Below are 57,671 nucleotides of genomic sequence, written 5' to 3' on the forward strand. Positions count from 1 at the left end.
TGCGGGTGAATGCCGATTTCGCGCAGTTTTTGCACGGAGTGCTGGGTTGGCTTGGTTTTCAGTTCACCGGCCGAGGCAATGAACGGCACCAGTGTCAGATGAACAAACGCGGTGTTGTTGCGGCCCAGACGCAGATTCATCTGGCGGGCTGCTTCCAGGAAAGGCTGGGATTCAATATCACCCACTGTGCCGCCAATCTCGACGATGGCAACATCGGCCTCGCCATTGTAGGCAGCCTTGGCGCCACGAATGATGAAGTCCTGGATTTCGTTGGTGATGTGCGGGATAACCTGCACGGTCTTGCCCAGATAGTCCCCGCGACGCTCTTTGCGCAGCACGGATTCATAAATCTGGCCCGTGGTGAAGTTGTTGACCTTGCGCATGCGAGCGGAAATGAAGCGCTCGTAGTGGCCCAGGTCCAGGTCGGTTTCCGCACCATCCTCAGTAACAAACACTTCACCGTGCTGGAAGGGGCTCATGGTGCCCGGGTCTACGTTGATGTAGGGGTCCAGCTTGAGCATGGTCACGCGCAGACCGCGAGACTCCAGGATGGCAGCCAGGGATGCGGCCGCAATACCTTTGCCCAGGGAGGACACAACGCCTCCCGTTACGAATACATATTTGGTGGTCATTATAAAAGGCGCCTGAGGTCAAATCAGGCGATAGCGGGAAATTTGGATTATAACGGCAAGCGCCCATGCTTGGCGACCAGGCGAGTGGCTTTTCACAGCGGAAATACCACTAGCCTGTGCAACTATTGACAAGCGCAGACGGTGACGATCAGATCGCCTGCGTTCTTTGTTCGAGCCACTGGCGTGCCTCACCCTGCACACGCGGCAAGAGACGTTCACGCACCTGCTGATGATATTCATTGAGCCAGTTACGCTCGGCAGCCGTCAGGAGTGCAGCATCTATACAACGCGTATCAATGGGGCACAAGGTCAGGGTTTCAAAACGCAGAAACTGGCCATACTCCGTGCGCATGGCAGGCACTGCCGCCACCAGGTTCTCAATACGAATGCCCCACTGGCCGGGGCGGTACAGGCCCGGCTCGTTAGAGGTAATCATGCCAGCGCGCATGGCTGAATGCGGCCCGATGCGACCACGCCAGGAAATGGACTGCGGGCCTTCATGCACATTCATGAAGTATCCCACGCCGTGACCGGTGCCATGACCAAAGTCCAGGCCCTGCTCCCACAAAGGCTGACGGGCCAGCACATCAATTTGCTGACCGGCAATGCCTTCGGGAAACACCAGCATGGATAAAGACACCATGCCTTTTAGAACCAGCGTGAAGTCCCGAATCTGCTCCGCTGAGACAGTCCCTACCGGCACAACACGAGTAATGTCGGTGGTACCACCCAGATACTGCCCACCCGAGTCGATCAACAACAAGCCATTTCCATCAATGCGGGCATGGGACTGCTGGGTAGCCTGATAGTGCGGCATGGCACCGTTGGCGTTAAAAGCCGCAATCGTGCCAAAACTGGGGCTGACAAACCCTTCCTGGCGGGCTCGGGCGGCACAGAGATGCGCATCCACATCCAGCTCGTTCACCTCACTTTGTTGCTCAAACCAAGCAAAGAACTCACACAGGGCAGCCCCATCTTTTTCCATGGTCTGGCGCACCTGAGCCAGTTCAGCATCGGTCTTGCAGGACTTGAGCAATTGAGCCGGGTTGATATATTCGATCACGTGCAAATGCGCCGCCAATTGGGCGGCCCAGGCCGTGGTTCGAGCCATATCCAGCAATAGGGGCATGGATGCCGGCAAGGCGCGCATGAAGGAGGACAGCTCGGTGTAATTTTGAACCTGCACGCCATCTGCCGCCAACGCTTCCTGTAGGCCTGCCGTCAGCTTGTTGCTATCCACGAAAAGAAAAGCCTGGTCCGGGCCGATCAGCAAGTACGACAGGAATACCGGGTTATAGGACACATCGCTGCCGCGCAAATTCAAAGTCCAGGCAATATCGTCCAGCGCACTGAGCAAGTGCCAATGGGCGCCCTGCTCCTGCATGGCAGCCCGGGTGCGAGTCAGATTTTCCTGGCGAGTGCGACACGCAAAAGGCGGCTGATGCTCTACCACCTGCCCACACGGCGCGGCGGGCCGGTCAGTCCAGATCGGGCTGAGCAGATCGGCTTGCAGCACCCACTCGAACTCCTGCGCTTGAGTGGTTTTCTGCCAGGCAAGAAGGCTTTGAGCCGATACCGACTGACTGTCCAAGGCTACTCGCGAACGGGCAGGCAAATGATCGGCCAGCCAGTTGGCTGGCTCAGGCACGCCCGCTTCCCCTGCACGCTGCAGCTCGATGCCACTGCCGTGCAGCTCCTTGGCGGCCTGCTCCCAGTAACGGCTGTCGGTCCATAAACCGGCCCAGTCGGCTGTCACGACCAGCAAGCCGGCCGAACCAACAAAACCACTGAGCCACTGACGGCTTTTCCACCGATCGGGCAGGTATTCAGACAAATGGGGATCAGATGTCGGCCAGATGCTTGCCTGTACGGACTGAAATTGCATTTGTTCGCGCAGCGCCTGCAGGCGTGCGACAACGGAGGTAAGGGCCATACCAACTTCCTTTACATAAACAGCGTTCACGCACCGAACGAGCATAAAAAAAGCTTCGACTCGCGCCGAAGCTTTTCTAGCCAGAGTGAGCGCTCAGGCCAAAGCGCTGACGTCCAGCGGGACGCCTGTCTTGGACTGAATGTACTCAAGGCTGACTTCTGGTGCCAACTCAAGCAACTTTAAACCATTTTCCGTCACTTCCATCACTCCCAGATCAGTAATGATGAGGTCGACCACCCCAACACCGGTCAGGGGCAAGGTGCAGGCGGGCAAAATCTTCAGATCTTCGGTGCCATCTTTTTTAGTGGCCACGTGTTCCATCAGAACCACCACACGGCCCACTCCGGCTACCAGGTCCATGGCGCCGCCCATACCCTTGATCATTTTCCCAGGGATCATCCAGTTAGCCAGATCGCCTTTTTCCGACACCTGCATCGCGCCCAGAATCGCAATATTGATCTTGCCGCCACGAATCATCGCAAACGAATCTGCCGAGGAAAAAATGGACGAACCGGGCAGGGTTGTAATGGTTTGTTTGCCGGCGTTGATTAGGTCAGCGTCAATCTTGTCTTCGGTCGGGAATGGGCCAATGCCCAGCAAACCGTTTTCCGACTGCAACCAGACCTCAATACCTTCAGGCACATGATTGGCAACCAGCGTGGGCAAGCCAATGCCCAGGTTGACGTAAAAGCCGTCCTGAAGCTCCAGGGCAGCACGGGCCGCCATTTGATCTCTATTCCAAGCCATTATTATCTTGCCTCACTAATCAGGAAGAACGAACGGTACGCTGTTCAATGCGCTTTTCAGGATGGGCATTGAGCACGATGCGGTGTACATAAATGCCGGGCAAATGCACATCATCCGGGTCCAGGCTGCCGGTCTCGACGATTTCCTCGACCTCGACAATGGTGATTTTTCCCGCCATTGCCACGTTCGGGTTGAAGTTGCGCGCGGTCTTGCGAAACACCAGGTTGCCGCTGCGGTCCGCCTTGTAGGCTTTGACCAGCGACACATCAGGTACCAGCGCCTCTTCCATCACGTATTGCTGACCATTGAACTCGCGGATTTCCTTACCCTCTGCCACCACGGTACCCACCCCGGTCGCCGTGAAAAAAGCGGGAATCCCCGCCCCGCCGGCACGCAGCTTCTCAGCCAGGGTGCCCTGAGGGGTGAACTCCAGCTCGAGCTCACCGGCCAAGTATTGGCGCTCGAACTCCTTGTTCTCGCCCACATAGGAGGAAATCATCTTGCGGATCTGACGCGTTTCCAGCAACTGCCCCAGACCAAAGCCATCCACCCCGGCATTATTGCTAATGCAGGTCAGATCTTTGACTTCACTATCGCGCAGCGCAGCAATCAGCGCTTCGGGAATTCCGCACAGGCCGAACCCACCTACCGCAACTGTCTGTCCGTCGGCAACGACTCCCTGCAACGCCTCCTTGGCGCTTGGATAGACTTTATTCAATTGACTCTCCAATAACTCTTTAATTGGCCTAAACAGCAAACTTTGTCCAATAATGCCGCGGTGCACCCTACCGGGCTATCAGGCATTCTACGACTTGACTATGCTTTCCGTATACGTAAAGCTTAACCCTGAAAAACTGAATGTATCTGTTCGCGCTCTTTTTCGGTCCACGGTTGTGAACCGCCCTGGGGGTTGATGGACACCAGCACACATCGTCCGCGGGCGTACATGACATCGGCTTGATCTGCATCCCCGACAATGACTTCCAACTCAATGCTGCTACCACCGACCTTGATCAGTTTATGCACGATGCGCACCGTGGCCGGATACAGGACCGAGCGCAGGAAGTCCAGACTGGCATGCGCCAGGACCCCGGTACGTGGCGACGGTGGCACCATGCCCAGCTTCATCATCAACTGAACACGGGCTTCCTCAATGTAGCGAAAATAGACCGTATTATTAACATGATTCATGGCATCCAGATCCCCCCAGCGCACGGCAATATCAAAGGTGGCTCCTGCACCAGAATCAACGACGTGTGTCATTACATGCTCTCCTTGCTGATAGTTACTGATGAACCCAACGCTGCCAATGACCGTTCCTGGCCGCTGAACTCAAAACGGAATTGTTCAGACTACAATACAATCGACCGTACGCACAGTACACGACCTTCACCCGCCAACAATCAAGAACAAAGCGCTAAGCCGTAATAGGAGATCAGCAGCAATGTCTGAACGTGAATCGATGGAATACGACGTCATTATCGTCGGTGCTGGCCCTGCAGGCCTGGCCACCGCGATACGTCTGAAACAGCTCGCCCAAGAAAAAGAACAAGAGATCAGCGTCTGTGTGCTGGAAAAAGGCGCGGAAGTGGGAGCCCATATTTTGTCAGGCGCCGTCATGGATACGCGTGCCCTGGACGAGCTGCTGCCCAACTGGAAAGCGCAAGGCGCCCCCATTTCGGTAGAAGTCACCGAGGACAAGTTTCTTTTCCTGACCGAGAAAGGCGCTCGTTCCACTCCCATGTGGTTGCTGCCTGACTGCTTTAAAAATCACGGTAACTACATCGTTCGCCTGGGCAATGTCGTCCAATGGATGGGAGAACAGGCTGAGGCCCTGGGTGTGGATATTTTCCCCGGATTCGCTGCCGCCCATATCCTGTACGACGACAAAGGCGCGGTACGGGGAGTGCTGACAGGTGATATGGGGGTGGCCCGCGATGGGACACATACTCCCCACTATCAACCCGGCATGGAACTACTGGCCTCCTACACCATTTTTGCAGAAGGCTCACGCGGTCATCTGGGCCGTGAACTGACGGAACGATTCAAACTGAACGAATCCCGCAATGCTCAGAGCTACGGCATCGGCATTAAAGAATTGTGGGAAGTGGACCCATCCCAGTCCCAGCCTGGTCTGGTTATTCATACGGCTGGCTGGCCTCTGGATTCGGACACCTACGGCGGCTCCTTCCTCTATCACCTGGATAACAATCTGGTGATGGTCGGCATGGTCGTGGGCCTGGACTACGCCAACCCCTGGCTGTCGCCCTTTGAGGAATTTCAGCGCTACAAGACGCACCCTGCGCTGCGCGCCACCTTTGAAGGCGGCAAGCGGATCGCGTATGGTGCTCGTTCTCTGACCGCTGGCGGCTTGCTGGCGCTTCCCAAGCTCAGTTTCCCCGGTGGTGTACTGGTCGGTTGCGATGCAGGCTTTCTCAATGCTTCGCGCATCAAGGGTAGTCATGCCGCGATCAAGTCCGGCTCCCTGGCCGCTGAGGCCGCTTTCGACGCCTTGCAGGCTGGCCGCAAGCAAGACGAACTGTCGCAATACGCCGAGAAGTTCAAGCAGTCCTGGTTGCATGAAGAGCTGAACAAGGCTCGCAATTTCAAGCAATGGTTCAAGAAGGGTCGGTCAATCGCCTCCGTGATGACCTTTGTGGAACAGGGCCTGCTCAAGGGAAAAATGCCCTGGACGCTGCGCAACAACAAGCCTGACCACGCCTGTTTGCAGCCTGCGGCCGAATGCGCCCGCATTGACTACCCCAAGCCCGATGGCAAGATTACCTTCGATCGCCTCAGCTCCGTGTTTATCTCCAACACTAACCACGAGGAAGATGAACCGGTCCACCTGACGCTGAAAGACCCCAGCGTCCCCGTTGCGATCAATCTGGCGCGCTATGGCGGTCCCGAAGCACGCTTTTGTCCAGCGGGCGTTTACGAATTCATCAAGACTGAAACCGGCGACGACAAGTTGCAAATCAACGCACAGAACTGTGTCCATTGCAAAACCTGTGACATCAAAGATCCGACCCAGAATATTGTGTGGGTGCCACCGCAAGGGGGCGAAGGTCCGGTCTACAACGGCATGTAAAAACAATCCTGGCCTTGGCGGGAACTCCAAGGCCAGCCGTGTTGATGCTGAAAAAAGCCACCCCAACGGGTGGTTTTTTTATGTTCTTTTGGACCTGCGCGAGCGGCTGGGCCAGTTCACCACAAACAGCCCCAATAGAATCAGACCTGTCCCCATCAATTCCAACAGTGTGGGCAATTCGTCCAGCAACAGCCAGGCCAGCAAGACAGTCAGTGCAGGCACCCCCAGACTGGACATTCCGGCCACAGTCGCGCTGACGCGACTGACTACCGCCATCCACAGCAGCCACCCTACCCCGGTTGCGATCACGCCCAGATACAGTACGCCGCTGAACATCTGCCACTCCATCACTACGGAACGCTGGGGAATCAGGAAGCTCAAGGGCAGAACAATCACAATCCCCAGCAGGCACTGCCAGACGGTGGCATTGAGCAGTTCGACTCGATGGCGCTCAAAGAGCTGCTTGGAAAAAACCGCCCCCAAGGCCCAGCTCACGCCACTCAAGGTTGCAAGAACAGAACCGAGTAGGCCGCCCATTCCTTCCCAAGGTGCGATCAGGAGCATCAAGCCCAGGGTCGCGGGCACCATACCCATTACATGACGCATCTGGGGACGCTGTCCCAGCATGGGCCAGGACAGTAACAGAATCCAGATTGGCATGGTGTAGGCCAGAGCCACCATCTTGCCCGCCCCACCCGCCTGCAAGGAAAACTGGCTTAGCAACTGAAAGCCGGTAGTCTGAAAAACAGCCACGCCCAGACTCAGTTTCCATGGCGTAGGCCGTAAATGCCCTCCTTTAAGACGCAGTACCAGCCATAAAAAGACAAATGCCACGGCATAGCGTGCCGCAATCAGATCCACTGGCCCAATGTAGGCGGTCATCGCCTTCATCACAACCCAGCTCATGCCCCAGGTCAGTACCACCAAACCCATCAGCGCCAAAGCGCCTCTGTCTGTCCGCTGTTCCCCGCTCAAGCCTTACCCCTTTTTTGCATTCTTGGACCAATATTTTTGGCCCCAGCCTAATGCTAGGCCAATTCCGGACCATTCAGTCTTTCAAGAGCCACATTGTCCAGGGGAATAAAAAAACCCTGGTTCTGCGAGAAAACCAGGGTCAAACAGGAACGGGGAAAAATTAATGCGCTTCGGACAACTGATCCAAGATGGCAGGATTTTCCAGGGTGGACACATCCTGGGTAATCGGCTCGTTATTAGCGACGAAACGCAGCAAACGACGCATGATCTTGCCCGAGCGTGTCTTGGGCAGGTTTTCACCAAAACGGATTTCCCGCGGCTTGGCAATAGGACCGATTTCCTTGCCTACCCAATTGCGCAGCTCGGCAGCAATCTTGTCTGCCTCCGCCCCCGCTGGCAGATCGCCATTGAGTACGACAAACGCCACAATCGCTTCACCCGTTGTCGGGTCAGGCTTGCCAACAACCGCTGCTTCTGCCACAAGAGGGTGGGCAACCAGCGCCGACTCCACTTCCATCGTGCCCAAACGGTGCCCGGAGACGTTCAGCACGTCGTCGATTCGACCCATGACCCAGAAGTAGCCATCGGTGTCACGCTGCGCACCATCACCGGCCAGGTAATAGCCTTTCAACTCAGGGGGGAAGTAACTTTTCACGAAACGGTCCGGATCACCCCAGATCGTGCGAATCATGTTGGGCCACGGTTTGCGAATGACCAGAAAACCGCCATTGCCACGCTCGGCTTCTTCGCCCACCTCGTCCACAATCGCCACGTCCATGCCGGGAAACGGCAGGCCGCACGAGCCGGGTTTCAACGGTGTAGCACCAGGGAGCGGCGTGATTACATGGCCACCGGTTTCTGTCTGCCACCAGGTATCCACAATCGGACAACGTTCACGACCCACATTCTTGAAATACCACATCCAGGCTTCGGGATTGATGGGCTCCCCTACCGAACCAATAATCCGCAAGGTATCCAGATTGTATTGTTTGGGATGAATGGCCTCGTCTGCTTCCGCGGCCTTGGTCAAGGAACGAATGGCTGTCGGCGCCGTGTAGAACACGGTCACACCGTGGCGCTCAATCATATTCCAGAAGCGGCCTGCATCCGGATAAGTTGGCACGCCTTCAAACACAACCTGAGTAAGCCCGGCGGCCAAGGGGCCATAGGTAATAAAGGTGTGACCGGTCACCCAGCCAATATCGGCCGTACACCAGAACACATCACTGTCCTTGGCGTCGAATGTCCACTGCACACTGAGGATGGCCCCCAACAAATAACCTGCGGAAGAATGCTGCACCCCCTTGGGTTTACCGGTAGAGCCAGAGGTATAGAGAACGAACAAAGGGTGCTCGGCATTGACGGAAACCGCCGGGCAGTCCGCGCTTTGGCCCTTGACGACCTCTTCCCACCACAGGTCACGACCTTCATGCCAGGCAACCGGGCCACCTGTGCGCTTGTAGACGATCACATGACGCACCGCCTGGCAATCACCTGCACTGAGGGCTTCATCTACCGCGTTTTTCAAGGGAATGGCACGACCGCCACGGCGCTGCTCGTCCGCCGTGATAACCAGCGTAGCGCCCACGTCCACGGCACGCTCGTGCAGACTTTTGGCGGAAAATCCGCCGAACACCACCGAGTGCGTAATCCCCAAACGAGCACATGCCTGCATGGCCACAATGGCTTGTACCGACATGGGCATATAAATCAGGGCGCGTTCGCCCGTTTTGTAACCCAGAGCCTTCAAACCATTGGCAAACTGACAAACCTGTTCATAAAGCTCGCGAAACGTGACCTTGGTAACTTCGCCGCCATCGGCTTCAAAGATAAGCGCAGTCTTGTGCTCGGTAGGGGTACCCAGATGCTTGTCCAGACAGTTGGCCGAGACATTCAGTTCACCATCGTGGAACCACTTATAGAACGGAGGCTTGCTATCGTCCAGAACCTGTGTGAAAGGTTGGGTCCAGACCAGGCGATCACGGGCCAGATCCGCCCAGTAGCCGGGATAATCCTGCTCGGCCTTCTGGCAAAGCTCCTCGTAGGCCGCCATGCCAGCGATGCGAGCATCGCGTTCCAGATTCGGGAACACAGGAAACACCCGGCTTTCCGACAGGACGGATTCAATAGACGTGGGACCGCTCATAGTTTGGCTCCTTTATTTTCCAGATTTGGTGTTTTTCTTGGGCCGCGCATGGCTAGCCCAGCTTAATTTTATATAAACGTAACGCGCCTTACTTACTCAATCCTGACAAGCCAGATCGGCCTGATTCTTGGCCAAAATGCCTCGTTGAAAATTCAAACGCGACAAGATAAACAGTCCGCTTAAAAAGAACAGACCGGTGCAGGCCAGCGCAAGTCGATGGTTGCCGCCGCTCAGCCAGGTCACCAGACCGTAGGACAGCGGCCCGCATACCGCTGCCAGCTGGATGGCAAAGGTCCACAAGGCAAAAAATTCGGCCAGCCGGCTCTTGGGCGCCAACAAACCCACCATTGCCCTGCCCGCACTCTGACTGCTGCCAATGCACAGCCCCGCCACGGCCGCGGCCGCCCAGAAACCGGCCAGGGAACTCGTGCTAACGGCAATGGCCACCATAATCAGCCAGGCGCACAGCGTCAGCGCCAGGGCGCGTCGATGACCTACCCGGTCCTGAATATGTCCAAACAGCAAGGCGCCCACTGCCGCCGCAATATTGACCGTGAAAATCAGGGTCATGGTTTGAGCCATGGTAAAACCCATGGCTTCCGTAGCGTAAACAGCCGAGAGCGTGATGATGACGGCGATGCCGGCCTGATACGCAGCCCCACAAAGCAACAAGGTGCGAAAATCGGGAAAATGATGATGTATGTCCCGAGCCGATTCCGCCAGACGGGACAGCATGCCCTGCGGTCTGGCTCCGCTGGGCGCAGTACGTTCATGCAGAAACAGAAAAGATGGCAGGGCGGACAGGGCAAACAAGCCGGCCGTAATCAAGGCGATCCCCGGCACATACTCCTGAGCGGTCCAACCCTGTGAGGTGGCCCACGTCAGAAAAGCCAAAGAAAGCCCCAGGGCCAACATGCCGCCAAAGTAGCCGAATCCCCAGCCCCAGCCCGACACGCGACCCAGCGCTTCAGGCCTGGCGATTTCGGGCAGGAAGGCCCCAATGACCGACTCGCCAATACAATAGCAATAGTTGGACAGTGCAATGAAAACCAGAGCCCAGACGATGTCACCGGGCCCTGCCCAATACAACATCAGCGTAGCCAGAACACACCCTATCGTGCTGCTGAACAAAAGCCGTCGCTTGCCCTGACGTGCGTCGGCTTTGGCTCCCAGGCCAGGCATGGTGAACATGATGCTCAGATACGAGATGGACAAGGCCGCTGTCCAGGCCAGCGTGGCCCAACTGCGTCCTTGGGCCACGACACCCACAAAGTAGGCGCTATAGACACTGGTCAGGATGACGGTGGTGTAGCCAGAGTTTGCAAAGTCGTACATGGCCCACGCCCACAACTCGCGCAATCGCACACCATCATTCAGGGCTTTCCCTAGGGTCTGTCCCATAACTCGCATCATTCAATCCTATAAATACAAAAACGTCGCCCTACTTCCCGCAACTTGCAGCCAACTTCAAAAAAGAGCACTGGACTCATGCACAGCACCTGAAAATTCCGCTAAGACGCAGTTTGCAACAGTATGATTCAATCGCAAAATACCCTCCTACAACGCTTTACGGTGTAATTTTCCTCCGGTACACTGCCTGACAACCTAACGTACAGCACCCTCGGCAAGGTATGTGCTTTTAGCCATACTTACAGCCCTGATACCCATCAATTGCTGCTAATTTCAGCAAAAATAGGCATCAAGGTTGTGCTGCTGCCCACCAAGTCCTTAAAAAAGCCCTGGTCATGCCGCCACATTACCTGAATCCACACGCACTTTTGCATATTACTTACCGCAGCGCCAAATATCTTTTGCTCGCCGGTGCCCTGGCTCTGACAGGATGCGCCACCACGGGTACCCAGCAGTCCAGTCAAAACAGTGATCGTGCAGAACTGGATCACGGTTATTACGCCGATTACGAATTCCAGACCGAGTCCGATCCGCTGGGCACTTATCTGGCCAATCGAGCCCGTAACGACATCAATATTGCTTACAGCAGCGATCGCCGCCAAGGGCGCGCCGAAAGCCGCAACCAGCAGAATTCCTCTTCCACGCATGGTCTCGCCAACGCCGCACTCGATTTTCTGGGTGTGAAGTACAGCTTTGGCGGCGATGCTCCCAACACCGGTTTTGATTGCAGCGGACTGGTCTCCTATGTAGCCGAAAAGTCCCTGGGCCTGAAACTGCCCCGTCAGTCTAAAGACATTGCCAAGGAAGGGATTTCAGTCAATCGCAACGAACTGCGTAAAGGCGACCTGGTCTTTTTCAATACCCGAGGCGCTCGCTTCTCTCATGTTGGAATTTACCTGGGTGACGACAAGTTTGTTCATGCTCCACGCACCGGAGCGGTCGTGCGGGTTGAAAACATGCAGGTGAGTTACTGGAAAAAACGCTACAACGGTGCACGCCGCCTGGCTGCTGCCGATACACAGCAATCCGAGACGCGGCTGCGCAGCGTTCGATAAAACGGCCCTGTCAATCGGCCCTCAGCACAAAAAAAGCCACTGTTATCAAACAGTGGCTTTTTTGTCTTTACCGATTCCTTCTTTGCCCCAGTCAGTCATGCGGCCACTCTAGTGCCTTTTGGACTTGCCCAGCGGACAAGCCTCACAATAGCCGCACTGAGTCAGCGCCTGCTTCATACTGCATACCGAGCGTCGGCAGGCGACGACCCGGATACCTGATTTCAAGGCCGCTGCGCGGAACGTTTTCATGACGTTATGCCCCAGAAAATCAGTCAGAAGAATCAATAGATCGGTTCCCGAGGGCAACTGCAAGGTCTTTTTCTGATGAGCCGGATCACGCCCGCTAATATGGTGTTTGATGGAAATATTGTGGATCTTGAGCAGATCGGGAATATTGCCCAGACGGTCCGCTCCAACCACGACTGCGCTGACGTATTGAGACACAGAAAACTCCATTGGCTAAGAAAGTTGGATAATGATAATCATTCTTATTATCATAGTCAATCGAGTCGATAGCTTGTTTCAATTTTTACTTATAGCCTTTAGCCATACATACTGGCGGAGGCCAACACCGCCCTAACGGCCGAGACAAAAGGCCACCGTGCATTGACGGTGGCCCTGACCTGAACCCATGCAGCCAGCGCATGACCTACTGGCCGCTGGCCTGCTTCTCGTCCAACGCACTCAACACCACATCGCGAGTCAATTCCGGGGCCAGCATCTCCAGCAACTCAAAAATATAATCGCGCAAAAATGCCCCCGCCTTTACCGCCACCTTGGTATGGTGAGCGCCAAACAAGTGCCCGGCAGGCAAACCCACCAGCCCTTTGTCGCGCCGTGGATCAAACGCAATACCGGCAATAATGCCAATGCCCAAACCGACGTCCACGTAGGTCTTGATCACGTCCGCGTCGATCGCCTCAAGCACAATGTCGGGCGTAATGCCATGCTTGGCAAACGCCTCATCAATCGAGCCCCGGCCAGAAAAAGCATGGTCATAAGTGACGATGGGATATTGAGCCAGCGTCTCGATGGACAGTTGCTTGTTGGCGGGCAGGTCTGCCAGAGGGTGATCCGGTGTGACCACAACCGTGTGTTCCCAGGTGTAGACGGGCAAAGCGACCAGGCCCGGCGTCAGCGCCAGAGTCTCGGTAGCGATGGCCACATCGGCCTGCTCATGAATGACCATCTGAGCCAATACAGGCGGGCTGCCCTCGGCAAGGGACATATGCACCTTGGGAAAGCGGCGACGGAACTCGGGTATGACCTTGGGCAGCAAATAACGTGCCTGGGCGTGGGTACATGCGATCACCAATGTCCCTTCGTCCCGGCGGGCGAAGTCATCGCTGACTCGCTTGAGGTTATCGATCTCGCGCATGATGCGGTCAATCACCTCGGCGACGGCCTCTCCCGGTCGGGTCAGGCCCTTGATGCGTTTTCCATGACGTTCAAAAATCTTGATGCCCAGCTCATCTTCAAACTCGATGATCGCCTTGGACACTCCTGGTTGGGAGGTATACAGCGAACGAGCGGCTTCAGTCAGATTGAAGTTACGTCGGATGGTCTCTCGGACAAAGCGGAATTGTTGAATATTCATATAATAATAGCCCTAGGTACAGGGCTATTATATGTAATAAGAAACAGCTCGCTTATTGCATTAAGTTATATATTTAGATTCAACCATTACGTCATGCTGATGGTTGTGTTCATGGTATTGGCATGAGCCTGCCAACGGGCAGTCACTGTTTTAGTCTGTGTCCAGAACTGAACGGCCTGTTTGCCATTGGGGCCCAAGTCGCCCAGCTTGGACGCGCGCGAACCGGTAAAGCTGAACCAGGCCACGGGCACTGGGATGGGGATATTGATCCCGATTTGCCCCACATCGATACGGTTTTGAAAGTAACGCGCATGGCCGCCGTCCTGAGTAAAGATGGACACACCATTCCCATTGGGGTTGCGGTTGACGAACTGCACCGCCTCTTCCAAGGTGTTGACGCGCACGATACACAGGACAGGACCGAAAATCTCTTCCTGGTAAATACGCATATCGGTCTTGACATCGTTAAAGATGGTTGGCCCCACAAAGTTGCCATTCTCGTATCCCGGCACCTTCACACCCCGGCCATCAAGCAGAAGCGAGGCCCCCTCCTGTACGCCGGATTCAATCAAGGACTCAACTCGCTGACGGGCACGAGGCGACACCAGCGGTCCCAGATCGGCTTGGCGGTCTGTGCCCACATTCACCTTCATGGTTGCCGCGCGCTTGACCAGTTCATCAACCCACTCACCGGTTTCTCCCACCATCACGGCAACGGAAATTGCCATGCAACGTTGACCAGCCGCGCCGAAAGCAGCACCCAGGAGCTGGTTAATGGCGACATCACGATCTGCGTCAGGCATCACGATGCAATGGTTCTTCGCTCCCATCATCGCCTGCGAACGTTTGCCGGCTTCTGTCGCACGACGGTGAATTTCAGTGCCAACCGCAGTAGACCCAATAAAGGACACGGCCTTGACCTCGGGATGCGTCACCAAGGCATTGGCAATCTCGGCTCCGCCATGAACCACATTGAGCACGCCGGGGGGCAAGCCCGCTTCCAGCGCCAGTTCGGCCAGCATCAGACTGGCGCTAGGGTCCTGCTCGGAGGGTTTGAGCACAAAGGTATTGCCGCAGGCCACCGCCAGCGGGAACATGAAACAAGGCAGCATGACGGGAAAGTTGAACGCGGTGACACCGGCACACACGCCCAAGGGCTGGATTAGGGTGTACACATCAATACCACCGGCCGCGTTTTCCGCATACTCACCCAACTGCATTGAGGCAATCGAGCAGGCGTACTCAATCACTTCCAGCCCCCGGCCTACTTCACCTTCCGCATCGGGCAAGGTCTTGCCGTGTTCACGGGAGATGGCTTCGGCCAGCCTGGCACTGTTTTCACGCACTAGTCGCTGCAAATTAAGCATGACGCGCATGCGGGCGCCCTGACTGGAATGACGCCAGCTTTCATAGGCTTTGGCCGAACTGGCGATGATTGTTTCCAGTTCGTCCATAGTGGCGTAAGGAACCTGGGCCACCACTTCCTGGGTGGCAGGATTGAGCACATCGTCCCAGCGGGTGCTCTTGGACTGCACATGTTGTCCATCAATCAGCAAAGGAACACGAACCACTTCCGTCATAACCTGTCTCCAATGAATTGCTCAGGCGGCTAAGCCTTATTTTGTTATCCCCCTTGTATGAGGGTTCTCATTGAGTGTAGAGGCCTCAGAACCTGTTTACCATGTTGAAAATTGCACAGGAGCTGGGCATTTATGCACAAATCTTTTTCTGGACGGGCTACTCACCATGGACTGGGATAATCTGCGGTATTTTCTGGAGGTGGCCCGCTGTCAACGAATCAGCGTGGCGGCACAGCGCCTTGGGGTGCAACACAGCACCGTGGCACGCCGCATCCAGGCTCTGGAACAGGAGCTGGGCTTGCGCCTGTTTCATAAGTCCACAGTCAGCGGCTATAGCCTGACCAGCGAGGGACAAAACCTCCAGCAGAAAATGGAACCGGTGGAAAGCCGTTTACTGGCCGCGCGCGATGCGATCACGGGCAAGGCAAGGCCGCTGACGGGCAAGCTGCGCCTGGGCTGTACCGAGGCCTTTGGCAGCTACGTACTGACCCCGCTCTTAAGTGTGTTCCAGGCCCAGTATCCTGAACTGACGCTGGAACTGCTACCTGTCCCCCGCCCAATCAGCTTGTCGCGTCGGGACGCTGACCTGGCCATTGCGCTGGAACGCCCCCAACGCGGGCCTTATTGGTGTACCCGTCTGGCAGACTACAGTTTGCGGCTCTACGCCCATCAAGACTATCTGACCGCGCACGCGCCCATCGAGACGGTGCAGGATCTGTCTCAACACCGTTTTATCGCCTACGTGGATGATCTGGTGTTCAGCGACAGTCTGCGCTATCTGGAGGAGATTGTCCGATCGGCTGCCGTGCGTTTTCGCAGCACCAGCGTCATTGCGCAATATCAGGCCACCTTGCAAGGCCAAGGCATTGCAGTGCTGCCCTGTTTTCTGGCGAAAACCGATCCGCGACTGCGCTGTGTCTTGCCCGATCAGGTCGAACTACGCCGTCGCTTCTGGATGTTCTGCCACGAAGAGCAACGCCAGAATCCCAGCCTGACGCGATTGTGGCATTTTCTCAAGCAATCCGTGGCGGAGCGGCAAGACCTGCTGGACGGCGCCTGAGCCGGCCACTTTATCCAGCGTAATGGGGAAAGCCCCAAAAAAGGGGCAGGACGCCGCCGGTATGCTCTCTATCAGCTCGCTGCAGGCGGTTTGGGGGCCTTGATGCGTAACTTACGCCACATCATAAAGACCATAATCAACAAGAAGATCGCATGGACCAGCCATAGACCCAGCTCAAAACCCAACTGACCGTTCCGGATCCAGCCTCGCGACAGGTTGATCAGATTCATGTACAGCAGCCCCACCAGTCCCGCCATCAGAATATTGCCGGAGCGGCCCAGACGCGGATTCACCGCTCCCAGGGGGATGGCCAGCAAGGCCAGATTCAAGGCAGCCAGGGGCAAGGCCACGCGCCACATGATCTGGGAGCGCGCTTCGTTGTTATCATCCGTCAGCAACATACCCGTCTGGCGGGCCTTGATCTGCTGCTCTGCACGAGCGCGGATGGTTTCAGCGGTATTGCCCGCATCCCGACTTTCCAGACGCATGCCATAGCTTTCAAAATCCACCATGCGAAACTCTGCCTGCCCCGGCTTCAAGTCATAACGGTGACCTTCGCTCAAAACCAGAAAACGGTCGCCATTGGGCTGCTCCTCCATCCGAGCGCTTTGCGCCGTCACAATGCTCAACCATTGCGGATCGATCACGCGAGCGATGACATTACCCAGTTCGTCCCCTTCTTGCTCCGGCGAATCCGCATAAAACACGCGCGCGCCGTCATCAGACTCGATAAATTGCCCGGCGGTCACCTTGCTCAAGTCCGAGCGTTGCTCAAAGCGCTGCCGGTACTCGGCGATCTGACGATACGCCCAGGGCGAGGCCTGCAAGGTCAACACAGCGATCAGGATCGCTACGGGTACGGCGCACTGAAGCACGGGCGTGATCCAGTTTTTCAGGGACAAACCGCTGGCGAACCAGACCACCATTTCAGACTCGCGATAACTGCGCGTCACGGTAGTGAGAACGGCAATAAACAGGGAAACGGCCAAAATGATCGGCAAGGCGGTAATACTGGAAAAGGCGGCCAGACCCAGCACCACATCCGGGCCAATGGCACCATTGGCGGCTTCGCCCAGCAAACGTACCAGAAGTACACTAAGCCACACAATCAGCAAAGTGGACAGCACCACGCCACTGTGACTTAAGATTTCGGATACCGCAGAGCGTTTAAATAGAGACATATGAGAATTTGCGAGATAATCGCAGGTACGATTTGCGACACACTGAGGATAGTTGAATGGAATTTAGCACACAGACATCCGCTTCTTTGCACCAAATTAAGACAGCCGCGCTCGGCGTGGGCGTCTTTACCGAGGGCATTCTAAGCCCCGCAGCGGAACTTATCGACCGCGCCAGCAACGGAGCGGTGAGCGCTGCCGTGAAAGCCGAGTTTAAAGGCAAGCCCAACACCCATCTGGTGCTGCGCAATCTGCCCGGTGTGAAGGCCGAACGCGTTATTTTAGTCGGCTTAGGCGCCCAAGAGGAATACAAAGCAGAAACGCATACACAGGCACAGGCTTGTCTGGCCTCTTACTGCCTGAAAGCGGACCTGAAAGAAGCTGTGTCGGCCTTGGCCAGCATTGACTGCAAAGGCACGACCTTGCGCAGCCGGGCCCAAGATGCCGCCGTGGCGGTGTGCCGAGCCAGCTACCGCTATACGGCCACACTCAGCAAGCCTGAACCCGCTCCCCAACTGAGCCAGTTCCTGCTGTGGACAGCCCGCACCCAGGCCAGCGAAGCCAAAGCCGGTCTGGAGCAAGGCCAGGCCATTGGTAACGGTGTCAACCTGACGCGTCTGCTGGCAGATCTACCCGGCAATATCTGCACGCCCACCTATCTGGGCAAGACAGCCAAGCAACTGGCCAAGGAATTCAAGACACTCAAAGCTGAAGTGCTCGAGCGCAAGCAGATTGAAGCCTTGAAAATGGGCTCGTTTCTGTCGGTGGCCAAAGGCTCGGATGAACCCCCAGCGTTCATCGTGCTGCGTCACACTCCCACCACCAAGACCAAGCACGAGGACGGCCCTATCGTTCTGGTGGGTAAAGGTCTGACATTTGACTCGGGCGGTATCTCCATCAAGCCAGCCGGCAATATGGACGAGATGAAGTACGACATGGGCGGTGCTGCCAGCGTTCTGGGCACCATGCGTGCCATTGCCGAACTCAATATTGATCGCGAAGTAATCGCTGTCGTGGCCTCTTGCGAAAACATGCCCAGCGGTCGCGCCAACAAGCCGGGCGATGTGGTGACCAGCATGTCGGGCCAGACCATTGAAATCCTGAATACGGATGCCGAAGGTCGCCTGGTCCTGTGCGATGCCCTGACCTACGTCGAGCGCTTCAAACCGGCCGCCGTGATCGACATGGCTACACTGACCGGTGCCTGCGTGGTGGCCCTGGGCCACATCAATACAGGTCTGTTCTCGCCGGACGACGAACTGGCCGAGGAACTGCTGCAAGCGGGCAAGCAAACGGGCGACACCGCCTGGCGCATGCCGCTGGATGATGCCTACCAGGAGCAATTGCGCTCGAACTTTGCAGACATGGCCAATATTGGTGGGCCACCTGCCGGTTCCGTCACCGCCGCCTGCTTCCTGGCGCGCTTTACCAAAGCCTACCGCTGGGCTCACCTGGACATCGCCGGTACCGCCTGGCGCGGTGGCAAGGACAAGGGCGCCACGGGCCGTCCCGTGCCTTTGCTGGTTCAGTACCTGCTTAATCAGTGTCGCTAAGCATGACTCGCGTCGATTTTGCTTTCGGCGCGCCAGATCGCTTGCGCATGGCCTGCGAGGTCGTGCGCAAGCACTACGAGGCGGGTCGTCAGGTGGTGGTCTATCTCTCCGACCCCCGTCAACTGGCTCGCTTCGATCGATTGCTGTGGGGTTTTGAATCCACGGCCTTTGTGCCACATGTAGGCGTCGAAGACCCCCTGGCCGCGCAGACCCCTGTACTGCTGACCAGCACCGCCCCCATAGCCCGCGATGAGCAAAGCTGGCTGTTGAATCTGGATGTGCAGTGCCCACCCGGTTTTGAGCAGTTTTCACGCGTTCTGGAAATTGTCTCTGAACGGGAAACCGACCGTACCCAGGCCCGCGAGCGCTGGCGTGTGTACCAGACACAGGGTTGCCAAGTGCATGCCCATAAGCTGGGTACTTGAACAATCAAGAAGCTTCTTGATTATTCAGGTAAATGTCAGTTATTCTTGATTCATGATCTCTCTGCATTCTAAGGACTCATCATGAGCGAATTTCGTCAATCAAGCTTGCCCGAGCATAACGGCACCCTGGGCGCCCAGTCGCTGATTGCTCGCAATCGCGTCCTGCGCAACACCTATTGGCTACTGGCCCTGTCCATGATTCCCACCGTCTTGGGAGCCTTGCTGGGCCTGTCTTCGGGCATTAACCGGGTCATGGGCGCCAGCCCTGGTCTGAGTGCCATTGTTTTTCTGGTCGGTGCCTTTGGCCTGATGTTCCTGGTCGAAAAGAACAAGAACAGCTCGCTGGGCGTCGCCCTGCTGATGGCCTTTACCTTCTTTATGGGCATCATGTTGTCGCGCCTGCTCGGCTTTGTGCTGGGCATGGGTAATGGCGCTCAACTAATCATGCTGGCTTTTGGCGGAACCGCTGCGGTCTTTGCCACCATGGCAACCGTCGCCAGCACCACCAAGCGTGACTTCAGCGGCATGCAGAAGTTTCTGTTTGTCGGTGCCGTTATCTTGCTGATAGCCGCCCTGGCCAACATTTTTCTGCAACTGCCTGCATTGATGCTGACCATCTCCGTAATGGCGATTGGCATTTTTTCAGCCTTTTTGCTGGTGGACTTGCAACGCGTCATCAATGGCGGCGAGACCAACTATGTGTCAGCCACCTTGGCCATCTATCTGGATGTCTACAACATCTTCAGCAACCTGCTGATGCTGTTGGGCATATTGGGTGGTAACCGCGAATAAGATCGCAAACCCGAACACCCCTGCCCCCTTTGCGAAGGGGGCTTTTTTTTATCCTATCCACCGCACTCGACGCTGAAAGACCCTTTTCAGGCCTTGCTCATCCAGCCTGAGCATCCCACCCTTCCATCGGCTTGGGGTGTGCCTGCGCGGACTTTTCAAGCGGGCTGTCGCGGCCCTGAATCACCCTGATGAATCATCCTGTTTTTCGTGTCCTTGCCCAGACGCGCAGGTATAGTAAACCTTATAGAAAAATTTCCCCTTTGGAGAACACTGGTGGCAGTCTTTGAAACTCAACATATTGTCGATAATCTGCGTGCGGCTCGCGAAGAATGGCGACAGGCGCATCAACGCCTGAACGAGCTTGAGGGACAGGAGTTTCCGTCGGTACAAGCTCTGATTCAAGTGATCGAGCAGCTCAAAGGAATTTTGTTTCCGATGCGTCTGGGCAGCCCGGAACTGCGTCGCGAGTATGAAGACCACTTTGTAGGACACCACCTGGGACAGGCACTGAACACGCTGCTGCAACAAGCCCGTATCGAGCTACAACGCGCAGCGCTGCTGCGTGGTGATCAATACGATCGTGAAACGATTGAAAACCAGGCTCATCAGGCCATCCAGGCCTTTGCCAATAAACTGCCCGACTTGCGCCGCACCCTGGATCTGGACGTGGTGGCAGCCTACCAGGGAGATCCAGCCGCCCGCAACGTGGATGAAGTGCTTTTGTGCTATCCCGGTCTGCTGGCCATGATCCATCACCGCATCGCCCACGCCCTGACCAATCTGGGCCTGCCCCTGACGGCGCGCATCATTGCTGAACTGGCTCACAGCCAGACGGGCATTGATATTCATCCAGGTGCGCAAATTGACCATTCGTGCTTCATTGACCACGGCACCGGCGTTGTCATTGGCGAGACGGCGATTATCGGCAAGCGGGTGCGTATCTACCAGGCAGTCACACTCGGTGCCAAGCGCTTTAGCAAGGATGAAAAAGGTTTGCTGCTCAAAGGCCAGCCTCGTCACCCGATTGTGGAGGACGACGTCGTCATTTACGCCGGCGCCACGATTCTGGGCCGTGTCACATTGGGGGCAGGCTCGACCATTGGCGGAAATGTCTGGATTACCGAAGACGTACCAGCTGGTTGTTCGGTGACCCAGGCCAACCTGTTGCGCAATCAGCCCGACTGTCCAGAAAAACTGCTCTAAACCATCTGAGGCGGTGATACGGAACTGAGGCGGGCTTGCTGCCTCCGGTCTTTATGAAAAGATCACCCTCATAAAAAAACGACTCCATATCGCTGGAGTCGTTTTTTTTTACTGAGGATTCATTTCCGGCGCAACCCTCACGCCAGCGAGTTGCCCACTATCAGGCTTGGCAGGCGCAGCATGCCCAAGCCTCATACCTTGGGGGGCGGCACGGGGGGACCTGGACGCCACATGTTGATCAAGCCTTCCAGCGCCATTAAAGAAATCGCAATCCAGATCGGAATGTAGGTCCACCATTGACTGGCACTCATAGGCTCATTCAGCAGCAAATAGGCCACCCAGAACAACAGGACAGGCTCCACATAGCCCAGTATTCCGAAAAGGGCCAGGGGCAACTGCCGACTGGCAGACAAGTAGCTGACCAGAGCCACTGAACTGATCAGGCCCAGGACCGGCACCTGCCAGAACAAACGAGGCTCGTCCGCAAATACGCCCCACATCTGTGTATCTTGCACAAAGAGCAGCCAGCATGCAGGTAGAAACAAAAAGCTCAGATCAAACCACAGCGATGCCAACGAACCCAGCCGCAGGTGACGGCGCAACATAAAATACGGTGGGTAGCCTATCACCACCACAGCGGTCGCCCATGAGACGCTTCCCACGCGCAACAGCTCATGCAGCACCCCCAGGCCGGCCAGAGCAACAGCAATCCACTGCATGCGGCTTAGCCTGTCCTTGTAAATCACCCGCCCCACCAGCACCATCATCAGCGGCAACAGAAAGTAGCCCAGTGATACGTCCAGCGCCATTTGATGCAAGGGCGCCCATACGAAAATCCAGAGCTGCACGCCCACCAAGGCGGCGGCCAGCAGCAACAGGGCAAAATAGCGCCAGTTGCCGGGCCAGTGACGCAGTACCCAACGCACCTCTCGCCAACGTCGCGCGCGGGTGATCACCAATGCCAAAGCGGGCAAACCCAAGACAATACGCCAGGCAAAAATCTGCTCGCCACTGAGCGGATGCAAGACCGTGGCATAGTAATACAGACAAGCGAACAAGGCTGAGGCCAGAACCGACAGCAATACTCCCTGCTTCATGAATGTGCCTCGTCCATTTTCTGTCGCCGTGCATAAGCCTGGCCTACGCTAAACAAGCGATCACGCTTTAATAAGGTATGGGTATCCAGCGCTTGGGCTTCGGGTGTCAACATCAAGGCTGGCAAGCCATCGAGCAAACGCTGCATCAGCTCGGGATAGGCGCTCATATACAAACCCAAGAGCTGGTCCGGTTCCCACAAGCTGATCCCCAGGCGACGCAACTCAGAACGATTGAAGTCTTTTAGATTACGCGTCAGGATACCGACTGCCTGATCGGGGTAGCGCTGCTGTGCTAGACGAGCACTGGCAATCACATGCCAGTCCTTGGCATCAGAGTAGCGCAGGTTTTTCTTGAACTCGCTGCTGTCGCCCAAATCCGCCTCGGGATAGCGTTGCTGTAACTGCTCCCATTGCTCTTCGATGGACAATGCCATGACCTTCCAGAGGCGGCCCGCATTGCGACGCCATTCATCCCCGATGACCGGGCTCCAGACAGGTTTGAACAACTGTTCGTCGGCCAGAGCCAAAAGCAGACGGCGCAACACATTGGAAATCAGTACGCAGGTATCGAGAACCAGCACGGCAGGAAGAGAGGCGGCCATATCAATAGCGTTGCAGCTGCATAAGAACAGAGCGGGTATGCAAGGGGCGGCCCAACAGGCTGTTGAGCCGTTCACGCAAGCGTATGCGCAGTTCAGGCTCCCCAACAGGATCGTCAAAATCAGGCGTGGCCTCATCAAAGCCATAGCCTGTCTCGGTCAGCAGCACCCACTCAAAGCGCCGCAAGGCTCCCGCCACAGGAGGACGAGGTACCTGGGCCAGATGTACCAGGGCTTCCTCATAGGCATCGTATAAAACAGGATGGGGATCTTCGCGTGGCAACAAACGAATCAATAATTCATTCATATACCAGGCCGACATCAGGGCACGTCCCTTTAAAGGCCGAATTCCGGCACAGTCCGCTCGCGTCAATGTCTTGACTTCGTTTTTGCCCGACCAGGCCAACAACAAAGGCTGAAACACAGACAAAGCAGGCCGCAAAATGGAATGCGGCCTTTTCGCGCCTTTCGCGACCATCGGCACCAGTCCGTGGTTGCGTGTAAAGGCATGGCAAATCAGAGACGTTTCACGCCAGGCACTGGTGTGCAGTATGTAGCCCGCTTCGTCCTGAAAGCGATGACGGGGATTACTCATACCCCAGGTCACGCAGGACCGCTTCACGATCAGACCAGCCTTTACGCACCTTGATATACACATCCAGGAACACCGGCTTGTCGATCAACTTGGCAATATCCTGGCGAGCTTCAGTTGCAATGCGCTTCATGTGCATGCCACCGGCTCCCAACAGAATCGGACGATGGCTCTCGCGCTCGACGACGACGCAAGCCGCAATGCGCGCGCCCTGCTCGTTCTCATCCCATTGTTCAATGACAACGGTGCAACCATAGGGCAATTCATCGCCCACCAGACGGAAGATCTTTTCGCGCAGCAGCTCTGAGGTAATGAAACGAACCGAGCGATCGGTGATGGTATCCGCATCGAACATGGCTTCGCCCTCGGGCAGACGCGAGGCGATCTCATCGAGCAAAGGCTCCAGTTGCAGGCGTTTTGCTGCACTGACCGGAATCACGGCACCGTACTCAAACTCCTGGGACAGGCGAGCAATGTAAGGCAACAAGTCATTCTTGCTCTTGAGTGCGTCAACCTTATTGATCACCAAAATGGTTTTGCCGCCTTTGGGCAGCATGGGCAACAGCTCAGCGTCTGCCGCGGACCACTTACCGGCTTCAACCACATGCACCACCACATCCACATCGGCCAGAGCCTGAGTCACCACGCGGTTCATCATGCGGTTCATGGCGCCGCCGTGCTTGGTTTGAAAGCCGGGGGTATCCACAAACACCATCTGATCATGCTCACGCGTCAACACGCTGTTGATGCGATGCCGGGTCGTCTGCGCCTTGCGCGATACGATCGAGATCTTGCTGCCGATCAAGGCATTGGCCAGTGTGGACTTGCCCACATTGGGCCGTCCTACGATAGCCACGAACCCGCAGCGAAAAGGGGTATCTGTCATTGTGTTTCCTGCGACACCGCCACGGGCAGAGTCAATTGTGAGGGGCGACGATGGCGGCTGGCGCGCGTCGTCTTGGCTGGAAATTCAGCTTCTAAAATAGCGATTGCCTGTGTGGCGGCGGCTTGTTCCGCAGCACGCCGGCTGCTGCCACTGGCTTGCACATGGATATTGAGCTTGGCGATCGTGCATTCAATATCGAAGAGCTGATCGTGAGCAGCGCCATGCGTGGCCACCACGGTATACACCGGCAAATCCAGCTTTCGGCCTTGCAACAACTCTTGCAGCAAGGTTTTGGGGTCTTTCCCCAAGGTCTTGGGGTCCACATCGACCAGCATGGGTTCATACAGCTGGGTGATGACGGTTTGGGCTTGCGTAAAGCCGGCATCCAGAAAAACAGCGCCAAATATTGCTTCCAGGGCGTCGGCCAGAATGGAGGGGCGACGAAAACCGCCGCTCTTGAGCTCCCCTTCCCCCAAGCGCAGATAATCCGACAAACCCAGGCGCGTTGCAATTTCAGCCAGGGCAGCCTGCTTGACCAGATTAGCGCGCAGACGCGACAGATCGCCTTCGTCAATACGTTGAAAGCGCTCAAACAACAAGGCCGCAACCGTGAAGTTCAAAACCGAATCGCCCAGGAACTCCAGACGCTCGTTATGACGAGCGCTGTGGCTGCGATGGGTCAAGGCCTGCTCCAGCAGGCCTATGTCTTTAAAGGAGTAGCCGATAGCGGCTTCAAGCAAAGCAAGACGTTTCATTAATGGAAGCGACCTATACGACTAAGTTCGCGGAAATTCATCCAGATAAAAAAGGCGCGTCCCACAATATTCTCATCGGGTACAAAGCCCCAATAACGACTGTCCAGACTATTGTCGCGATTATCCCCCATAACGAAGTAATTACCCTCAGGCACGACACACGAGATGCCATTGGAGAAATACTCACAGGAGTCGCGATGGGGGAACGCCACGATGGGCATCAGTCCCTGCGGCTGTGTCTTGTTCAACAGGATGTTGTGCTGCACCTTGCCCAGCTCTTCCAGATAGCGCCCGATATAGGCAGAACGATCCGGCTCATAATAATCACCACTGCGCACCTGGGTAATAACCTGTCCATTGACGGACAGCACTTTGTCACGGTACTCGATCCGGTCACCGGGCACGCCAACTACGCGCTTGATGTAATCCACGCTGGTGTCCACAGGGTAGCGAAACACAATCACATCGCCCCGCTCGGGCTGACCCAAGGGCACCACCTTGGTGCCACTGACAGGCAGACGAATGCCATATTCGTACTTGTTCACCAAAATGAGATCGCCATTTTTCAGTGTAGGCAGCATGGAGCCGGAGGGAATGCGAAATGGCTCAATAATGAAAGAGCGCAGTACAAACACGAACAAAATGACCGGGAAGAAACTGACACCATACTCAATCCACCACGGCATGCGATTGGCCTGGTCATAGGCTTCCTGGCGCAACTGCTGCAAATGCTCGGGGTCTTGAGCTGCCGTTTCCGGTACCGCCTGCATCGCAGCCTGCGCGCGCGCCAGACGACGTGCCCGCAAGGAGAAACGATCCAAAAACCAGATTGCGCCAGTCAATATCAGCAGTACAAACAAAATCAGAGCGAAATCCCAGCTCATCGGTTTCCTTTAAAGAAATTAAAGCAGTCCTGGCTGTGGCCGGCTTGAACCGCCGGCCCCCAGCATTACTTATCCTCGACCTGCAAAATTGCCAAAAAGGCTTCCTGCGGAATTTCCACGTTTCCAACCTGCTTCATCCGCTTCTTACCGGCTTTTTGCTTCTCAAGCAGCTTCTTCTTGCGAGAGATGTCACCGCCATAACACTTGGCCAGCACGTTCTTGCGCAGTGCCTTGACGTTCTCGCGAGAAATCACTTCGGCACCAATGGCGGCCTGAATCGCAATATCAAACATCTGGCGCGGGATCAGGGATCGCATCTTGGCGACCACTTCACGGCCGCGGTAACGGGCGTTGCTGCGGTGCACGATCATGGACAGCGCATCGACCCGGTCACCGTTGATGAGGATATCGACCTTGACCACATCCGCCGAACGGTATTCCTTGAACTCATAATCCATCGAGGCATAGCCGCGCGAGACGGATTTGAGCCGATCAAAGAAGTCCAGCACGATCTCGGCCAAGGGCATTTCATAGACCAGGTTCACCTGACGGCCATGATAGGTCATATTTAACTGCAAACCGCGCTTGGCTGTACACAGGGTCATGACCGGGCCCACGTATTCCTGCGGCATTAGCAGCGAAACCACAACAATGGGTTCGCGTACGTCTTCAATATGTGCGACTTCCGGCATGCGCGAAGGGCTTTCAATCATCAGCACTTCGCCATCGCGTCGCTCGACTTCGTACACCACCGACGGCGCGGTGGTGATGATGTCCATGTCGAACTCACGCTCCAGACGCTCCTGGACGATTTCCATATGCAGCAGGCCCAAAAAGCCACAGCGGAAACCAAAACCCAGCGCCTGGGACACTTCAGGTTCGAACATCAGGGAGGAGTCGTTCAGCTTCAGCTTCTCCAGCGAGTCACGCAGTTGATCGTATTCACTGCTTTCCACCGGATACAGACCCGCGAACACCTGGGGCTTCACTTCTTTAAAGCCGGGCAGCGCGCTTTCAGCTGGTTTGCCCGCCAGGGTGATGGTATCGCCCACCTTGGCGTGCTCCAGTTCCTTAATGCCTGCAATGATAAAGCCCACCTCACCGGCAGACAGATGCGGACGGTTTTCAGACTTGGGCGTAAAGACCCCGATGTGCTCGACCAGGTGCGTCGCACGCGTGGCCATCAGCAGAATCTTTTCCTTGGGCTTGAGTACCCCATTGACAATGCGGACCAGCATGACCACGCCCACGTAGTTGTCAAACCAGGAGTCAATGATCAGAGCTTGCAGTGGAGCAGACGGATCACCCACTGGCGGGGGAACACGCGCCACAATGGTTTCCAGGATATCGTCAATACCCAGACCGGTCTTGGCGCTGGCCGCAATCGCATCGCTGGCATCAATGCCGATAACGTCCTCTACTTCCTGGCGTGCTGCGTCAGGATCAGCCGAAGGCAAGTCCATTTTGTTGAGCACGGGAATCACTTCCACGCCCTGGTCCAAAGCGGTATAGCAGTTGGCCACGGTCTGTGCTTCCACCCCTTGCGAAGCGTCCACCACCAGCAAAGCACCCTCACAGGCCGACAGGGAGCGGCTGACTTCGTAGGAGAAGTCGACGTGGCCGGGGGTGTCGATCAGGTTCAGGTTGTATACCTTGCCATCCTGAGCCTTGTAGTGCAAAGCCGCGGTCTGGGCCTTAATCGTAATGCCACGCTCTTTCTCGATGTCCATCGAATCCAGAACCTGGGTCGACATCTCGCGGTCGGCCAGGCCACCACAGCGTTGGATCAGGCGGTCAGCCAAGGTCGATTTGCCATGATCGATGTGGGCAATAATAGAGAAATTGCGGATGTGATCCATAAACCCGTTACTAAACAAAGAAATGTTGAGGCGCAATGCCAGAAGGGACGGCACAAGAAAGGGGCGCCCATGACGCCCCTTTTCAGTCCACGCGCCGAAAACGCAAGACCCGTCCTGTCAGACGGGCGCACGTGGAGCCATTATCTACTCGAAGCTGACTACACCCTCGAGTAGTGGCGGAGAAACTCCGGCCAGGGGCCGGAGTCCATCAATCACTACCATTTTAGCCGTTTTAGAAAAATTTTATTTCGATGGCGTAATCAAAATCCATTGCGACTGGCCTGCACGCAAAACCAGCAGGGCTGCTGCTTTGGATTTATCCAAGGAAGCCACCATTTTAGCGTATTGCTCTGGCGTCCCTACGTCTTTATCGTTGACACGCAAAATAAGGTCACCTGGTTGCAGACCGGCCTGGTTGGCAGGAGGGCCCACGTCGACGACCTGAACCGCACTTTCTACCCCCAGGCGCTTCAAATCGGCCTCCGGCACTGCCGTCACTTTCAGACCAAACGCATCGGTGCTGCTGGCAGCCGGCGCGTCTTTCTGATCTTTTCCGGCAGCAACCGGGTTGCCGGAAGGCATTTCCTCGACATTAATCTTGACGGTCTGCAGTTTGCCCTTGCGCCAGATTTCCAGCGTGGAGCTCTGGCCTGGCTTGGTGCTGCCCACAATACGTGGCAGATCCGTCATTTGCTCAATGCTGCGGCCATTGAATTTCAGAATGACATCACCGGACTGGATGCCAGCCTTGGCGGCCGGACCACCCTCTTCCACGCTGCTGACCAAGGCGCCCTTGCTGTCTTTCAGGCCCAGCGCAGTGGCCACATCATCAGCCACCGGCGTGATCTGTACACCGATGCGACCGCGCGTTACCTTGCCGTCCGTCTTGAGCTGCTCGACCACGTTCATGGCTTCGTCGATCGGGATGGCCAGGGAAATACCCATAAAGCCGCCACTGCGCGAGATGATCTGCGAGTTCACACCCACGACCTCACCGTTCAGATTGATCAGCGGCCCACCCGAGTTACCGGGGTTGACGGCTACGTCGGTCTGAATGAAAGGCAGGTAGTCCCCTGTCTCACGATTGATGGCGCTGACAATGCCGGCAGTGACCGTGGACTCCAGGCCAAAAGGCGACCCAATGGCCAGAACCCATTGCCCTTTCTTGAGTTGCTTGGAATCGCCAATCACCATGGGTTTCAGATCTTTGGCCTCAATCTTGATCAAAGCCACATCCGTACGTTCGTCCGTACCGATGATCTTGGCCGGGTATTCCTTGCCATTGCTCAGGGTGACAAAAATGCCGTTGGAATCTGCCACCACATGATTATTGGTCAGGATGTAGCCGTCAGCTGAAATGATAAAACCCGAGCCGACGCCACGCGGTACGGTGCGCTCTTGAGCTTGTGGAGCGTTATTGCCGCCATGAGGACGCTGAGGCGTCATGCCAGGAGGCATGAAGTCAGGTCCGAAGAACCAACGGAACATATCGTACGGGTCTGAGCCGGGGCCCATGGCCGGTGAGCGTACCTGCACTGCCTCTGTAGTGCGGATGTTGACTACCCCATCCTCGGTTTTGGCAACGATTCCCGTGAAATCAGGCAGACCGAGCGTTGTGCTCTGGACCTGCTCGCTTGTCGTGACAGCTTGGGCCTGCGCGTAAGCCATGGGCGCACCCGCTGCCAGTATCACGGCAGCTGTCAAAGCCGAGAGAACAGGAATACGCATTTTTTTACTCGATTTTTCCATTCAAATACTCCTGGTGGACGATAGTCAATGTGTCCGGGATAGTGGGGTGAACTGTGTGCCTTCAAGCAAAGCGCGCAGTGTCTGTACGGGAACTGCTCCCGTACTGGTCAAAACATAATCGTTGATACGACTGCGGTACATATTCATGGAACCACGATGGAAAGCTCCCAGACTGTTTTCCTCGGCCTCGGGGGTTCCAACCCGCTCCAGAAATACAGAAATGGCAGCCAGGCCATCAGACATCATCAAGTGCGTTACCTGGCGCCCAGCGCGCATAGGCCGGAGCATTTCGGAACGCAGGGTGAAACCGGCAGGCAAAGCGAACTGCCAACCCTGCTCACCTATATCAATCTTGCGCACCTCGGGTTCGACCACCTCCCACTTGCTGGGGTTCCAGCTGGTGCGCAACTCCTGCAAATCCACCTGTTCGCCAAAAGCGACCGAGGCAAAGGCAATCTGGTCTACTACCTCTTGTTGTGGGTCCAGAGTCTGCATTTTCAACAGCAAATGATGATCGACATCCGCACACACCCGATAACCATAGCGTTTGTCATCCTTGGGCACCAGCTCGATCAGCTCACAAGGACGGCCCGCAACACGTTCGCGCGATGGCAAACGACGCATATCGTAAAAATTGGGCAGCTGACTGACGTCGCCGACCAGAAAACTAGGAAAACGCTCGTTTTCACGGCGCTCGATCACCACCATCTTCTTTTCGGGAATCAGGCATTGCGTGACTGCGTTCTGGCGTAAAAACTCGCGCGGTTCGCCGTCCAGAATTTCCAGGCGCTCACGTTCACCTGTACCGTCAATGATATGCACCAGTTTCATGGACTGGCTGGACTGACCCTGGGTATACATAATGACACCCGAATAATCCAGATCGCGCGCCGCCTTATGCACCTTCTGCAGCCAGGGCAAATCAAGGGGCTCGAGCCCCTTGGCCTCTTGAGCCAGCACGGGGGTACACAGCATCGCCAGAGAAAAGGCCAGCAAACCCTTGTAGAAGCGCGCCCGGCTCACCGGTGACGGCATGCGTACAGACCTCATTGACCCAGGGCTCCACTTTCAAAGGAAACATGGCGTACCGGACCGGTACCAACAAAATCGCGGTGCAAATCCGCGTAATCATTCCAGAGCTGATCGTCCTGGGCGCTGGCTACCAGAGTAGCCGGACCAGACGTGCCCCCCATATAAGGCAAGCCCACCCACAAGGCAGCCGCCACAGCAGCCACCACCGCCAGGCCGCTGACGCCGTAGCGTTGCACCAAGGGCCGCTTCATGGCGTTGGGCGCGAGCACTGTGGGCTCTTCATCAATCGCTTTGGACAGACGTGCGTAAAAGCGATCCGACGTACGGATCGCCAGCGCCTCCGTGCGCATGACATCACCGATCAAATGATAGGTATCCCAGACTTGACGCCCGTACGGGGAGTCCAGTTCCTCGGGGCGTATTTCAGCCTCACCATCCACCCAGGAAGACACGGCGGCCTCCCAGGCATTGAGTTGATCGTCATCGGAATGGGATTTCAGGGCTTGCATCATCAATCCTTACCACCGTCGTTCACTATCTTCACCATCGAGTATGGGACGCAACTGCGCGGCAATGGCGTCTCGGGCTCGAAAGATGCGTGAACGTACAGTTCCTATAGGGCAGTCCATGGTATGAGCAATATCTTCATAGCTCATCCCTTCTATTTCACGTAGCACAATCGCGGTCCGTAACTCTTCGGGCAGTGCCTGAATTGCTGTATTTACCGTTTCAGCAATCTGGCGGCTGACCATCATGGATTCCGGTGTGCCTATATCGCTTAGGTTGTCAATTCGGTCAAAAGTTTCACCTTCTTCGGTTTCGACGTTCTGTAACGTGTTGGGACGTCGCGCGGCCGAGGCCTGCCAATTACGAGCCGTGTTGATCGCAATGCGATACAGCCAGGTGTAAAAAGCGCTCTCGCCCCGAAACTGGGGGAGAGCCCGATAGGCTTTGATGAAAGTTTCCTGAGCCACGTCCTCGATTTCAGACGGGTCACGGACCATGCGACTGAGCAGACGCATGATCTTGCGCTGATACTTGAGTACCAGCAGGTCAAAGGCTCGCTTGTCCCCACGCTGAACACGTGCAACCAGTTCGGCATCGGTATCGCGTTCACTCATTAAGAATCCTTATTCTGAGCACGGACCTGATGGGACAGCCGCTTGGCACAAAGACACAATGCCCACCAGGCCTGTGGGGGCTGAGCACTGCGCCATACGGTAACGGTGCGACAGCCCTTGCCAGGTGGAACACTGCGCAAACGCAAAGTCATAAACCAGGCAGAGCACCAGAGTTGCTCGACTTGGACACGCTGTTCCACAGCCTTAGCGTCTTGCAAGGAGTATAGCCCTGCATGATGCGCTAGTGTAGCGCGCTGACTCCATACCGGACGATAGCAAGCATACAGAAAATAAGCCCACAAAGCACTTGCCAGCAGGGCCACAATCCAGGGCACTTGCCAGCTATGCATCGTCCAGGCCAGAGCGGATGCAAGGACCGCATAGACAAAAGCGCCCAGTCGGCGCACCAGAGCCGGAGCTCCGATCGACCAGGACTGGGCGTGACGAGTGGGGCAGTCTGACTTAACGAAGACGACGAACCACCATCGAACCGTTCGTGCCACCAAATCCAAAGGAGTTGGACAAGGCCACATCAATCTTCATATCACGAGCCTGATTGGCGCAGTAATCCAGATCGCATGCCGGATCCTGATTGAAGATATTGATGGTTGGAGGCGAGATCTGGTTGTACACCGCCAACGTAGTGAATACCGCTTCAATGCCACCAGCTGCACCCAGCAGGTGACCTGTCATGGATTTGGTGGAGTTGACCACCAGCTTGTAGGCGTGATCGCCAAAAGCCAGCTTCAATGCCTCGGACTCGTTCACGTCACCCAGCGGCGTAGAAGTGCCATGAGCATTGACGTACTGAACCTCATCCGGGTTGATGCCACCGTTGCGCAAGGCATTCATCACGCCACGACGTGGACCGTCACGGTCCGGCGAGGTGATGTGGTGAGCATCCGAGCTCATGCCGTAGCCGGCGAACTCACCATAAATGCGGGCGCCACGCTTTTTGGCATGTTCGTACTCTTCCAGCACCAGAACACCCGCGCCTTCACCCAGCACGAAGCCATCACGGTCCATATCCCAGGGGCGCGATGCCGTCTGCGGATCGTCATTGCGGGTAGACAAGGCACGCATGGCCGCAAAACCGCCGATGCCCAGTGGCGAAACGGTAGATTCCGCGCCGCCGGCAATCATCACGTCGGCATCGCCATACTCGATCAGACGAGCGGCGTCACCAATGGAGTGCAGGCCGGTTGTACATGCCGACACCACTGCATAGCTGGGACCTTTCAGACCCAGGCCAATCGACAACTGACCAGACACCAGGTTGACCAGGGAGCCAGGTACAAAGAACGGGGAAATCCGACGCGGCCCCCGTTCCAGATAATCTTTTTGGGTTTCTTCGATACGGGGCAAACCACCAATCCCCGACCCTACAATGACGCCCACACGCTCAGCATCGATGCTGTTGATATCCAGGCCGCAATCTTTCCAGGCTTGCATCCCTGCTACCACGCCGTAATGGATAAAGGTATCCATCTGCTTGGCTTCTTTGGACGAAATATAAGGTGTTAAATCAAAATCCTTGACCTCACCCGCTATCTGGGCGCTAAGGGCCGAAGGATCGAAACGGGTAATACGCCCGATGCCCGAACGCCCATTGACGATGTTATCCCACGCGGTAGGAATATCGTTGCCGACCGGGGAAACAATACCCAGCCCGGTAATGACGACACGTCGCTTCACGGATGACTCCTAAACACAAAAAAAGCGGTTTAAAGGGAATAACTGCGTCTTGCAAGCTAAAGCCGCCGGGCACAAGCTATTCTCTGGAAACCGCTCTGGAGCGAGGGCGTGCACGATGCCGCCCACCCTCTTAATTGAACTTACTGCTTGCTGTGAGAATTGATGTAGTCCACAGCTTGCTGGACCGTCGTGATTTTCTCAGCTTCTTCGTCTGGTATTTCGGTTTCGAATTCGTCTTCGAGCGCCATCACGAGCTCGACCATGTCGAGCGAGTCGGCACCGAGGTCGTCGAGAAAAGAAGATTCGTTTTTGATCTCGGCTTCGTTAACGCCAAGTTGTTCAGCGACGATCTTCTTGACGCGCTGTTCGATGCTTTCCATGCAGATTCTCCAAGTTGGGAAAAATTCCCGCAAATTATAGCCAATCCATACTATTAAGAGGGATAAGCTATGACAAAAAACGGCGTTCTTGTATGAGGCCCAACGTTATTCTTACAACGCCGGCTCAAGCAATAGGCCCCAAATAATCCCGCAATTTTACCTCAGCCGGGCACGATGCCAAGCCTTACATATGCATACCACCATTGACGTGGATGGTACTGCCCGTAATATATTGCGCTTGCGACCCGGCCAGGAAGGCGACTGCGTTAGCAATATCTTCCGCAGCGCCCAGTCGTCCCAGAGGGATTTGCGACAAAATGGCCGCCGACTGCTCAGGGGTCAAAGAGCGTGTCATGTCCGTATCGATAAAGCCCGGAGCGACGCAATTAACTGTAATGTTACGGCTACCAAGCTCGCGCGCCAAGGCGCGGCTCATGCCGGCCACGCCCGCTTTGGCGGCGGCGTAGTTGGCCTGCCCGGGATTGCCGCTCTCGCCCACCACCGACGTGATGCTGATAATGCGGCCCCAACGGGCTTTCATCATGGGGCGAATAACCGCCCGCGACAGGCGAAACACGGCACTCAGATTGGTCTGAATAACAGCGTCCCAGTCTTCATCTTTCAGACGCATGGCCAGATTGTCACGCGTAATGCCCGCATTATTAACCAGAATGTGCGGACCGCCGTCTTCTTTGCTCAAGGCCGAGACCAGCGCTTCGCAGGCCGCTGCATCATCAACGTTCAAGACATGGCCGTAGCTGCCATTCTGATCGAGCACCGCGGAAATCGCCTGTGCGCCCGCCTCAGACGTGGCCGTACCCACGACCTTGGCGCCGCGTGCCATTAATGCTTTGGCAATCGCCTGACCAATACCACGCGATGCGCCGGTTACCAGGGCGGTCTTGCCGCTAAGATCCATTTCTTGCATTTATGCTCCCTCCAGGGCTTCCAAAGTGGCCTGCAAGGACGCAGGGTCGCTGATCGACAAGGCAACAAGATCACGATCAATGCGTTTGACCAGACCTGTCAGCACTTTGCCCGGACCACACTCGACCACATGGGTGACACCCTGGGCCTTCATGGCCTGAATCGTCTCCACCCAGCGCACGGGGTGCCAGGCCTGACGGACCAGTGCATCCTTGATCTGTTCCGGGTCGGTGGGCGCGGCTACGTCCACATTGTTGATCACGGAAATGGCAGGTGTATTCACCTGCACGGAAGCCAGGGCCTGGGCCAGCACCACTGCAGCCGGCTCCAGCAGGCTGGAGTGGAAAGGCGCCGATACGGGCAGCACCAAAGCACGCTTGGCACCGGCTTCTTTAGCCAGGGCACATGCACGATCTACCGCTTCCACATTCCCGGCTATCACAACCTGGGCAGGTGCATTGTAGTTAACAGCCTGAACAATCTGCTGTCCCTCAGAGGCACGAGCACACACATCGCGCACTTGATCGTCATCCAGACCCAGCACGGCAGCCATGGTACCGACACCCACAGGTACGGCAGCTTGCATGGCATCGGCACGGATGCGAACCAGCGGAACAGCTTGTTCCAGGCTCAGAGCACCGGCCGCAGTCAGGGCCGAGTATTCACCCAGGCTATGACCGGCCATCACGGCAGGAGCGGGGCCACCAGCCTGAATCCAGGCTTGGTACATGGCCACGGCGCTAGCCAGCATGACAGGTTGAGTATTGGTAGTCAGGTTCAGAGCCTCGGCAGGCCCTTGTGCCATCAACTGAGCCAGGTCCTGGCCCAACGCCTGGCTGGCTTGTGCAATGGCTTGCTGTACGACAGCCGACTCGGACCAGGCATCGAGCATGCCAACGGACTGCGAGCCTTGTCCTGGAAAGACAAACGCAATTTTCATGGAAGAAAAACCCAAAGAGATGAGGCGGTAATCCGGATCGCGCTACTTAGCAGCGGACCAGCACCGAACCCCAGGTAAAGCCGCCACCCACGCCTTGCAACAAGACCAGATCACCGGCACGGATACGACCATCCCGGCGAGCGGCATTCAGGGCCAAAGGCACACTGGCTGCCGAGGTGTTGGCATGTTGATCAACCGTGATAACCACCTTCTCGGAGGGGATACCCAGCTTGCGACCCAGAAAATTGATGATGCGAACGTTGGCCTGATGCGGAACCAGCCAATCGATATCAGCCAGGGAAACACCTGCCTGTTCGCAAACTTGATTGGCCGAGGCGGCCAGAGAGGTGACAGCCAGCTTGAACACAGCCTGACCATCCATGCGCAGGAAGGGATCGCCCACCACCTGGCCATGCGAGACATTGCCTGCCGCGCACAAAATACCCATTTGGCTGCCATCAGCGTTGAGTTGGGCGGCCAAAATACCGGGCTCATCACTGGCTTGCAGAACCACCGCCCCCGCCCCGTCACCAAACAGGACACAGGTGGCGCGGTCGTCCCAATCCAGAATGCTGGAGAACACTTCGGCGCCGATAACCAGCGCATTGCGTGCACGGCCAGCCTTAATCATGGCATCCGCCGTAGTCAAGGCATACACAAAGCCGCTGCACACTGCCTGTACGTCGTACGCGGCAGCGCCTTTATTGCCCAGTTCGGCCTGCACAAGGCAGGCGGTGCTGGGAAAAACATAATCAGGGGTGGAGGTTGCCACCACGATCAGGTCCAGATCCTGGGCAGCCAGACCGGCATCTTCCAGCGCCTGACGTGCGGCCTGAGTCGCCAACTGACTGGTGCGAACACCGGGATCGGCAAGATGACGCTGGTGAATACCGGTACGCTCAACAATCCACTGATCGGAGGTTTCGATACCTTTTTGAGCCAGCTCAGCAGCCAGATCATCGTTAGACACAATCCGAGGAGGCAGGTAGCCGCCTGTACCGATAATCTTGGCAAATATCGTCATAATTAGGTTCCCGATCAAGCCCGTTCTTATGAGGACGAGGGCTCTGAAGTATGGCGTGTATCTGGTTCGCCGCTTTGCTCTTCATGCAGGCTGACGCTTTGCATGATGCGCTCGACTGCCTGGCTGGTGCCGCTGAGCAGACCATTGAGCACCGCACCGCGGGCTCGCTGCAAAGCATAACCGAAAGCGTAGGCATCGGCAGAACCATGACTCTTGATAACAATACCGCGTAAACCCAAAAGGGCCGCACCGTTATGTCGGCGATTATCCACCCTGTCGCGGAAACGATTCAAGACTGGACGAGCCAGCAAGGCGGATAATTTGCTCAAGGGGTCACGGGTAAATTCGTCGCGCAGCATACTGCCGACCATCTTGGCCAGCCCCTCAATGGACTTGAGGACCACATTGCCCACGAAACCGTCGCACACGACCACGTTGACGGTACCTTTGCAGATATCGTCACCTTCCACGTTGCCGTAAAAATTCAGTCCGCTGGAGCGCAACAACTCCGCCGCCTTCTTGACGACTTCGTTGCCTTTGATGACCTCTTCCCCAATATTGAGCAAGCCCACGGTGGGACGCTCATGGCGATCCACGATGCTGGCCAGGGCAGAGCCCATGATGGCGAACTGCAGCAGGTGTTGTGCGGAACAATCCACATTGGCACCCAGATCCAGCATGATCGTGGCCCCGCCCTTCTGGTTCGGAATGGACGTGGCAATGGCTGGGCGATCAATCCCATCCAGAGTTTTGAGTACGTAGCGCGAAATTGCCATCCATGCGCCGGTGTTGCCCGCGGAAATGCAGGCATCAGCTATCCCGTCCTTGACGGACTGGGCAGCCACACGCATGGAGGAGTCTTTTTTGCGGCGCAAGGCCACCTCAACCGAATCGGCCATGGTGACAACTTCGGATGCGGGAAGAATGTCGTACCAGGAGGTATCGACATTACCTTGCGCACGCAATGTTTGCTCGATGGCCTGAGGCTCGCCAACCAATAAGCAGTGCACATCCGGATAGCGCTTGGCAAAAAGAAGCGCTGCAGGGACAGTGACGGATAAACCGATATCGCCGCCCATGCAATCGATGGCAATACGTATTTTTTTGTTAGACATCAAGCATGCAACCTATGTTGCTTGCAACGACAAAGAGACTATTACTCGTCGTTCTTTGTTTTCAGCACTTTACGGCCACGATAGATGCCGTTGGGGCTGATGTGGTGACGCAGGTGCAATTCACCGGTCGTAGGCTCGATAGCCGTCGAAGGACCAGTAAGCGCGTCGTGCGAACGACGCATGTTACGCCGGGACGGGCTCTTTTTATTCTGCTGAACAGCCATGATGACTCCTGTAGATGGACAACCCCGAATAAATGGGTGCAGCCCGAAAAAATTAATGAATTAGTAACAACAATCAAGACTTCTTGAGCGAACCCAATACGGCAAACGGTGACGGCCGCTCAAAGGCGGACTCGTCCAGGTCGTCCGATTTAGCTTCCATGGACAGGGACTGAGCCTCGGGACAAACCTCATGGCGCGGCACATAGGGCACGCTGAGAATCAGTTCATCCTCGACCAAGCCCAAGACATCCAGGTGGCCTTCGCACAAGATGCGATCAGGACCTTCGGCATCGTCATCATCCAGCTCAAGCTCGGCCTCGCTTGCCACAATCTGTACTTCGTTAGAAATATCGATGGGCCACTCGAAGGGCTTTACACAGCGCTGGCATTCCAGAATGACACTGCCTTTGGCCTGCACATGCACAAAACGGCGCCGGACAGAATCTTCCCGACCCGACACGCTCCAGTCAATGCGCAAATCGCCTTGATCGGGCAAATCGGACACCAGACGAGACAAATCTTCCACCCGCACCTGGCCCGCCATTTCCTGGGGAGCGCGAGCAAGGTTCAAAGTGTCGATATACAGTGTCGTCATAAGTATGCTCAGGGCATCAAACCGCGGCTTAACCAAGATTTGGATACCGCGTATTTGCTTTGCTTGTTTGCTGCTTGTTTACGGCTTATGTGCATTACGTGCATTTACTGCTTTGGTATCGCCTAAAGCTCTACCATTTTTTCTTGCACTGCTTTTTCCTGCCCTTCGTTATTCAAGCCTGTAAAACATGACCCGCTTATCGCCAAGCCCGCCCACAGCCATTTCAATAACGAAGAAAACATTAGATAATACCGTGCTAAACACAAGGCAGTCAAACCAAAGCACAGCTAAAACACACCATGCGTCTCATCCTTGCATCAAGCTCAGTCTATCGCCGCGCTATGTTAGCGCGTTTGGGCCTGCCTTTCACCTGTCAGTCCCCGGACATTGATGAAACCCCCTTGCCCGGAGAAGATCCGGCTGCGCTCAGCCTGCGGCTGGCACGGGAAAAAGCCGCCCGGGTCAGCCAGCTCAACCCGGGTGCGCTGGTTATTGGCTCCGATCAGGTCGCTACGTCCGGCAAAGATGCCATTGGCAAGCCCGGCGACCATGCTGGCGCGCAAAAGCAGCTACGACGGTTGAGTGGCCAGAACATCGATTTCCATAGTGCCTTGTGCGTCACAGACGGGAAGGAATTTCTCTGCCGCGATATTGTTACCAATTGTCGCTTTCGTGCCTTGAACGATGAGGAGATCGAGTATTACCTGCAACAAGAAAAACCCTATGACACTGCCGGCAGCGCCAAAGCGGAAGGGCTGGGAATTGGCCTGATGGAATCGATGCGTTCCGATGACCCCACCGCTATTATTGGCCTGCCCCTGATCGAGCTGTGTACCTTGCTGCGCCACTTTGGTCTGAACCCCTTGCTCCCCCACCCTTTCCCCCTTTCCGTTTAGGACCGCCCCCTCATGCCCCAAGTCGCCCCTCTGCATCTGATCCCCGTCGGCTTAAGCGAGAGCCCGATCAGTGGCTGGCTGCCTGCCGATGTCAAGGCGCTGACGCGCGAGCTGACCGTCTTTATTGCTGAGAACGCCAAAACTGCCCGCGCTTTCTTGAAGCTGGTCGAGCCCGCCGTGCCCCTGCAGGAAATCACGATCCACACCCTGGACAAGCGGGGCAACAAGCCAGGCGAAATGCGCGAATGGCTGAAACCAGCCCTGCAGGGCCAGGCCATCGGTCTGGTTTCGGAAGCCGGATGCCCCGCGGTGGCCGACCCCGGCGCGCTGGTGGTGGCCATGGCCCACGAGATGAAAATCCCTGTGCGTCCGCATGTCGGCCCCTCCTCCATTCTGCTCAGCCTGATGGCCAGCGGCCTGGACGGCCAGCAGTTTGTCTTTCACGGGTACGCGCCCGTCGATAGCAGCGCACGGGCCAAGCAGCTCAAGCAATGGGAAAGCCAGTCCCAAAGCCTGAAACAAACGCAGATCCTGATCGAAACACCCTATCGCAACCAGGCCATGTACAGCACCTTGCTGCAGTCCTTGAAACCCACAACGCGTTTATGCCTGGCTCGTGACTTGACCGGCTCGCGTGAGCTGATCCAGACCGCCACGATAGAGCAGTGGCGTGAGCGTCAGCCGCCTGCTCTGGACAAAACCCCCTGCATCTTCCTGTTCCTGGCGGGCCGTTGACATGAGAGCCCTCTCTCGCGCCCTGCGCATCGGCGTAATCAGTCTGACTGCGTTGCTGGCTGCCTGTGGCAGCAGCGGCCCTTTTAAATTCGACGACAGCTACAGCGCTCAGGGTCAGAACAGTCGTGTTCGCTATCTGGTCCTGCATTACACGGCAGGCGATCACGCCACCTCCCTGAAGGTCCTGACGCAGCGGGATGTCAGCGCCCATTATCTAGTGAGCGACGAACGCCGTCCTACCGTCTACCGTCTGGTTCCCGAAGAGCGGCGCGCCTGGCATGCGGGCGTGGGTTCCTGGTACGGCTTCACAGACCTGAACACCGGCTCGATAGGCATCGAAATCGTCAATATGGGCCGTCTGCCCGACGGCCGTTGGGCGCCCTACACGCGCTCCCAAATCGAGGCTCTGAAGGTACTGATTAAAGATCTGGCCCAACGACATGGCGTCACCCCACGCAATATCATCGGTCACAGTGACGCCGCCCCTCAGCGCAAACTAGACCCGGGCCCTCATTTCCCTTGGAAGGAGCTGGCCCAGGCAGGTATAGGCCGCTGGTACAACGAAGCCCAGGCCCGCGCACTGCAAGCACAGTACGCCACCCGCCCCTTGCCGCCTGCTGCCCAGACCCAGGCCCTGCTGCGCAAGGCAGGTTATGACACCCCGGACAGCGGCGTTTTTGACAAAGCCACGCAGAATGTCATTGCCGCCTTCCAGATGCACTATCGTCCCGCACGCTATGACGGTTTGCTGGACGCAGAGACCGCCGCCATTTTGCAAAGCCTGAACTGATAAAAAAACAGGTAATGAGCACAAAGCCCATTACCTGTTTTTCTGTTGATCTACTTCTTTTACTTCGCAGGCTGATTCAATACAGGCCAACGACGCAAGATCAGCAGCCCCACCAGTATCAGACCGTAGACATACACTTCCACCACGTCATTTTTACCGATCCGAATCAGGTAGAAATGCAAAACGGATAGTGCCGCTGCCAAAAACACCGTCTGATGCAAACGGCCCCAGCCACGACCCAAACGCTTTTGCCAGCCATGCGTGGACGTCAAAGTCAGCAGCAAAAGAATGACGGTAGCGATCAGGCCAATCGCAATCAAGGGCCGCTGCACAATATCCTGCCACATGGACAGCCAGTTGCCTGATCGATCCCACCAGGCCCAGGCCAGCGTATGCAAGGCTACATAAAAGAAACTGAACAAGCCCAGCATACGCCGCCAACGCACCAGAGCCGGTTGCGCCAGCAAACGTCGTACCGGGCTTAAGGCAAGCGTCACCAACAGCAGCACCAAGGCCCAGGTTCCACTGGATCGGGTCAGAAACTCGGCTGGATTGGCACTCAGCCCGTTGTTAAAACCAAGCCATACCCAGCGCCCCAACGGAAACAAACCCACTAGGAACACCAACGGCTTGAGCCTGTCCAACTGCGCGGCTTTCCAGGTCTTCATCAGTAATAACGCCTCAAATCCATATTGGCATACAAACTGGCCACATCCTCGGCATAACCGTTAAAGGGCAACGTCGCTTTCTTGGTGGCAAAAAAACCGGAACCAATCACCCGCTCTGTTGCCTGACTCCATCGCGGATGAGGAACATCCGGGTTCACATTGGCGTAAAAGCCGTATTCATGCGGCGCAACTTTCATCCAGCTGGACTCGGGCATGGTGTCGGTCAGGGTAATTCGCACCAAGGACTTGGCCGACTTGAAACCATATTTCCACGGCACAATCAGCCGCACCGGCGCCCCGTTCTGTACCGGCAGGCTTTTGCCATACAAGCCGGTCGCCAATAAGGTCAGGGGGTGCATGGCTTCGTCCAATCGCAACGCTTCCACATAGGGCCAGTCCAGAATCCGGGAACGCAGGCCCGGCATGGTTTCCGGCTCCGCTGCCGTTTCAAACCGCACAAAGCGAGCCGACCCCATGGGCGAGGCCTGCTTTAACAGGGCCGACAGGGAATACCCCACCCAGGGCACCACCATGGACCAGGCTTCGACACAGCGCAGGCGATAAATACGCTCTTCCAAAGGAGCCAGCTTCAAGATCTGGTCCATATCCAAAGTCAGCGGTTTGTGCACCAACCCATCAACCTGCACGGTCCAGGGCTCGGTCTTGAACTGACCGGACTGGCGGGAGGGGTCTTCCTTGCCCGTGCCAAATTCATAGAAATTATTGTACGTGGTGACATCGGCCTCGCTGGTGGGCGTTTCATCCAACTTCCAGCGTTGGGAAGGGTTAAACGACAAGGCCTGCCCCACAGGGACAGCCTGGGCCAGCCCGGGCAAACCGGCCGCCAGGGCCAAAGCACCCGGCGCCTGCAAAAACAAGCGACGTCGAGCCCGCCACACCGATTCATCTGTAATTTCAGAGGGCTGTATGGGCTGCGAGCGTGATTTGAACATTTCCATCTCCTGAAACTATCGGGCAAGATGGCTTTCACACCCGCTTGCCGCCTTTTAAGTACGTTCCAACACCCAGTCGCGCATTTGCGCCACATTATCAACCATGACCGTAGGTTCGGCTTTGGCCAGAGTCTGTGGGTCGTGCGCGCCATAGGTCACCGCCACGCTATCCATGCCGGCATTGGCCGCCATGTGAATATCGTGCACGGTATCGCCCACCATCAAGACCTGTTCGGGCTCCAGCATCAATTCCGCCAGCAATTGATGCAGCATTTCCGGATCAGGCTTGCTGCGGGTTTCATCCGCACAACGGGTGGCGTCAAAAAAAGTGCTGAGATTGACCTGCTGCAGCACTCTGTCCAGACCTTGACGACTTTTTCCCGTTGCTACCCCTAAGGCAATCTGACGGCCACGAAGTTCACCCATGAAAGGCAAAATTCCATCAAAAAGTTTGATATGCGGGTCGCGCTGCATAAAGTGATGACGGTAACGCTCCAGAAACAGCGGCATTTGCTCGGCCGTCAGGTCCGGCACGGCGCGGTACAGAGCGCTTTCCAGGGACAAACCAATCACCCAGCTGGCTTGCTGGATCGAGGGCACGGGCAACTCCAGATCCGCACTGGCCAACTGAATGGAGCTGGCTATGGAGTACGTGGAATCCATAACAGTGCCATCCCAATCAAACAGAACGGCGGCATAACGCGTCATAACGACTTCTCCAAACGCTCAAGAACCGCCTGACAGGCGGCAGGTAAAGGAGCCTCCAGAACCAGAGGCTGTCCGGTGACAGGGTGATTGAACTCCAGGCGCCCCGAATGCAGGAACATGCGTTTGAAGCCCTGTCGGGCGAACTGGTCGCGAATGGCATCGTCGCCATACTTATCGTCGCCCACTATCGGAAAGCCCGAATGGGCCAGATGCACCCGAATCTGGTGAGTGCGCCCGGTCTTCAGCTCCGCCTGCACCAAGGAAAAGCGGCCAAAGCGGCGCTGCATGGTGATGATGGTGTGAGCCGGCTTGCCTGTTGGGTCCACCCTGACACGCCGCTCTCCGCTGTCCGTCAGCCAACGCAACAAGGGGAGACGAATATGTTGACGATCATTCACCCAATCGCCTTGCACCAGAGCCCAATAAAACTTGCGGGCCCGGATTTCGCGAAACATGTCGTGCAATCCCACCAATGCTGCCCGACGTTTGGCAATAATCAGCAAACCCGACGTCTCCCGGTCCAGCCGATGGGCCAGCTCCAGAAAAGGCTCCTGGGGTCGTGCGGCGCGCAGTTGCTCAATCACGCCAAAGGACACACCGCTGCCGCCGTGCACGGCCACTCCGGCAGGCTTGTCGATCACCATCAGGTGTTCGTCTTCAAAAACGACCGGAAAGACCGCCGCAGGGACATGGCGTGGCTGCTCGGGCTCGGGCAGCCGCAAGGGCGGAATCCGCACCATATCGCCCTCTTGCAAGCGATAGTCGCTGCTGATGCGGCCTTTATTCACCCGCACCTGACCGCCGCGGATCGCTTTATAAATGTGGCTTTTTGGCACCCCTTTACATTCGCGTATCAAAAAATTGTCTATACGCTGACCCGCCCGCGTTTCATCAATGCGTAACATTCGCACTTGGGGGACAGATCTTTGTGATTCATGAGGTTTGCACATAACAAAAAGGGGCATATAATCGCTTCAGCCTATGGAAGCTGAGACTGGGTCCAGCGTAGAGATGCAAAGGGTGCGTCTCCGTTGGATGACCAAGGACTGATAATTGTATCCTTGAGTTCCAGCTTCCGGGTCATAAGGTCGCCGGGGTGAGTCCGAAATAGCGAAAGTCGTGTGGCAAGAAGGCCCGCTTTCCAAGAGATGTTTTCCTCCCGCGTGCGGCGCTGAATTCCTGCACAGATTGTCCCGCTCTTTTGCACCAGCCGCGTGATTCATGCGGCTGCCGTTCCCCCAGCAATTTTATATTCGTCAAACACATACCGTGACTCTGACCCCTCTGCTGATTGAACTTCGCGCTCTGGCGCGACTCGTGCCTCCCAGACTATAAGCCGGTAGGCCGATTTTGCCTGCCTGCACCAAACTGATGCAGCTATAGCGCTACACACCTGTGACCCGCGGTCGTGCGCCGATATTTCGGTGCTCCATGACAACGGAGATCCACACTCATGAAACGCATGTTGTTCAATGCGACGCATCAAGAAGAACTACGCGTCGCCATTGTCGACGGTCAAAAACTCATTGACCTCGACATCGAAACAGCCGGGCGCGAACAGCGCAAAGGCAATATTTACAAAGGGGTCATCACCCGCATCGAACCTGGCCTGGAGGCCTGCTTCGTCAGTTACGGCGAAGAGCGTCACGGCTTTCTGCCTTTCAAGGAAGTTGCTCGCAGCTACTTCAAGGAAGGGGTTGATGTACGCAGCGCACGCATCCAGGATGCACTGGTCGAAGGCCAGGAATTAATCATCCAGGTTGAGAAAGAAGAACGCGGCAACAAAGGCGCAGCCCTGACCACGTTCATTTCGCTGGCAGGTCGTTATCTGGTCCTGATGCCCAACAACCCTCGCGGGGGTGGCGTATCGCGTCGCGTAGAAGGCGAAGACCGCCAGGAACTGCGCGAAGCCATGGACCAGCTGGACATCCCGCAGGGCATGAGCATCATTGCCCGCACCGCAGGTATCGGCCGCAGCGTCGAAGAGCTGCAGTGGGACCTGAACTACCTGATGCAGTTGTGGACCGCCATTGACGGCGCGGCCCGCGACAATGCTGCCCCCATCCTGATCTATCTGGAATCCAGCCTGGTCATCCGGGCGATCCGCGATTACTTCTCGCCCGACATTGGCGAAATCCTGATCGATACGGACGAAATTCACGAGCAGGCCGCCGCTTTCATGAGCGTGGTCATGCCCGACAATCTGCATCGCGTGAAGATGTACCGCGATGACATCCCTCTGTTCTCGCGCTTTCAGATTGAGCACCAGATCGAGACCGCCTACTCGCGTACTGTGCAGTTGCCCTCGGGCGGTGCCGTCGTTATCGATCATACGGAAGCGCTGGTAGCCATTGACGTGAACTCGGCGCGCTCCACACGTGGCGCCGATATTGAAGAAACCGCCCTGCGCACCAACCAGGAAGCCGCGGACGAAGTGGCCCGCCAGTTGCGTCTGCGTGACCTGGGCGGCCTGATTGTCATCGACTTCATCGACATGGAAGACAGCAAGAACCAACGTGCTGTCGAGCAACGCCTGCGCGATGCGCTGCACCTGGACCGCGCTCGTGTCCAGATGGGCAAGATCTCACGTTTTGGCCTCATGGAACTGTCGCGTCAGCGCCTGCGCCCAGCACTGAATGAAGGCTCCCACATCACTTGCCCGCGTTGCACCGGCACCGGCGTGATTCGTGATGCCGAATCCAGCGCCCTGCACGTGCTGCGTCTGCTGCAGGAAGAGGCCATGAAAGAAGGCACCGCCGCCCTGCACGCTCAAGTGCCGGTGGATGTCGCGACTTTCCTGCTTAACGAAAAGCGCGCTGACATCACCAAGATCGAGTCGCGTCTGAACATTGCCCTGATCCTGATTCCGAACAAGAATCTGGAAACGCCGCACCACATCATTGAGCGCCTGCGCCATGATGACCCGCGCCTGGACGAACTGCGCAGTAGCTATGAGCTGGTACAGCAGCCAGAACAGCAGGACAGCCTGGTGCCCCACCGCAGCCACGAAATCAAGCCTCGTCCGGAAGCCCTGGTCAAGAGCACAACACATGCCCAGCCTGCTCCCATGAGCAAGCCTGCTGCTGCGGCAGCCGCTGCAACCGCCGCGACTTCCGTTGCCAGCGACGACAAGCCCGGCTTGCTCAAACGCCTGCTGAACTGGCTATCCGGCAAACCCGCCGAGCCTGTGACCGAAACCACCAAAACCGAAAGTGACAAGTCCCCCTCGGGTCGTCGCCAGGGTCGCTCCGGCCAAGCCAATGCCGGCCGAGGCCAAGGTGGACGTGGTCGTCGCCAGGCGAATCGTCCAGAGGCAGCTCAGGAAGAAAAAGTCAGCACGGAAAGCGCCAGCAGCACGACACGCGGTCGCCGCCGTCAGGCATCGGCTGGCACCGAGTCCGCTCTGGAAACGCCTCAAAACACCAACGTCAGCACAACCCCCGCCACTGTCGAAGAAGGCAGCAGCAACAGCCGCAACCCGCGTAACCGACGTGGCCGTGGTCGTCAGCGCCGAGAAGAAGGCAATGCGGAAAACATCGAGCTGAACAAAGATGACAACACCACGGACGCTCAGCCAGAGCAAGCGCTTGCCGCCGCGGCTGTTGCCAGCGTTGCCGCCGTGGCCGCCAGCAAGCAAGAAGCACCAGCCCGCGCTGAACAGCAGATTGAGGTCGACACAAGTGATACGGGCGACAACCCGGATGCTGAAACAGACGAAAGCAGCGAAAACAGCGCCCTGGACCCAGAGCGCAAACGTCGTCGTCGTCGCAGCCGCCGTGGACGTCGCAACACAGACGCGAACGCCGTAGCTGAAAACGAAGAGAACAACGAAGAAGGCAGCACCAGCGCCTACGTTGCTCACGAAACGCCCAGCTTCAATCCCGCAGCTCTGGATGCCCAGGAACAAGCCGCTGCTCAGACTGCAACGGCCGAGCCTGAACAGCCCCAAACAGCGAAAGAAGCACCTGCCGTCCAAGAAGCCGCCCCTGTCGCCGTGGAAGCCGCACAGGAAGCTCCTGTCGCTGCCCAGGCTGCCCAACAAGCTGAAGAGGTCGTCACGACCCAAGCTGTCACTGTTGAAACCGCTCCCGCTCAGGAAGAGCTTGCTGCCGCTCAGGCCGAAGTAGCCCCAGAAGTTCCTGCCGCAGCCGAAACCGTTGCTCCTGTGCAAGCAGAAGCCGCTGCCGAAGCTGCTACAGCAGAAGTCGCCCAAGCTCCAGCTGAAGTCGTAGAAACAGCCGCCGCTCCTGCTCAAACCCAAGCCGTGACAGACGCTCCCGCCGTTGACGCTGCTCCGGTAGACACTGCCGCCGCAGAAACTGCTACTGCCCAGGAAGAAACGACTGCTCCAGCCGCCGAAGCAGCGCCAGAAGCTCCTGCAGCTGAAGAAGTCGCCGCTCCTGTACAAGCAGAAGCTGCTGCCGAACCAGCCAAAGCAGAAGTTACTGAAGCTCCAGCTGAAGCCATGGAAACAGCAGCTATCCCTGCACAGGTTCAGCCCACAGCTGAAACGCCAGTCGTCGAAACCACTCCAGTGGAATCTGCAACCGTAGAGACTCGCGTAGAGACTCAAGCTGCTGCAGAAAAAGCCCCTGCTGCTGAGCAAGCGCCGAAACCCGCTGCCGCTCCCCTGGAGGCCGTGCTGAACGCAGCAGGCATCGAACTGGTAGAAACTGCTCGCTCGGCAACACAGGACGACTACCAGCCCGCGCCCGTGCGCCTGGGTCGCCCACGCAAGCAACGTGCTGCAGAAACCGAGAACAGCGAACCGCTGCAACAGGTCGAAACGCAGTAAACAGCAAGACTAAAAACGCCGCCCTCTAGGGCGGCGTTTTTTTATGTCTGTTTGATCTGAAGACGGCAGGCACTCGGCATCCTTCTCCTTCTCCTTCTCCTTCTCCTTCTTCTTCCTGCTACTCCGAGCCGCTCCCGCAACAGCCACTACTCTCTCTCACTCAGGTTCCAGCCCAGGCCCATCTGCCTCAGTCTTGTACTCGACATTCAATCCGCCTTGGCCTTGGCCTCAAGCCCATAACGCTTTCAACTCCAGCGACAAACAACGCCGAAAATAGACGTAAAGAGAGAAAACAAAGCTAAAGCCAACAGCGCAGAAAAACGTACGCAGTTACACAGACGAACGAGGTATATCCCCAAACACGGGCACAGAACGAGACAGGACAGTTGCAGTTGCAGTTGCAGTTGCAGTTGCAGTTGCAGTTGCAGTTGCAGATAGCTTACACAGCCCTCTACTTGAGCCCTCCGCGATACTTCTTTTTTCCTGGGATGGGGGAACACGGCCCTGGTGCGAGTCAGGGCTTTAGCCGCGGTCTATTGAGCGATTCAGGATGCAAGCCCAGTGCTGTTTGGGCCAGGCGCTTGTACTGGGTACGGGGGACCCAGTACCTGGCGAGTTCAGTGGACGCCTGGACTGTTCCATCGCCAAGGGTACCCGTGCGCAGCGCGGGCCAAAGCCCCGCTCCAGGATCGTGCTCCCCCACCCTAAGAAAACCAAACCAATCTCGCCCCGAAGTCTTAACCAAGAAGCCCGAATCCAAAAAAGACAAACTTTTCTACAAAAAATACCAAATCACAGCAGGCAATAAAAAACGCCACCTGACTCCAGATGGCGTTTCCCCCTAAGCTCAAAGCCGTAGCAGTCAAGGATGGCGCGACACAGCCTCCGCCGGCTGACGAGTCAGCAAAGCCAACAACTCCGCCAACTCACGCTGCAATTCGCGTCGATCCACCACCATATCGATAGCGCCCTTTTCCAGCAGGAACTCGGCACGCTGGAAACCCTCTGGCAGCTTCTCACGCACTGTCTGCTCAATCACACGCGGACCCGCGAAACCGATTAAGGCGTTAGGCTCGGCAATCACCACATCGCCCATAAAGGCGAAACTGGCCGACACGCCACCCATGGTAGGATCAGTCAGAATGCTGATGAACGGCAAACCCGCCTCAGACAGTTCCGCCAAAATCGCCGTGGTCTTGGCCATCTGCATTAGCGAGAACAAACTCTCCTGCATTCGCGCACCACCCGAAGCAGCCACACAAATAAAGGGGCTGCGATTGGCTATGGCAGCCTGCACCCCACGCGTGAAGCGCTCGCCAACCACCGAACCCATGGAACCGCCCATGTATTCAAACTCGAAGCAGGCGACCACCGCGGGCACAGACAAGATCGTGCCGCTCATGACTACCATGGCTTCAGTTTCACCCGTTTGCTTGGTCGCCTCGGAAACACGCTCCGTATACTTGCGTGAATCACGGAACTTCAAGGGGTCCATAGGACGAGTATTGGAACCAATCTCGGTCTGGCCTTCGGGGTCCAGCAAGGATTTGATCCGGGCCCGAGCACCAATACGCATGTGATGGCTGCACTTGGGGCAGACATTCAACGTGGCCTGGAGATCTTCCTTATAGAGCACAGACTCGCACGACGGACATTTCACCCACAGCCCTTCGGGCACGCGACGGCTGCTTTCAGGGTTACGGTTAATTCGCGGCGGGAGTATTTTCTCGATCCAGCTCATTGTTAGATCCTGTTTTCGCTTGGCCGGCGCGAGGCCCACCAAGCTCTTTATTCTGAAAAAAAGCGCCTGTTCATCAAGAACAGGCAGATGATTCTATACGCGGAATAGGTATTTGGGCTAATTATCCAGCGCCTGGCGTATCTGCGCGAGCCATTGACCAGCTGCCGCTACTGCTGCCGCATCAATGTCCTTTTGCGCTTTGCCAGCATTTTCCTGCACCGCCTGCTCCATGGTCTGGATCAGCTTGGAACCGATGACCACCGCGTCCGCCGTGCGGGCAATCGCCCGGGCGCTTTCGGCGTCACGAATCCCAAAACCCACCCCGACCGGAATTTTGACGTGCTGACGTATCCGCTGCAAGTGCATTTCCACATCAGCCACATCAATCTGGGCTGAACCGGTCACCCCTTTGAGGGATACATAATACACATAGCCTTGGGCCAACTCCGCCACCTTGGCGATGCGTTCGTCCGTGGAAGTGGGCGAGAGCAGGAAAATGGTATCAACGCCCTGCTCGGTCAGCAAACGGGTGAAATCCTCGGACTCTTCGGGGGGATAATCCACCGTCAGCACCCCGTCCACCCCGGCCTCGCCCGCCATGACGGCAAACTCGGCCTGACCAATGCGCTCAATCGGGTTGGCGTATCCCATCAGCACCACCGGAGTGTCCTGGTCGATCAGACGAAACTGCTGCACGATCTCCAGCACTTTGCGCAGACCCACGCCGCGGCTGATCGCCCGTTCGGCCGCCTGCTGAATCACCGGGCCATCGGCTGTGGGATCAGAAAAGGGCACGCCCAGTTCAATGACGTCCGCCCCTGCCTGACGCAAGGCATGCATCAACGCCACCGTCGCAGGCACCGAGGGATCACCGGCCGTAATATAAGGGACCAGGGCGCAGCGCCCGTTCAACCCGTCAAACGTCTTTTTCAGACGCACATTACTCGACATATCAGTTCCCGATTGCTTACAGTGTCAAGCCGCCGTACTCGGCGACCGTGTGCATGTCTTTATCGCCACGACCGGACAAGCTCACCAGGATAATCTTGTCTTTAGGCAGGGTCGGGGCGATACGAGCCGCATGAGCCAAGGCGTGCGAAGACTCGAGCGCCGGCATGATGCCTTCGATGCGGCAGCAATCGTGAAACGCTTTCAGGGCATCTTCATCGGTGCAGGTGGCATATTGGGCACGGCCGCAGTCCTTCAACCACGCGTGCTCAGGACCGACACCGGGGTAATCCAGGCCCGCCGACACCGAGTGCGTGGGCATGACGTTACCGTCATCATCCTGCAGTACATAGGTGCGGTTACCGTGCAACACTCCCACCATGCCCTTGTTCAGGGAGGCCGAATGTTCCAGCGTGTCCAGACCACGCCCAGCCGCTTCCACCCCGATCAGCTCGACATTCTTGTGCTCGATATAAGGGTAGAAAATGCCCATGGCATTGGAGCCACCGCCTACCGAAGCCAGCACATAATCGGGCTGGCGACCGGCATCCTGAGGCATCTGCTCCACACACTCGTTACCAATCACGCACTGGAAGTCGCGCACCATCATCGGATAAGGATGAGGCCCGGCAACCGTGCCAATAATGTAGAAAGTATTGCTGATGTTGGTAACCCAGTCGCGCATGGCTTCGTTCAGCGCATCTTTCAGGGTGCGCGAACCCGATTCCACGGGGACCACGGTCGCACCGAGCAGTTTCATGCGGTACACGTTGGACGCTTGACGACGCACGTCCTCGCTTCCCATGTAAACCACGCATTCCAGCCCATAGCGGGCAGCGACCGTCGCCGTTGCCACGCCATGCTGGCCTGCTCCGGTTTCCGCGATAATGCGTGGCTTGCCCATACGGCGAGCCAGCAGAATCTGTCCAATACAGTTGTTGATCTTGTGTGCGCCAGTGTGATTGAGATCTTCGCGCTTGAACCAGATCTGAGCTCCACCTAGTTGCTCCGACCATCGACGGGCATGGTACACGGGGCTGGGACGACCAACAAAGTGCTTGAGCTCATAGTGAAACTCATGCAAAAACTCAGGATCGTTCCGATACTGTTCGTAGGCTGCTTTCAACTCGTCCAGGGCGTGGACCAGCGTTTCAGCGACAAACGAACCACCAAACTGACCAAAATGTCCATCCGGGTCGGGCAAGGTATAGGTTTTCAAAGCTCGCTCTCTTGATTGACAAGAACAATCGCGGGCACAACGCCCGCGAGGTGTAGGTTGACTGATTTTAGCAGTTCAGGACGAGTAGCGGCGGGCGCTGACCCCCGATAACTCGTTCAAGGCCGCCAACGCCTTTTGAATTTGCTCGCCATCACGCACTTCAATCGTAAATATCATGCGCGTCAACGAGCGACGACTCAAGGTATTAATACCGGTCACGTTCAAACGCAAGCGGGCAAACACTTCCGACAGATCACGCAACAGGCTGGGGTGTTCCTGCGCCTCAATGGCCAGATCCACCGGATATTGCGTCTCTCCCGTGTCGCCCCAATCCACACTGATCGCCCGTTCAGGCTGTCGCTCGGCCAGTTCCTGATAGGACTTGCAGTCAGCACGGTGTATGGACACTCCGCGCCCCCGGGTCACAAAGCCAGCAATCAGGTCCGGAGGAGCAGGACGACAGCAACGGGCCAGTTGCGTCATCAGCGAATCGACTCCCACCACCAATACACCGCTTTTTCCGGTTTTCGAGACACTTTCCCGGGCCGCGTCAAACACACGCTGAACAGGTTCCTCTTCCTGCACATCCTCACGGAACAAGGCGTCCACCTGCCGCAGACTGAACTCATCCTTGGCCACCGCAACATACAAGTCATCTGCCTTGGCAAAGCCCAGCTGTTGCGCCATCTGCTCCAGGTTCACGGCAGTGCGGCCCAACCTTTGCAGCTCTTTTTCGACCATGCTCTGGCCTTGGGAGATGCGCTGCTGCAACTCAATCGCATTAAACCAGGCCCGCACTTTGGAGCGCGAGCGTGGGCTGGCCAAAAAGCCCAGTTGCACATTTAGCCAATCACGCGATGGCCCTCCCGACTTGGCGGCCACAATCTCTACGGTTTGCCCTGTCGACAAACGGGTGGATAAAGGCACCATCTGCCCATCAACCCGCGCCCCCCGACAACGGTGACCCAAGTCGGTATGCAAGTAATAGGCAAAATCGACCGGGGTTGCACCCACAGGCAACTCAATGACACGGGCCTGTGGCGTCAACACATAAATATGTTCGTCCTCCTGCGCCTTCAAGGGGCGAGCCAGCGCCTCCTTTTTGCTGACAGGCGCATTGTCTGCCGCAGAGCCAGCTGACTCCGTGCGACTGTCAGGCAGAGACTCCGAGGCACTCGCGTTGGAGGTAGCCGCTTCCCTGTCCCAGGCCAGCAGTTGGCGCATCCAGGCAATCTTGCGGTCATCCTCGCCATCGGCCGTCTGCTGCCCGCCTTGCGCCCCCGCCTCCTTGTAACGCCAGTGAGCCGCCATCCCGTACTCTGCAAACTGATGCATGTCACGCGTGCGGATCTGAATCTCAAAGCAACGGCCCTGCGCGTCCGCAATCACGGTATGCAAGGAGCGGTAACCATTGGGCTTGGGCCGGGAGATGTAGTCGTCAAACTCCTCGGGCACGGGGGTCCACAGGGAATGCACCACCGCCAGGGTGTGATAGCAACTGCGTTCATCCTCGACAATGACGCGCAAGGCACGCAGATCAAACAGCTGCTCGAAATCCAGATGCTTGTTACGCATCTTGTTCCAGATACTGAAGATATGCTTGGGCCGGCCAGACACCTCGGCCACAATATGCTCGCGCTTTAGGGCTGCCAACAATTGGTCTCGCACCTGAGCAATCAAAGTCTCACGCTCTACGCGCTTGTCTTCCAGACGGCCTGCAATGTCCTTGTAGACCTCGGGGTTCAGGAAACGAAAGGCCAGGTCCTCCATTTCCCATTTGATCTGCCAGATACCCAGACGATTGGCCAGCGGCGTATACAGCTCCAGCGTTTCACGGGCAAACCCGACCGGACAAACTGTTTTGGACTGCCGATACCAGCGCAAGGACTGCAGCCGCGAGGCCAGACGCATCAACACAATACGCAAGTCGGCCGCCATCGCCAGCAACATCTTGCGCTTCATTTCTTTCTGATCGCCGCCGCCCGTCTGTTCCTTGGCCTGGCCGGTAATCGAGCCCAGTCGATACAGAGCACGCGAGCCTCGCACCAATGTCATGACTTCGGTGCCAAAGGCTTTTTGAACCGGGTCCTGCTTGACCTCCGGCCCCGGGGCCGGGGTCACGGCCAGCAAGGCACTGGCACGGGTTTGAGCGTCCACGCCCAGACCCGCCAAAATAAGCGCCACCTGAGCGCAATGACTGTCCAAGGGCTCGCCGGTGCTGCCAGTCAGATCCAGCAATACAGGCCCCGCCCAGTCGGCTGCCGCCTGCAAGAGCATGCGCCCTGCCTCATCCAGTCCGTGGCTGGCTTGCGCGAACCATAGCGGGGTAAAGGCCGACTCGGCCGTAGGGGGAGAAGCGGTGTGATTCATGTGGGTTACGTCGATGTGGCCACTCAGCGCGAAGAGGGCTCTCTATACTGTAGCCGCTAGTCTATCACCGCGAGTAAGAGCTTATGAGTCTGAACACATGCCGTCAGCTTCTGATGATCTGGCATTCCCGTACTGGCGCCGCCCGCCAGTTGGCCGAACAGGCCGAAGAAGGCGCGCTGGAGGTGCTCAGGGAGCTGGACATGACCGATCACCTCCGTATCAAACGTGTGCATTGCGATCGCGTGCAGGCACAGGATTTACGCGATTCCCAGGCCTACCTGTTCTGCGCCCCCGAGAATCTGGCCAGCCTGAGTGGGGCCATGAAAGAGTGTCTGGACCGGAACTACTACGAGGTGCTGGATCAGCTGAATGGGCGCCCCTATTCCGCCTTGATCAGCGCAGGTAGCGATGGGCAAGGTGCGCAACGACAACTGGAACGGATTTGCACAGGCTGGCGGCTGGAGCTGGTCGCCCCCATCCGTATCTTCAATTTCCACGCCCAGACGCCAGAAAGCATTCTGGCCCCCAAATCTTTGAGTAATGAACAAATTGCCCAAGCCCGTGAAGCCGGCGGGCATCTGGCGGCTTTGCTGTGTCTATGAAAAAAGCCCTCTGCCTGGGCAGAGGGCTTTGATTCGACGGATTCGCTTGGCAGCCTTATCGTCTTGTCGTTCAAGCGCCTTATCGCGTGGTAAGACGCTCGCTACAGGAACCACTCTTTGTACCGCCTTGCCTGCGTTACCGGAGGCACTGTATCCACAGAACCCGCGGCAATCAGCACGCGCTCAAGCCGGTGGCAGCTGGAAAACCTGTCGCAAGTAAGCCAGATAGGCCGGATCATCACACATGGTCTTTTCAGGAGCATCGGACACTTTCGCCACAGGCTGACCATTGCAACGCACCATCTTCATGACGATCTGCAAAGGCTCATGCCCCAGATCATTGGTCAGATTGGTCCCGATCCCGAACGACACTTTGCACCGACCGGCAAAACGCAGGGCCAGTTCAATCGCCTTGGGGATAGTCAAACCATCGGAAAACACCAAGGTCTTGGTGCGCGGATCGGTACGGTTGGCTTGATAGTGCGCCAGCAAACGCTCGCCCCAGATGAAGGGGTCGCCCGAGTCGTGACGAGCGCCATCAAACAGTTTGCAGAAATACATATCAAAATCGCGCAGGAAAGCATCCATGCCGTACACGTCCGACAAAGCGATACCCAGGTCACCACGGTACTCTTTCGCCCATACCTCCAGGGCGAACGTCTGCGAGTCCCGCAAGCGCGGACCCAGGGCCTGACAGGCCTGCAAGTACTCGTGACCCATGGTGCCCAGGGGCGTCACCCCGTACTTCATGGCCAGCCAGACATTGCTGGTACCGGCAAAATGCGGCTTCATCTGCTCGATCATGGTGGTGACCACTTCTTCGTGCCACTGCTTGGAAAAGCGGCGGCGCGTGCCATAGTCAGCCACACGAAAATCGCTTAACGCCGGATCATCCACCACCAGACGCATCTTGGATTGCAGGCGCTCGCGCCCTTCTGTCCAAGGCGGTTGCGGACATTCGTTGCGAAAGTAGACCTCGTTCACAATGGCCAGCACGGGGATCTCAAACAGAATTGTGTGCAACCAGGGGCCCTGCACCGAGATCTCGATCTCGCCGGGCACTTCGCCTGCCTGCACCTGAATGCAGCGTTCAGGCAAATGAAACAGACCCAGGAAATCCACAAAATCGCTTTTGATAAAGCGCAGGCTCCGCAAATAGTCCAGCTCGGCGTCTGAAAAACGCAACTGACACAGCGCATGAATTTCCGCCCGGATCTGGTCCAGATACTGGCTCAAATTAATATTGGGAGTACGGCATTTGTAGCGGTACTCCACGTGCGCAGCCGGGAAATGATGCAAAACAACCTGCATCATGGAAAACTTGTACAGGTCCGTATCAAGTAAAGAGGTAATGATCATCACAAACCTACCGATTTTGATTGCGCAACCATAGCACGGGCGCCCGTTCTTGCGTACCGCTATCTAGCGGAACAGCTATTGCGCCATCTCAATAAGCAAGACGCCGAATATTCGTTAAAATCGAAAGATTCGATTTAAATCCCATTTTTATCGTTCAGGCCCTGTGCGTTGTGGCGCACCCAGACACGGACCTTTCCGTGATTAACCGCCTTAGCGATACCGCAGGAGTGTTACTGAAATGACCCACGTCGTCACCGAAAACTGTATCAAGTGCAAATTCACCGACTGTGTGGATGTGTGCCCCGTCGACTGTTTTCGTGAAGGCCCGAACTTTCTGGTGATTGACCCGGACGAGTGCATCGACTGCGCCGTCTGTATTCCCGAATGCCCGGCCAATGCTATTTTTGCCGAAGAAGATGTGCCGCAGGACCAGGTTCCCTTCATTGCGCTGAACGCCGAACTCAGCCCCATTTTTGGCAGCATCAACCGCTCCAAAAAACCACTGGAGGATGCTGACGACTGGAACGGTGTGGAGAACAAACTACAGTATCTGGAGCGTTAAGCCCATCACGCTCCCTCTACCAGCCTGAGCAGGTGGCTGAGTTCATGTCCAGCCACGCTTGCGCCTAATCCCGCCTTTTGATAAAAATCTTGCTGCATTGCAGCAAGGGGAAAATCCCAAGTCCAGAGGAACGGTAAACATCGTATTGTTTCCCACAGGAAATAAGCATATACATTCCTCTGTATCAAACCTGGCAACACCAAGGCGCACTCTATGCTTTACGATCTGCACGAACTCCAGCGGGCTTTTCTGGCTCCGCTGGCCGCCTTTACCGGCACCAGCTCCCAATGGTTCTCCAATCCCTACAGTCCACTGGCCTATACCCCCCTGTCGCGCCAACTGGCGGCGGCCTCTGAACTGGTACACCGTATCGGCAAGGATTACGAAAAGCCCGCCTGGGGCCTGAGCGAAACCCAGATTGACGGCCAAGCCGTCGCCGTGCGCGAAACCGTGCGTCTGGACAAACCTTTTTGC

At 56.6% G+C, this 57,671-nt stretch carries 54 protein-coding genes (2 of these 54 only partly in view); 14 read left to right on the forward strand and 40 right to left on the reverse strand.

Annotated features, from left to right (window positions below; translation table 11 throughout):
• From VF694_RS03125 to VF694_RS03145, 5 genes are all read right to left on the reverse strand, one after another.
• Positions 1 to 632, reverse strand: the 5' portion of a protein-coding gene (locus VF694_RS03125) for a CTP synthase (RefSeq protein ID WP_003800899.1). Its footprint begins 1,015 nt before the window's first position; 632 of the gene's 1,647 nt are visible here — the first part of the coding sequence; it begins with the start codon at positions 630 to 632; its stop codon lies off the left edge, out of view.
• A gap of 148 nt (positions 633 to 780) precedes the next feature.
• Positions 781 to 2,565, reverse strand: coding sequence for an aminopeptidase P family protein (locus VF694_RS03130; RefSeq protein ID WP_003800901.1), 1,785 nt, complete (start codon positions 2,563 to 2,565; stop codon positions 781 to 783).
• A gap of 93 nt (positions 2,566 to 2,658) precedes the next feature.
• Entirely contained in the window at positions 2,659 to 3,312 is a 654-nt protein-coding gene (locus VF694_RS03135; protein WP_059317990.1) for a CoA transferase subunit B, read from the reverse strand.
• Between the two features lie 19 nt (positions 3,313 to 3,331).
• Entirely contained in the window at positions 3,332 to 4,030 is a 699-nt protein-coding gene (locus VF694_RS03140; protein WP_301605889.1) for a CoA transferase subunit A, read from the reverse strand.
• A 122-nt stretch (positions 4,031 to 4,152) separates the two neighbouring features.
• Positions 4,153 to 4,575, reverse strand: a complete 423-nt coding sequence (locus VF694_RS03145) for an acyl-CoA thioesterase (RefSeq protein WP_003800907.1) — start codon at positions 4,573 to 4,575, stop codon at positions 4,153 to 4,155.
• Positions 4,576 to 4,756: 181 nt separating this feature from the next.
• Between VF694_RS03145 and VF694_RS03150 the strand changes: the two genes are divergently transcribed.
• A complete protein-coding gene (locus VF694_RS03150; RefSeq protein ID WP_003800909.1) occupies positions 4,757 to 6,403 on the forward strand; it encodes an electron transfer flavoprotein-ubiquinone oxidoreductase in 1,647 nt (548 codons plus the stop codon).
• A 78-nt stretch (positions 6,404 to 6,481) separates the two neighbouring features.
• On the opposite strand, the gene VF694_RS03155 is transcribed toward VF694_RS03150, so the two are convergent.
• The 3 genes from VF694_RS03155 to VF694_RS03165 form a co-directional block, all read right to left on the reverse strand.
• Positions 6,482 to 7,336, reverse strand: coding sequence for a DMT family transporter (locus tag VF694_RS03155; protein ID WP_003800910.1), 855 nt, complete (start codon positions 7,334 to 7,336; stop codon positions 6,482 to 6,484).
• Positions 7,337 to 7,538: 202 nt separating this feature from the next.
• Positions 7,539 to 9,524: an acetate--CoA ligase gene (gene acs / locus VF694_RS03160; protein WP_131070727.1), complete on the reverse strand. Its 1,986-nt coding sequence runs from the start codon at positions 9,522 to 9,524 to the stop codon at positions 7,539 to 7,541.
• 96 nt (positions 9,525 to 9,620) lie between these two features.
• Complete coding sequence (locus VF694_RS03165; RefSeq protein WP_003800915.1) at positions 9,621 to 10,925, reverse strand: MFS transporter; 1,305 nt, start codon at positions 10,923 to 10,925, stop codon at positions 9,621 to 9,623.
• A 344-nt stretch (positions 10,926 to 11,269) separates the two neighbouring features.
• Here VF694_RS03165 and VF694_RS03170 point away from each other — a divergent pair, with 344 nt between their 5' ends.
• Complete coding sequence (locus VF694_RS03170; protein WP_193353487.1) at positions 11,270 to 11,989, forward strand: C40 family peptidase; 720 nt, start codon at positions 11,270 to 11,272, stop codon at positions 11,987 to 11,989.
• A gap of 108 nt (positions 11,990 to 12,097) precedes the next feature.
• Here the strand turns inward: VF694_RS03170 and VF694_RS03175 are convergent, their stop codons facing one another.
• The 3 genes from VF694_RS03175 to VF694_RS03185 form a co-directional block, all read right to left on the reverse strand.
• Positions 12,098 to 12,433 carry a DUF2325 domain-containing protein gene (locus VF694_RS03175; protein WP_131070728.1) on the reverse strand — a complete coding sequence of 112 codons (336 nt, stop codon included), beginning with the start codon at positions 12,431 to 12,433 and terminating at the stop codon, positions 12,098 to 12,100.
• Between the two features lie 205 nt (positions 12,434 to 12,638).
• A complete protein-coding gene (locus VF694_RS03180; RefSeq protein ID WP_003800920.1) occupies positions 12,639 to 13,586 on the reverse strand; it encodes a CysB family HTH-type transcriptional regulator in 948 nt (315 codons plus the stop codon).
• Between the two features lie 86 nt (positions 13,587 to 13,672).
• Positions 13,673 to 15,166 carry a CoA-acylating methylmalonate-semialdehyde dehydrogenase gene (locus VF694_RS03185; protein WP_059317996.1) on the reverse strand — a complete coding sequence of 498 codons (1,494 nt, stop codon included), beginning with the start codon at positions 15,164 to 15,166 and terminating at the stop codon, positions 13,673 to 13,675.
• Between the two features lie 166 nt (positions 15,167 to 15,332).
• Between VF694_RS03185 and VF694_RS03190 the strand changes: the two genes are divergently transcribed.
• Positions 15,333 to 16,226 (forward strand): LysR family transcriptional regulator, encoded by an 894-nt coding sequence (locus VF694_RS03190; protein WP_003800925.1) that lies wholly within the window; start codon positions 15,333 to 15,335, stop codon positions 16,224 to 16,226.
• A 71-nt stretch (positions 16,227 to 16,297) separates the two neighbouring features.
• Here the strand turns inward: VF694_RS03190 and lptF are convergent, their stop codons facing one another.
• The gene (lptF, locus tag VF694_RS03195) at positions 16,298 to 17,407 is read right to left on the reverse strand and encodes an LPS export ABC transporter permease LptF (RefSeq protein WP_003800927.1); all 1,110 of its coding nucleotides are present in this window, start codon (positions 17,405 to 17,407) and stop codon (positions 16,298 to 16,300) included.
• A gap of 56 nt (positions 17,408 to 17,463) precedes the next feature.
• Between lptF and VF694_RS03200 the strand changes: the two genes are divergently transcribed.
• The 4 genes from VF694_RS03200 to epsC all read left to right on the forward strand — a co-directional run bounded on the left by VF694_RS03200 (position 17,464) and on the right by epsC (position 21,377).
• Positions 17,464 to 18,957 carry a leucyl aminopeptidase gene (locus tag VF694_RS03200; RefSeq protein WP_003800929.1) on the forward strand — a complete coding sequence of 498 codons (1,494 nt, stop codon included), beginning with the start codon at positions 17,464 to 17,466 and terminating at the stop codon, positions 18,955 to 18,957.
• A gap of 2 nt (positions 18,958 to 18,959) precedes the next feature.
• A complete protein-coding gene (locus tag VF694_RS03205; RefSeq protein ID WP_003800931.1) occupies positions 18,960 to 19,382 on the forward strand; it encodes a DNA polymerase III subunit chi in 423 nt (140 codons plus the stop codon).
• A gap of 81 nt (positions 19,383 to 19,463) precedes the next feature.
• Complete coding sequence (locus VF694_RS03210; protein WP_131070729.1) at positions 19,464 to 20,174, forward strand: Bax inhibitor-1/YccA family protein; 711 nt, start codon at positions 19,464 to 19,466, stop codon at positions 20,172 to 20,174.
• Positions 20,175 to 20,447: 273 nt separating this feature from the next.
• Positions 20,448 to 21,377, forward strand: a complete 930-nt coding sequence (gene epsC / locus VF694_RS03215) for a serine O-acetyltransferase EpsC (RefSeq protein WP_003800935.1) — start codon at positions 20,448 to 20,450, stop codon at positions 21,375 to 21,377.
• A gap of 191 nt (positions 21,378 to 21,568) precedes the next feature.
• Here epsC and rarD read toward each other — a convergent pair whose 3' ends face one another.
• The 19 genes from rarD to VF694_RS03310 form a co-directional block, all read right to left on the reverse strand.
• Positions 21,569 to 22,474 (reverse strand): EamA family transporter RarD, encoded by a 906-nt coding sequence (gene rarD / locus VF694_RS03220; protein ID WP_003800936.1) that lies wholly within the window; start codon positions 22,472 to 22,474, stop codon positions 21,569 to 21,571.
• On the reverse strand, positions 22,471 to 23,076 hold the full coding sequence (locus tag VF694_RS03225; RefSeq protein ID WP_429644254.1) for a PIN domain-containing protein: 606 nt from the start codon (positions 23,074 to 23,076) through the stop codon (positions 22,471 to 22,473). The genes rarD and VF694_RS03225 overlap by 4 nt, the downstream gene beginning before the upstream one ends.
• A gap of 1 nt (position 23,077) precedes the next feature.
• Entirely contained in the window at positions 23,078 to 23,668 is a 591-nt protein-coding gene (gene recO / locus VF694_RS03230) for a DNA repair protein RecO (protein WP_003800939.1), read from the reverse strand.
• Positions 23,661 to 24,551, reverse strand: coding sequence for a GTPase Era (gene era / locus VF694_RS03235; protein WP_003800941.1), 891 nt, complete (start codon positions 24,549 to 24,551; stop codon positions 23,661 to 23,663). The genes recO and era overlap by 8 nt, the downstream gene beginning before the upstream one ends.
• Positions 24,548 to 25,306, reverse strand: coding sequence for a ribonuclease III (rnc, locus tag VF694_RS03240; RefSeq protein ID WP_003800943.1), 759 nt, complete (start codon positions 25,304 to 25,306; stop codon positions 24,548 to 24,550). Before rnc ends, era begins: the two co-directional genes overlap by 4 nt.
• Complete coding sequence (gene lepB / locus VF694_RS03245; RefSeq protein WP_003800944.1) at positions 25,306 to 26,190, reverse strand: signal peptidase I; 885 nt, start codon at positions 26,188 to 26,190, stop codon at positions 25,306 to 25,308. The genes rnc and lepB overlap by 1 nt, the downstream gene beginning before the upstream one ends.
• Before the next feature lie 65 nt (positions 26,191 to 26,255).
• Positions 26,256 to 28,049 (reverse strand): translation elongation factor 4, encoded by a 1,794-nt coding sequence (gene lepA / locus VF694_RS03250; RefSeq protein WP_003800947.1) that lies wholly within the window; start codon positions 28,047 to 28,049, stop codon positions 26,256 to 26,258.
• Positions 28,050 to 28,292: 243 nt separating this feature from the next.
• Positions 28,293 to 29,798 (reverse strand): DegQ family serine endoprotease, encoded by a 1,506-nt coding sequence (locus VF694_RS03255; RefSeq protein WP_429644249.1) that lies wholly within the window; start codon positions 29,796 to 29,798, stop codon positions 28,293 to 28,295.
• Between the two features lie 24 nt (positions 29,799 to 29,822).
• The gene (locus VF694_RS03260; protein WP_237714413.1) at positions 29,823 to 30,848 is read right to left on the reverse strand and encodes a MucB/RseB C-terminal domain-containing protein; all 1,026 of its coding nucleotides are present in this window, start codon (positions 30,846 to 30,848) and stop codon (positions 29,823 to 29,825) included.
• Positions 30,845 to 31,339 (reverse strand): sigma-E factor negative regulatory protein, encoded by a 495-nt coding sequence (locus VF694_RS03265; protein WP_235587650.1) that lies wholly within the window; start codon positions 31,337 to 31,339, stop codon positions 30,845 to 30,847. Before VF694_RS03265 ends, VF694_RS03260 begins: the two co-directional genes overlap by 4 nt.
• A gap of 9 nt (positions 31,340 to 31,348) precedes the next feature.
• On the reverse strand, positions 31,349 to 31,951 hold the full coding sequence (gene rpoE, locus VF694_RS03270) for an RNA polymerase sigma factor RpoE (RefSeq protein ID WP_440163680.1): 603 nt from the start codon (positions 31,949 to 31,951) through the stop codon (positions 31,349 to 31,351).
• Positions 31,952 to 32,413: 462 nt separating this feature from the next.
• Positions 32,414 to 33,646: a beta-ketoacyl-ACP synthase II gene (gene fabF, locus VF694_RS03275; protein WP_003800959.1), complete on the reverse strand. Its 1,233-nt coding sequence runs from the start codon at positions 33,644 to 33,646 to the stop codon at positions 32,414 to 32,416.
• A gap of 140 nt (positions 33,647 to 33,786) precedes the next feature.
• The gene (acpP, locus tag VF694_RS03280; RefSeq protein ID WP_003800961.1) at positions 33,787 to 34,026 is read right to left on the reverse strand and encodes an acyl carrier protein; all 240 of its coding nucleotides are present in this window, start codon (positions 34,024 to 34,026) and stop codon (positions 33,787 to 33,789) included.
• Positions 34,027 to 34,210: 184 nt separating this feature from the next.
• Positions 34,211 to 34,945, reverse strand: a complete 735-nt coding sequence (gene fabG / locus VF694_RS03285) for a 3-oxoacyl-ACP reductase FabG (protein WP_003800963.1) — start codon at positions 34,943 to 34,945, stop codon at positions 34,211 to 34,213.
• Between the two features lie 9 nt (positions 34,946 to 34,954).
• Positions 34,955 to 35,893, reverse strand: a complete 939-nt coding sequence (gene fabD, locus VF694_RS03290; protein ID WP_003800964.1) for an ACP S-malonyltransferase — start codon at positions 35,891 to 35,893, stop codon at positions 34,955 to 34,957.
• Positions 35,894 to 35,939: 46 nt separating this feature from the next.
• The gene (locus tag VF694_RS03295; RefSeq protein WP_003800966.1) at positions 35,940 to 36,917 is read right to left on the reverse strand and encodes a beta-ketoacyl-ACP synthase III; all 978 of its coding nucleotides are present in this window, start codon (positions 36,915 to 36,917) and stop codon (positions 35,940 to 35,942) included.
• A gap of 26 nt (positions 36,918 to 36,943) precedes the next feature.
• Positions 36,944 to 38,032: a phosphate acyltransferase PlsX gene (gene plsX, locus VF694_RS03300; protein WP_003800967.1), complete on the reverse strand. Its 1,089-nt coding sequence runs from the start codon at positions 38,030 to 38,032 to the stop codon at positions 36,944 to 36,946.
• A gap of 41 nt (positions 38,033 to 38,073) precedes the next feature.
• Entirely contained in the window at positions 38,074 to 38,256 is a 183-nt protein-coding gene (rpmF, locus tag VF694_RS03305; protein ID WP_003800968.1) for a 50S ribosomal protein L32, read from the reverse strand.
• 73 nt (positions 38,257 to 38,329) lie between these two features.
• Positions 38,330 to 38,851: a YceD family protein gene (locus tag VF694_RS03310; RefSeq protein WP_003800969.1), complete on the reverse strand. Its 522-nt coding sequence runs from the start codon at positions 38,849 to 38,851 to the stop codon at positions 38,330 to 38,332.
• A 341-nt stretch (positions 38,852 to 39,192) separates the two neighbouring features.
• Between VF694_RS03310 and VF694_RS03315 the strand changes: the two genes are divergently transcribed.
• The 3 genes from VF694_RS03315 to VF694_RS03325 are packed head-to-tail and all read left to right on the forward strand — an operon-like array spanning position 39,193 to position 41,272.
• Positions 39,193 to 39,747, forward strand: coding sequence for a Maf family protein (locus VF694_RS03315; protein WP_003800970.1), 555 nt, complete (start codon positions 39,193 to 39,195; stop codon positions 39,745 to 39,747).
• A gap of 12 nt (positions 39,748 to 39,759) precedes the next feature.
• On the forward strand, positions 39,760 to 40,482 hold the full coding sequence (locus tag VF694_RS03320; RefSeq protein WP_059318004.1) for an SAM-dependent methyltransferase: 723 nt from the start codon (positions 39,760 to 39,762) through the stop codon (positions 40,480 to 40,482).
• Between the two features lies 1 nt (position 40,483).
• Positions 40,484 to 41,272, forward strand: coding sequence for an N-acetylmuramoyl-L-alanine amidase (locus tag VF694_RS03325; RefSeq protein ID WP_301605897.1), 789 nt, complete (start codon positions 40,484 to 40,486; stop codon positions 41,270 to 41,272).
• 59 nt (positions 41,273 to 41,331) lie between these two features.
• Here the strand turns inward: VF694_RS03325 and VF694_RS03330 are convergent, their stop codons facing one another.
• The 4 genes from VF694_RS03330 to VF694_RS03345 are packed head-to-tail and all read right to left on the reverse strand — an operon-like array spanning position 41,332 to position 44,566.
• Complete coding sequence (locus VF694_RS03330) at positions 41,332 to 41,940, reverse strand: sulfite oxidase heme-binding subunit YedZ (RefSeq protein ID WP_059318005.1); 609 nt, start codon at positions 41,938 to 41,940, stop codon at positions 41,332 to 41,334.
• Positions 41,940 to 42,893 (reverse strand): protein-methionine-sulfoxide reductase catalytic subunit MsrP, encoded by a 954-nt coding sequence (gene msrP, locus VF694_RS03335; RefSeq protein ID WP_003800975.1) that lies wholly within the window; start codon positions 42,891 to 42,893, stop codon positions 41,940 to 41,942. The genes VF694_RS03330 and msrP overlap by 1 nt, the downstream gene beginning before the upstream one ends.
• Before the next feature lie 54 nt (positions 42,894 to 42,947).
• Complete coding sequence (locus VF694_RS03340; RefSeq protein ID WP_003800976.1) at positions 42,948 to 43,601, reverse strand: HAD family hydrolase; 654 nt, start codon at positions 43,599 to 43,601, stop codon at positions 42,948 to 42,950.
• Positions 43,598 to 44,566, reverse strand: a complete 969-nt coding sequence (locus tag VF694_RS03345) for an RluA family pseudouridine synthase (RefSeq protein WP_407927700.1) — start codon at positions 44,564 to 44,566, stop codon at positions 43,598 to 43,600. Before VF694_RS03345 ends, VF694_RS03340 begins: the two co-directional genes overlap by 4 nt.
• A 488-nt stretch (positions 44,567 to 45,054) precedes the next feature.
• Between VF694_RS03345 and VF694_RS03350 the strand changes: the two genes are divergently transcribed.
• On the forward strand, positions 45,055 to 48,396 hold the full coding sequence (locus VF694_RS03350; protein ID WP_440163683.1) for an Rne/Rng family ribonuclease: 3,342 nt from the start codon (positions 45,055 to 45,057) through the stop codon (positions 48,394 to 48,396).
• Positions 48,397 to 49,258: 862 nt separating this feature from the next.
• Here VF694_RS03350 and accD read toward each other — a convergent pair.
• From accD to VF694_RS03370, 4 genes are all read right to left on the reverse strand, one after another.
• The gene (accD, locus tag VF694_RS03355) at positions 49,259 to 50,137 is read right to left on the reverse strand and encodes an acetyl-CoA carboxylase, carboxyltransferase subunit beta (RefSeq protein ID WP_039943198.1); all 879 of its coding nucleotides are present in this window, start codon (positions 50,135 to 50,137) and stop codon (positions 49,259 to 49,261) included.
• Positions 50,138 to 50,254: 117 nt separating this feature from the next.
• The gene (trpA, locus tag VF694_RS03360; protein ID WP_003800981.1) at positions 50,255 to 51,088 is read right to left on the reverse strand and encodes a tryptophan synthase subunit alpha; all 834 of its coding nucleotides are present in this window, start codon (positions 51,086 to 51,088) and stop codon (positions 50,255 to 50,257) included.
• Between the two features lie 16 nt (positions 51,089 to 51,104).
• A complete protein-coding gene (gene trpB / locus VF694_RS03365; RefSeq protein WP_003800983.1) occupies positions 51,105 to 52,304 on the reverse strand; it encodes a tryptophan synthase subunit beta in 1,200 nt (399 codons plus the stop codon).
• 75 nt (positions 52,305 to 52,379) lie between these two features.
• Positions 52,380 to 54,674 (reverse strand): RelA/SpoT family protein, encoded by a 2,295-nt coding sequence (locus tag VF694_RS03370; RefSeq protein WP_440163685.1) that lies wholly within the window; start codon positions 54,672 to 54,674, stop codon positions 52,380 to 52,382.
• 83 nt (positions 54,675 to 54,757) lie between these two features.
• On the opposite strand from VF694_RS03370, the gene VF694_RS03375 reads away from it, so the two are divergent.
• On the forward strand, positions 54,758 to 55,276 hold the full coding sequence (locus tag VF694_RS03375) for a flavodoxin family protein (protein ID WP_219234969.1): 519 nt from the start codon (positions 54,758 to 54,760) through the stop codon (positions 55,274 to 55,276).
• 183 nt (positions 55,277 to 55,459) lie between these two features.
• Here the strand turns inward: VF694_RS03375 and pncB are convergent, their stop codons facing one another.
• Positions 55,460 to 56,635: a nicotinate phosphoribosyltransferase gene (pncB, locus tag VF694_RS03380; RefSeq protein WP_003800989.1), complete on the reverse strand. Its 1,176-nt coding sequence runs from the start codon at positions 56,633 to 56,635 to the stop codon at positions 55,460 to 55,462.
• A gap of 238 nt (positions 56,636 to 56,873) precedes the next feature.
• On the opposite strand from pncB, the gene fdxA reads away from it, so the two are divergent.
• Positions 56,874 to 57,197 carry a ferredoxin FdxA gene (gene fdxA / locus VF694_RS03385; RefSeq protein ID WP_003800991.1) on the forward strand — a complete coding sequence of 108 codons (324 nt, stop codon included), beginning with the start codon at positions 56,874 to 56,876 and terminating at the stop codon, positions 57,195 to 57,197.
• Between the two features lie 213 nt (positions 57,198 to 57,410).
• Positions 57,411 to 57,671, forward strand: the start of a protein-coding gene (locus tag VF694_RS03390) for a polyhydroxyalkanoate depolymerase (protein ID WP_003800993.1). Its footprint extends 963 nt past the window's final position; the window shows 261 of its 1,224 coding nt (coding positions 1–261); the start codon lies at positions 57,411 to 57,413; the stop codon falls past the right edge of the window.

The organism is Alcaligenes sp. Lyrl_28, from assembly GCF_051948705.1.
GTDB lineage: Bacteria > Pseudomonadota > Gammaproteobacteria > Burkholderiales > Burkholderiaceae_B > Alcaligenes > Alcaligenes ammonioxydans.

Excerpts from the sequence above, each read along its gene's own strand:
- VF694_RS03130 (WP_003800901.1), bottom strand. The coding sequence starts at position 2,565 with ATGGCCCTTACCTCCGTTGTCGCACGCCTGCAGGCGCTGCGCGAACAA.
- VF694_RS03135 (WP_059317990.1), bottom strand. The coding sequence starts at position 3,312 with ATGGCTTGGAATAGAGATCAAATGGCGGCCCGTGCTGCCCTGGAGCTT.
- VF694_RS03145 (WP_003800907.1), bottom strand. The coding sequence starts at position 4,575 with ATGACACACGTCGTTGATTCTGGTGCAGGAGCCACCTTTGATATTGCC.
- VF694_RS03150 (WP_003800909.1), top strand. The coding sequence starts at position 4,757 with ATGTCTGAACGTGAATCGATGGAATACGACGTCATTATCGTCGGTGCT.
- VF694_RS03155 (WP_003800910.1), bottom strand. The coding sequence starts at position 7,336 with ATGGGTTTGGTGGTACTGACCTGGGGCATGAGCTGGGTTGTGATGAAG.
- acs (WP_131070727.1), bottom strand. The coding sequence starts at position 9,524 with ATGAGCGGTCCCACGTCTATTGAATCCGTCCTGTCGGAAAGCCGGGTG.
- VF694_RS03165 (WP_003800915.1), bottom strand. The coding sequence starts at position 10,925 with ATGGGACAGACCCTAGGGAAAGCCCTGAATGATGGTGTGCGATTGCGC.
- VF694_RS03170 (WP_193353487.1), top strand. The coding sequence starts at position 11,270 with ATGCCGCCACATTACCTGAATCCACACGCACTTTTGCATATTACTTAC.
- VF694_RS03180 (WP_003800920.1), bottom strand. The coding sequence starts at position 13,586 with ATGAATATTCAACAATTCCGCTTTGTCCGAGAGACCATCCGACGTAAC.
- VF694_RS03185 (WP_059317996.1), bottom strand. The coding sequence starts at position 15,166 with ATGACGGAAGTGGTTCGTGTTCCTTTGCTGATTGATGGACAACATGTG.
- VF694_RS03190 (WP_003800925.1), top strand. The coding sequence starts at position 15,333 with ATGGACTGGGATAATCTGCGGTATTTTCTGGAGGTGGCCCGCTGTCAA.
- lptF (WP_003800927.1), bottom strand. The coding sequence starts at position 17,407 with ATGTCTCTATTTAAACGCTCTGCGGTATCCGAAATCTTAAGTCACAGT.
- VF694_RS03200 (WP_003800929.1), top strand. The coding sequence starts at position 17,464 with ATGGAATTTAGCACACAGACATCCGCTTCTTTGCACCAAATTAAGACA.
- VF694_RS03205 (WP_003800931.1), top strand. The coding sequence starts at position 18,960 with ATGACTCGCGTCGATTTTGCTTTCGGCGCGCCAGATCGCTTGCGCATG.
- VF694_RS03210 (WP_131070729.1), top strand. The coding sequence starts at position 19,464 with ATGAGCGAATTTCGTCAATCAAGCTTGCCCGAGCATAACGGCACCCTG.
- rarD (WP_003800936.1), bottom strand. The coding sequence starts at position 22,474 with ATGAAGCAGGGAGTATTGCTGTCGGTTCTGGCCTCAGCCTTGTTCGCT.
- VF694_RS03225 (WP_429644254.1), bottom strand. The coding sequence starts at position 23,076 with ATGGCCGCCTCTCTTCCTGCCGTGCTGGTTCTCGATACCTGCGTACTG.
- recO (WP_003800939.1), bottom strand. The coding sequence starts at position 23,668 with ATGAGTAATCCCCGTCATCGCTTTCAGGACGAAGCGGGCTACATACTG.
- era (WP_003800941.1), bottom strand. The coding sequence starts at position 24,551 with ATGACAGATACCCCTTTTCGCTGCGGGTTCGTGGCTATCGTAGGACGG.
- rnc (WP_003800943.1), bottom strand. The coding sequence starts at position 25,306 with ATGAAACGTCTTGCTTTGCTTGAAGCCGCTATCGGCTACTCCTTTAAA.
- lepB (WP_003800944.1), bottom strand. The coding sequence starts at position 26,190 with ATGAGCTGGGATTTCGCTCTGATTTTGTTTGTACTGCTGATATTGACT.
- lepA (WP_003800947.1), bottom strand. The coding sequence starts at position 28,049 with ATGGATCACATCCGCAATTTCTCTATTATTGCCCACATCGATCATGGC.
- VF694_RS03255 (WP_429644249.1), bottom strand. The coding sequence starts at position 29,798 with ATGGAAAAATCGAGTAAAAAAATGCGTATTCCTGTTCTCTCGGCTTTG.
- VF694_RS03260 (WP_237714413.1), bottom strand. The coding sequence starts at position 30,848 with ATGAGGTCTGTACGCATGCCGTCACCGGTGAGCCGGGCGCGCTTCTAC.
- VF694_RS03265 (WP_235587650.1), bottom strand. The coding sequence starts at position 31,339 with ATGCAAGCCCTGAAATCCCATTCCGATGACGATCAACTCAATGCCTGG.
- rpoE (WP_440163680.1), bottom strand. The coding sequence starts at position 31,951 with ATGAGTGAACGCGATACCGATGCCGAACTGGTTGCACGTGTTCAGCGT.
- acpP (WP_003800961.1), bottom strand. The coding sequence starts at position 34,026 with ATGGAAAGCATCGAACAGCGCGTCAAGAAGATCGTCGCTGAACAACTT.
- fabG (WP_003800963.1), bottom strand. The coding sequence starts at position 34,945 with ATGGATCTTAGCGGCAAGACCGCCCTGGTAACCGGCGCATCGCGTGGT.
- fabD (WP_003800964.1), bottom strand. The coding sequence starts at position 35,893 with ATGAAAATTGCGTTTGTCTTTCCAGGACAAGGCTCGCAGTCCGTTGGC.
- VF694_RS03295 (WP_003800966.1), bottom strand. The coding sequence starts at position 36,917 with ATGACGATATTTGCCAAGATTATCGGTACAGGCGGCTACCTGCCTCCT.
- plsX (WP_003800967.1), bottom strand. The coding sequence starts at position 38,032 with ATGTCTAACAAAAAAATACGTATTGCCATCGATTGCATGGGCGGCGAT.
- rpmF (WP_003800968.1), bottom strand. The coding sequence starts at position 38,256 with ATGGCTGTTCAGCAGAATAAAAAGAGCCCGTCCCGGCGTAACATGCGT.
- VF694_RS03310 (WP_003800969.1), bottom strand. The coding sequence starts at position 38,851 with ATGACGACACTGTATATCGACACTTTGAACCTTGCTCGCGCTCCCCAG.
- VF694_RS03315 (WP_003800970.1), top strand. The coding sequence starts at position 39,193 with ATGTTAGCGCGTTTGGGCCTGCCTTTCACCTGTCAGTCCCCGGACATT.
- VF694_RS03320 (WP_059318004.1), top strand. The coding sequence starts at position 39,760 with ATGCCCCAAGTCGCCCCTCTGCATCTGATCCCCGTCGGCTTAAGCGAG.
- VF694_RS03325 (WP_301605897.1), top strand. The coding sequence starts at position 40,484 with ATGAGAGCCCTCTCTCGCGCCCTGCGCATCGGCGTAATCAGTCTGACT.
- VF694_RS03330 (WP_059318005.1), bottom strand. The coding sequence starts at position 41,940 with ATGAAGACCTGGAAAGCCGCGCAGTTGGACAGGCTCAAGCCGTTGGTG.
- msrP (WP_003800975.1), bottom strand. The coding sequence starts at position 42,893 with ATGTTCAAATCACGCTCGCAGCCCATACAGCCCTCTGAAATTACAGAT.
- VF694_RS03340 (WP_003800976.1), bottom strand. The coding sequence starts at position 43,601 with ATGACGCGTTATGCCGCCGTTCTGTTTGATTGGGATGGCACTGTTATG.
- VF694_RS03345 (WP_407927700.1), bottom strand. The coding sequence starts at position 44,566 with ATGCCCCTTTTTGTTATGTGCAAACCTCATGAATCACAAAGATCTGTC.
- VF694_RS03350 (WP_440163683.1), top strand. The coding sequence starts at position 45,055 with ATGAAACGCATGTTGTTCAATGCGACGCATCAAGAAGAACTACGCGTC.
- accD (WP_039943198.1), bottom strand. The coding sequence starts at position 50,137 with ATGAGCTGGATCGAGAAAATACTCCCGCCGCGAATTAACCGTAACCCT.
- trpA (WP_003800981.1), bottom strand. The coding sequence starts at position 51,088 with ATGTCGAGTAATGTGCGTCTGAAAAAGACGTTTGACGGGTTGAACGGG.
- VF694_RS03370 (WP_440163685.1), bottom strand. The coding sequence starts at position 54,674 with ATGAATCACACCGCTTCTCCCCCTACGGCCGAGTCGGCCTTTACCCCG.
- VF694_RS03375 (WP_219234969.1), top strand. The coding sequence starts at position 54,758 with ATGAGTCTGAACACATGCCGTCAGCTTCTGATGATCTGGCATTCCCGT.
- pncB (WP_003800989.1), bottom strand. The coding sequence starts at position 56,635 with ATGATCATTACCTCTTTACTTGATACGGACCTGTACAAGTTTTCCATG.
- fdxA (WP_003800991.1), top strand. The coding sequence starts at position 56,874 with ATGACCCACGTCGTCACCGAAAACTGTATCAAGTGCAAATTCACCGAC.